Source organism: Chryseobacterium sp. KBW03 (genome assembly GCF_003852415.1).
In the GTDB taxonomy this organism is placed as follows: Bacteria; Bacteroidota; Bacteroidia; order Flavobacteriales; family Weeksellaceae; genus Chryseobacterium; species Chryseobacterium viscerum.
Window position 1 is genome coordinate 57,672 of sequence record NZ_QAJO01000010.1, and the last position, 56,975, is coordinate 114,646.

At 37.9% G+C, this 56,975-nt stretch carries 50 protein-coding genes and 2 pseudogenes (1 of these 52 only partly in view); 25 read left to right on the plus strand and 27 right to left on the minus strand.

Annotated elements, in window-relative coordinates:
* The 4 genes from DBR39_RS18510 to DBR39_RS18525 all read left to right on the plus strand — a co-directional run.
* Window positions 1–414, plus strand: partial view of a DUF3872 domain-containing protein gene (locus tag DBR39_RS18510; RefSeq protein ID WP_027374827.1) — the 3' portion only. 63 nt of this gene lie to the left of the window's left edge; only the last 414 of its 477 coding nucleotides appear in the window; its start codon lies beyond the left edge, outside the window; the stop codon is at window positions 412–414.
* Between the two features lie 279 nt (window positions 415–693).
* Entirely contained in the window at window positions 694–1,452 is a 759-nt protein-coding gene (locus DBR39_RS18515) for a helix-turn-helix domain-containing protein (RefSeq protein ID WP_124535561.1), read from the plus strand.
* 136 nt (window positions 1,453–1,588) lie between these two features.
* Window positions 1,589–3,103: a DoxX family protein gene (locus tag DBR39_RS18520; RefSeq protein ID WP_034722888.1), complete on the plus strand. Its 1,515-nt coding sequence runs from the start codon at window positions 1,589–1,591 to the stop codon at window positions 3,101–3,103.
* 31 nt (window positions 3,104–3,134) lie between these two features.
* Window positions 3,135–3,389: a hypothetical protein gene (locus DBR39_RS18525; RefSeq protein ID WP_100075202.1), complete on the plus strand. Its 255-nt coding sequence runs from the start codon at window positions 3,135–3,137 to the stop codon at window positions 3,387–3,389.
* 27 nt (window positions 3,390–3,416) lie between these two features.
* Here the strand turns inward: DBR39_RS18525 and DBR39_RS18530 are convergent, their stop codons facing one another.
* The 5 genes from DBR39_RS18530 to DBR39_RS18550 form a co-directional block, all read right to left on the minus strand.
* A complete protein-coding gene (locus tag DBR39_RS18530) occupies window positions 3,417–5,897 on the minus strand; it encodes an alpha/beta hydrolase family protein (RefSeq protein WP_124535563.1) in 2,481 nt (826 codons plus the stop codon).
* Window positions 5,898–5,899: 2 nt separating this feature from the next.
* On the minus strand, window positions 5,900–7,273 hold the full coding sequence (locus DBR39_RS18535; protein ID WP_124535565.1) for a RagB/SusD family nutrient uptake outer membrane protein: 1,374 nt from the start codon (window positions 7,271–7,273) through the stop codon (window positions 5,900–5,902).
* An 11-nt stretch (window positions 7,274–7,284) separates the two neighbouring features.
* Window positions 7,285–10,359, minus strand: a complete 3,075-nt coding sequence (locus tag DBR39_RS18540; protein WP_124535567.1) for a SusC/RagA family TonB-linked outer membrane protein — start codon at window positions 10,357–10,359, stop codon at window positions 7,285–7,287.
* 159 nt (window positions 10,360–10,518) lie between these two features.
* Window positions 10,519–11,415 (minus strand): FecR family protein, encoded by an 897-nt coding sequence (locus DBR39_RS18545; protein ID WP_124535569.1) that lies wholly within the window; start codon window positions 11,413–11,415, stop codon window positions 10,519–10,521.
* Window positions 11,416–11,507: 92 nt separating this feature from the next.
* A complete protein-coding gene (locus tag DBR39_RS18550) occupies window positions 11,508–12,032 on the minus strand; it encodes a sigma-70 family RNA polymerase sigma factor (RefSeq protein WP_124535571.1) in 525 nt (174 codons plus the stop codon).
* Between the two features lie 618 nt (window positions 12,033–12,650).
* Here DBR39_RS18550 and DBR39_RS18555 point away from each other — a divergent pair.
* From DBR39_RS18555 to DBR39_RS18590, 8 genes are all read left to right on the plus strand, one after another.
* Entirely contained in the window at window positions 12,651–14,051 is a 1,401-nt protein-coding gene (locus DBR39_RS18555; protein WP_124535573.1) for a hypothetical protein, read from the plus strand.
* A gap of 29 nt (window positions 14,052–14,080) precedes the next feature.
* The gene (locus DBR39_RS18560; RefSeq protein ID WP_124535575.1) at window positions 14,081–15,319 is read left to right on the plus strand and encodes a hypothetical protein; all 1,239 of its coding nucleotides are present in this window, start codon (window positions 14,081–14,083) and stop codon (window positions 15,317–15,319) included.
* Between the two features lie 5 nt (window positions 15,320–15,324).
* The gene (locus DBR39_RS18565; protein WP_124535577.1) at window positions 15,325–15,834 is read left to right on the plus strand and encodes a hypothetical protein; all 510 of its coding nucleotides are present in this window, start codon (window positions 15,325–15,327) and stop codon (window positions 15,832–15,834) included.
* A 14-nt stretch (window positions 15,835–15,848) separates the two neighbouring features.
* Window positions 15,849–16,298, plus strand: a complete 450-nt coding sequence (locus DBR39_RS18570) for a ribonuclease E inhibitor RraB (protein ID WP_124535579.1) — start codon at window positions 15,849–15,851, stop codon at window positions 16,296–16,298.
* A gap of 6 nt (window positions 16,299–16,304) precedes the next feature.
* Window positions 16,305–16,622, plus strand: a complete 318-nt coding sequence (locus DBR39_RS18575; protein WP_124535581.1) for a hypothetical protein — start codon at window positions 16,305–16,307, stop codon at window positions 16,620–16,622.
* A gap of 5 nt (window positions 16,623–16,627) precedes the next feature.
* On the plus strand, window positions 16,628–17,686 hold the full coding sequence (locus tag DBR39_RS18580; RefSeq protein ID WP_124535583.1) for a hypothetical protein: 1,059 nt from the start codon (window positions 16,628–16,630) through the stop codon (window positions 17,684–17,686).
* Window positions 17,687–17,709: 23 nt separating this feature from the next.
* Window positions 17,710–18,219 carry a hypothetical protein gene (locus DBR39_RS18585; protein ID WP_124535585.1) on the plus strand — a complete coding sequence of 170 codons (510 nt, stop codon included), beginning with the start codon at window positions 17,710–17,712 and terminating at the stop codon, window positions 18,217–18,219.
* Window positions 18,220–18,284: 65 nt separating this feature from the next.
* Window positions 18,285–19,259: a hypothetical protein gene (locus tag DBR39_RS18590; protein WP_124535587.1), complete on the plus strand. Its 975-nt coding sequence runs from the start codon at window positions 18,285–18,287 to the stop codon at window positions 19,257–19,259.
* Window positions 19,260–19,306: 47 nt separating this feature from the next.
* Here the strand turns inward: DBR39_RS18590 and DBR39_RS18595 are convergent, their stop codons facing one another.
* On the minus strand, window positions 19,307–20,089 hold the full coding sequence (locus tag DBR39_RS18595) for an XRE family transcriptional regulator (RefSeq protein WP_124535589.1): 783 nt from the start codon (window positions 20,087–20,089) through the stop codon (window positions 19,307–19,309).
* Between the two features lie 80 nt (window positions 20,090–20,169).
* On the opposite strand from DBR39_RS18595, the gene dinB reads away from it, so the two are divergent.
* Window positions 20,170–21,318: a DNA polymerase IV gene (dinB, locus tag DBR39_RS18600; RefSeq protein ID WP_124535645.1), complete on the plus strand. Its 1,149-nt coding sequence runs from the start codon at window positions 20,170–20,172 to the stop codon at window positions 21,316–21,318.
* A gap of 11 nt (window positions 21,319–21,329) precedes the next feature.
* Window positions 21,330–24,377 (plus strand): DNA polymerase III subunit alpha, encoded by a 3,048-nt coding sequence (locus tag DBR39_RS18605; RefSeq protein ID WP_124535591.1) that lies wholly within the window; start codon window positions 21,330–21,332, stop codon window positions 24,375–24,377.
* A 307-nt stretch (window positions 24,378–24,684) separates the two neighbouring features.
* Here the strand turns inward: DBR39_RS18605 and DBR39_RS18610 are convergent, their stop codons facing one another.
* The 3 genes from DBR39_RS18610 to DBR39_RS18620 are packed head-to-tail and all read right to left on the minus strand — an operon-like array spanning window position 24,685 to window position 26,851.
* A complete protein-coding gene (locus DBR39_RS18610; protein WP_124535592.1) occupies window positions 24,685–25,065 on the minus strand; it encodes a hypothetical protein in 381 nt (126 codons plus the stop codon).
* A gap of 49 nt (window positions 25,066–25,114) precedes the next feature.
* Window positions 25,115–25,504, minus strand: a complete 390-nt coding sequence (locus DBR39_RS18615; protein WP_124535594.1) for a hypothetical protein — start codon at window positions 25,502–25,504, stop codon at window positions 25,115–25,117.
* A gap of 12 nt (window positions 25,505–25,516) precedes the next feature.
* Complete coding sequence (locus tag DBR39_RS18620) at window positions 25,517–26,851, minus strand: hypothetical protein (protein ID WP_124535596.1); 1,335 nt, start codon at window positions 26,849–26,851, stop codon at window positions 25,517–25,519.
* 239 nt (window positions 26,852–27,090) lie between these two features.
* Between DBR39_RS18620 and DBR39_RS18625 the strand changes: the two genes are divergently transcribed.
* On the plus strand, window positions 27,091–27,873 hold the full coding sequence (locus tag DBR39_RS18625; RefSeq protein ID WP_124535597.1) for a trypsin-like serine peptidase: 783 nt from the start codon (window positions 27,091–27,093) through the stop codon (window positions 27,871–27,873).
* A 60-nt stretch (window positions 27,874–27,933) separates the two neighbouring features.
* On the opposite strand, the gene DBR39_RS18630 is transcribed toward DBR39_RS18625, so the two are convergent.
* Window positions 27,934–28,995, minus strand: a complete 1,062-nt coding sequence (locus DBR39_RS18630; RefSeq protein ID WP_124535598.1) for a hypothetical protein — start codon at window positions 28,993–28,995, stop codon at window positions 27,934–27,936.
* Window positions 28,996–29,129: 134 nt separating this feature from the next.
* Here DBR39_RS18630 and DBR39_RS18635 point away from each other — a divergent pair, with 134 nt between their 5' ends.
* From DBR39_RS18635 to DBR39_RS18655, 5 genes are all read left to right on the plus strand, one after another.
* On the plus strand, window positions 29,130–29,711 hold the full coding sequence (locus DBR39_RS18635; protein WP_124535599.1) for an RNA polymerase sigma factor: 582 nt from the start codon (window positions 29,130–29,132) through the stop codon (window positions 29,709–29,711).
* A gap of 61 nt (window positions 29,712–29,772) precedes the next feature.
* Entirely contained in the window at window positions 29,773–30,930 is a 1,158-nt protein-coding gene (locus tag DBR39_RS18640; RefSeq protein ID WP_185147225.1) for a FecR family protein, read from the plus strand.
* 114 nt (window positions 30,931–31,044) lie between these two features.
* Window positions 31,045–34,578: a SusC/RagA family TonB-linked outer membrane protein gene (locus DBR39_RS18645; protein ID WP_124535601.1), complete on the plus strand. Its 3,534-nt coding sequence runs from the start codon at window positions 31,045–31,047 to the stop codon at window positions 34,576–34,578.
* Between the two features lie 10 nt (window positions 34,579–34,588).
* Window positions 34,589–35,950, plus strand: coding sequence for a RagB/SusD family nutrient uptake outer membrane protein (locus DBR39_RS18650; protein WP_124535602.1), 1,362 nt, complete (start codon window positions 34,589–34,591; stop codon window positions 35,948–35,950).
* Between the two features lie 24 nt (window positions 35,951–35,974).
* The gene (locus tag DBR39_RS18655) at window positions 35,975–37,417 is read left to right on the plus strand and encodes a TlpA family protein disulfide reductase (protein ID WP_124535604.1); all 1,443 of its coding nucleotides are present in this window, start codon (window positions 35,975–35,977) and stop codon (window positions 37,415–37,417) included.
* 48 nt (window positions 37,418–37,465) lie between these two features.
* Here the strand turns inward: DBR39_RS18655 and DBR39_RS18660 are convergent, their stop codons facing one another.
* The 3 genes from DBR39_RS18660 to DBR39_RS18670 form a co-directional block, all read right to left on the minus strand.
* The gene (locus DBR39_RS18660) at window positions 37,466–37,720 is read right to left on the minus strand and encodes a hypothetical protein (RefSeq protein WP_124535606.1); all 255 of its coding nucleotides are present in this window, start codon (window positions 37,718–37,720) and stop codon (window positions 37,466–37,468) included.
* A 94-nt stretch (window positions 37,721–37,814) separates the two neighbouring features.
* Window positions 37,815–38,264, minus strand: a complete 450-nt coding sequence (locus tag DBR39_RS18665) for a MauE/DoxX family redox-associated membrane protein (protein ID WP_124535608.1) — start codon at window positions 38,262–38,264, stop codon at window positions 37,815–37,817.
* Between the two features lie 173 nt (window positions 38,265–38,437).
* The gene (locus DBR39_RS18670) at window positions 38,438–38,686 is read right to left on the minus strand and encodes a hypothetical protein (protein WP_124535610.1); all 249 of its coding nucleotides are present in this window, start codon (window positions 38,684–38,686) and stop codon (window positions 38,438–38,440) included.
* Between the two features lie 442 nt (window positions 38,687–39,128).
* Between DBR39_RS18670 and DBR39_RS18675 the strand changes: the two genes are divergently transcribed.
* Together DBR39_RS18675 and DBR39_RS18680 are read left to right on the plus strand one after the other, a co-directional pair.
* The gene (locus DBR39_RS18675) at window positions 39,129–40,793 is read left to right on the plus strand and encodes a helix-turn-helix domain-containing protein (protein ID WP_185147226.1); all 1,665 of its coding nucleotides are present in this window, start codon (window positions 39,129–39,131) and stop codon (window positions 40,791–40,793) included.
* Window positions 40,794–40,904: 111 nt separating this feature from the next.
* Complete coding sequence (locus DBR39_RS18680) at window positions 40,905–43,223, plus strand: hypothetical protein (RefSeq protein WP_124535614.1); 2,319 nt, start codon at window positions 40,905–40,907, stop codon at window positions 43,221–43,223.
* A 154-nt stretch (window positions 43,224–43,377) separates the two neighbouring features.
* Here DBR39_RS18680 and DBR39_RS18685 read toward each other — a convergent pair whose 3' ends face one another.
* From DBR39_RS18685 to DBR39_RS18755, 14 genes and pseudogenes are all read right to left on the minus strand, one after another.
* Complete coding sequence (locus DBR39_RS18685; protein ID WP_124535616.1) at window positions 43,378–44,190, minus strand: PRTRC system ThiF family protein; 813 nt, start codon at window positions 44,188–44,190, stop codon at window positions 43,378–43,380.
* Window positions 44,187–44,894 carry a PRTRC system protein B gene (locus DBR39_RS18690; RefSeq protein WP_124535618.1) on the minus strand — a complete coding sequence of 236 codons (708 nt, stop codon included), beginning with the start codon at window positions 44,892–44,894 and terminating at the stop codon, window positions 44,187–44,189. The genes DBR39_RS18685 and DBR39_RS18690 overlap by 4 nt, the downstream gene beginning before the upstream one ends.
* A gap of 11 nt (window positions 44,895–44,905) precedes the next feature.
* Entirely contained in the window at window positions 44,906–46,066 is a 1,161-nt protein-coding gene (locus DBR39_RS18695; protein WP_124535620.1) for a hypothetical protein, read from the minus strand.
* 17 nt (window positions 46,067–46,083) lie between these two features.
* Entirely contained in the window at window positions 46,084–46,302 is a 219-nt protein-coding gene (locus DBR39_RS18700; protein WP_027374866.1) for a PRTRC system protein C, read from the minus strand.
* Window positions 46,303–46,313: 11 nt separating this feature from the next.
* Window positions 46,314–46,868 (minus strand): PRTRC system protein E, encoded by a 555-nt coding sequence (locus DBR39_RS18705; RefSeq protein ID WP_124535622.1) that lies wholly within the window; start codon window positions 46,866–46,868, stop codon window positions 46,314–46,316.
* Window positions 46,855–47,223: a hypothetical protein gene (locus DBR39_RS18710; protein WP_124535624.1), complete on the minus strand. Its 369-nt coding sequence runs from the start codon at window positions 47,221–47,223 to the stop codon at window positions 46,855–46,857. Before DBR39_RS18710 ends, DBR39_RS18705 begins: the two co-directional genes overlap by 14 nt.
* A gap of 233 nt (window positions 47,224–47,456) precedes the next feature.
* Window positions 47,457–47,774, minus strand: coding sequence for a penicillin-binding protein (locus tag DBR39_RS18715; protein ID WP_124535626.1), 318 nt, complete (start codon window positions 47,772–47,774; stop codon window positions 47,457–47,459).
* 5 nt (window positions 47,775–47,779) lie between these two features.
* On the minus strand, window positions 47,780–48,226 hold the full coding sequence (locus tag DBR39_RS18720) for a hypothetical protein (RefSeq protein ID WP_124535628.1): 447 nt from the start codon (window positions 48,224–48,226) through the stop codon (window positions 47,780–47,782).
* Window positions 48,223–48,633 carry a hypothetical protein gene (locus tag DBR39_RS18725; protein WP_124535630.1) on the minus strand — a complete coding sequence of 137 codons (411 nt, stop codon included), beginning with the start codon at window positions 48,631–48,633 and terminating at the stop codon, window positions 48,223–48,225. Before DBR39_RS18725 ends, DBR39_RS18720 begins: the two co-directional genes overlap by 4 nt.
* Window positions 48,634–48,644: 11 nt before the next feature.
* Window positions 48,645–49,058: a hypothetical protein gene (locus DBR39_RS18730; protein ID WP_124535632.1), complete on the minus strand. Its 414-nt coding sequence runs from the start codon at window positions 49,056–49,058 to the stop codon at window positions 48,645–48,647.
* Window positions 49,059–49,116: 58 nt separating this feature from the next.
* A pseudogene (locus DBR39_RS24490) lies at window positions 49,117–49,266 on the minus strand (alpha/beta hydrolase); the annotation flags it as partial.
* Window positions 49,267–49,381: 115 nt separating this feature from the next.
* The gene (locus DBR39_RS18740) at window positions 49,382–51,190 is read right to left on the minus strand and encodes a reverse transcriptase/maturase family protein (protein ID WP_124535635.1); all 1,809 of its coding nucleotides are present in this window, start codon (window positions 51,188–51,190) and stop codon (window positions 49,382–49,384) included.
* A 565-nt stretch (window positions 51,191–51,755) separates the two neighbouring features.
* Window positions 51,756–52,679 (minus strand): annotated as a pseudogene (locus tag DBR39_RS18750) (DUF932 domain-containing protein); the annotation flags it as partial.
* A 50-nt stretch (window positions 52,680–52,729) separates the two neighbouring features.
* Complete coding sequence (locus tag DBR39_RS18755) at window positions 52,730–53,125, minus strand: single-stranded DNA-binding protein (RefSeq protein WP_124535639.1); 396 nt, start codon at window positions 53,123–53,125, stop codon at window positions 52,730–52,732.
* Window positions 53,126–54,260: 1,135 nt separating this feature from the next.
* Between DBR39_RS18755 and DBR39_RS18760 the strand changes: the two genes are divergently transcribed.
* The 3 genes from DBR39_RS18760 to DBR39_RS18770 all read left to right on the plus strand — a co-directional run bounded on the left by DBR39_RS18760 (window position 54,261) and on the right by DBR39_RS18770 (window position 56,753).
* A complete protein-coding gene (locus tag DBR39_RS18760) occupies window positions 54,261–55,049 on the plus strand; it encodes a phospholipase D-like domain-containing protein (RefSeq protein ID WP_124535641.1) in 789 nt (262 codons plus the stop codon).
* A 103-nt stretch (window positions 55,050–55,152) separates the two neighbouring features.
* The gene (locus tag DBR39_RS18765) at window positions 55,153–55,752 is read left to right on the plus strand and encodes a hypothetical protein (protein WP_124535643.1); all 600 of its coding nucleotides are present in this window, start codon (window positions 55,153–55,155) and stop codon (window positions 55,750–55,752) included.
* Window positions 55,753–55,826: 74 nt separating this feature from the next.
* The gene (locus DBR39_RS18770; protein WP_228447870.1) at window positions 55,827–56,753 is read left to right on the plus strand and encodes a toll/interleukin-1 receptor domain-containing protein; all 927 of its coding nucleotides are present in this window, start codon (window positions 55,827–55,829) and stop codon (window positions 56,751–56,753) included.
* The last annotated feature ends 222 nt before the right edge of the window (window positions 56,754–56,975 follow it).

The following is a 56,975-nucleotide window of genomic DNA, read 5'->3' on the forward strand; positions in this document are numbered from 1 at the left end:
ATTCTTGGTATTACATTACTTTCCGGTTGTGAGAAAGAGGTTTTGGATGTGCAGGAGGTTTTTCCTTTTGAAGTGAAGGTGATGCCTGTTCCAAAGGAGATCGGGATTGGTGAAAGTGTGGAAATACGCTTTTCCATAATTTCCTCTGGAAACTATACAAATAATACATATCGGCTAAGGTATTTTCAAAATGATGGGCAGGGCAGTTTAAATTATGCGGGATATAAACCTTATTTGCCAAACGATCTTTATCCGTTGGGAGAAAAAGAATTTCGCCTGTATTATACATCAGAATCTTTAGTTTCACAACAATTTGACGTGTGGATAGTTGATAGTTTTGGTAATGAAAAGCAAATTTCTTTTCAATTCAATAACAAAAAGCTAGGTCCGATCATTATTGGGCCGGTTAGATAATTTGTTTCATAAATTTTGTGATATTTGTAAAGCAGAAACCATACACTACCAGAGTGGAAGCATGCTTGTTAGGACAGCCATTAGGCTGTCCTTTCTTGTTACAATTAATAGTTTGGCGATTAAGTTCGGGCACATTAAATGTGATTTGTACATTATTATTTCATTATTAGGGTAAAAAGATTAAATTGACCATACGATAGACCATATATTACACTATACGGAAACTTATTTTATTGCTGAAGCTGACATCGGTCTTTTAAGATAACAAAATAAGATACAATGAATTTCTACATCGTCGCATTATTGGATGCTTTAGCTGAGCAAAATCTATCTATATTTTGCAAACTAAATTTTGTGAAGTCCGCAGTCCTTTTTTCTGATCTGCATGTAATATCTAAGCATTTTAAAGTCGTTACTGATTTTTATTTTTCTTTTTTAAAAAACCTTGAATTCATACCGGAAAATGCGTTTACCAAAGATCATTTCGGCTATTACAGCTTTGCGGAAGATAATGGTTATGATCGGTCGATTAAAGAGGTGGTACGTAATCTTAACCAGACTAGGCCTGCATTTAATGATGTATTTCCGGTTCAAGTTCGTTATACGGATCAAAGTAATATGCATTTGGTAGTAGGTTTATGCCGGGCAGAGAGTGTAAAGAGGGGCTTTTTGCATCTAGTTGATCTCAATTTACCTAAAGAGGAAATTAAAAACACCCCTCAAAATGTTATTTATGTTAAGGAGATAGTGAAATCCTATAATCCCAATAATAGCCAGACGTTAAAGGAATTTATTGAAAGCCAAGGATATAATTATAGTCATTTTCAACGTGACTGTAAAATTTGCTTTGGCGATTCTTTCTACAGTTTTTGGTTAAAGGGAAAAATGCTGGATGCTGTAGGCGATATTATATTTACACCGATGAGCTTAAAGGAAGTGGCATTTAAAAACAGATTTCTGGATTATCAGAATATGTATAAAGCTTTTACGCGTCATAGCGTCGGTCTGACAACAATTCCTCGATTAGCTAATTTATAATTCCTTTAGTTACTATTGTACATACTTTTGTTGCATATTGGTATAAGTTTATTGCATATTGGTATATAATTGTTAATATTGTCAATATTTATTTTTAGCACAAGACCGAAATTTGTCATAATCAATGCCAGCGATTATGATAAGCTTCATAAAAAAGTATTTTGTACAGACGGTAAGCATTCTTCTTGCATTGCTTTTTATATATGCTGCTGCCAGTAAGTTGTTGGACTTTGCAAACTTCCAGGTACAACTTGCTCAGTCTCCTTTATTAAGTGCGTACGCAGGAATTATATCATACCTGATCCTGATAATCGAATTTGTGGTAGCAATTGCGTTATGTTTGCCCGCTAGCAGGCTTCTAGGGTTATACGCATCACTGGCATTAATGATCGCTTTCACTATTTACATCTACCTCATATTGAATTATAGTGATTTCATACCCTGTAGTTGTGGAGGTATACTGGAAAAATTGGATTGGAAAGAACATCTTATATTCAATATTTGCTTTGTTTTATTATCTTTTGGTGCAATCGTGGCGCTCAGTAGGAACAGCGGTTTTAAAATGCGTACAACTTTAGCTTTTACGACTATTACAACTGTGCTGAGCTGCGGAATTGTAATTTTATTATTTCTAGGGTCAGAGCACATTGTGAAAAAGGAAAATAATTTCACAAGACGCTTCCTGGTTCATCCAGTTATTGAAGAAAAAAAGATTCTTGACCTGGGCAGACCTGACTATTATTTTGCTGGTTATGATGATGAACATATCTATCTTGGAAATAGGATCTTTCCGCAGATTTTGACGACCGCAGATACAGCACTCAATAGCATGCAGTTAATGAAGATCGAGCCAGACAATATGAACCATAAATTTTCTAATTTGAGGTTGCAGGTCAATAATGGATTTTACTATTTTTATGACGGTACTATACCAATAATTTACCGTGGTAGATTAGGAAATCCACATGCTAAAACTTTAAGTTTTCAAGATGCCTATTTTAATCAGCTTATTGTTTTGGATTCAGCACGGTTTGCGCTGAGAACACAGAGCAGCGCGACGAAACAATTTACACTGGCACTCCTTGATCTAAATTCAGACCCTAAGATAAAGTTATTTCCAGAGCATTTAAAAAAGCAGATCGATGGTGTGTTCGATGTAGATGGTAACATAACTTATGACAAGTCTCAGAACAACTTGATTTACACCTACCTCTATAGAAATGAATACCTAATTATGGATAATCGGCTTAGGTTAAAGAATACGTTCAATACTATTGATACAACACGTATTGCCCAGATCAAAATAACAAAACTTGCTGACGGTAGACACAAAATGAACGCACCCCCATTGAAGGTAAACCGTCAGAGTGTTGCATTCGGTGGAGTACTCTTTAACCAATCTGATCTCATGGGTAAGCTTGAATCGAGGGAAGCTTGGAAAGCCGCGAAGGTGATAGATATGTATAGAACCGACCGACAGGAATACATTGGAAGCTTTTACATATATAATAAAAAGGAGATGAAAATGCATGATTTTTTGATAACTGAGAAATATATGTATGTTCTACGTGGAGACGAAGTGGTAAGGTACCGCATTCGCGATATTATCAAAAAAAATTACGTAAGAGGGGAAGCCGAAAACCTCCACTAAGAGTAGGCAGAGAAATTATAAACAAATTAAGATGAAAAAATTATTATTGCCTGCACTCATTGTAGCAATGGGTGCCGGAGCAGCAGTTGCCGGAAACATGGCAAAATTTAACGAAACAGCTTATCGCTTTGATGAAAGCCAAGGTCTGTGTATTGAGACCGAACAAATGTGTGGTGAAGAGGAAACCAATCCTGTTTGTACCTGGTCTGCTGATAATTCTGTGGAATTGCAAAGATTTATCAGTCCAACAGAATGTGGAAAGGTTCTGCACGAAATCTTACCTTAGACGTTGGCTTTAAATGTGAAAGGGATGCTATGTAGCATCCCTTTTAATTTCTTTTTCGATCCAAGGAATATTGGTTTTATTTTTTAGAAAATAATCCCACCATTCAAGTGATCTTCTGTTCATATCCATACTTTCTTTGGTATTCCATCCCAGGTCATGTTCTCGCTGTTGATAGAATAGTGCGATTGTAGGAAGATTGTTCCGCTTTAGTCCCATAAAGAATTCCATAGCCTGTTCAGCAGGTACAATATCGTCTTTAACACCGTTCCAAATCAGAACAGGCGCTTTAACCATTTCCACGTAATTTATTGGACTGTTTTTTAGATAAAGTTGTTTATCCTCCGAAAAAGGTTTGTTCATTTCATACTGTCCGGTCTCAAATCTGGTGTGATTAGGCTTTTGTTCATGATAATCATAGGAAAAATAGCGGGAAGTTATATCACTATATCCTGCACCTGCAATAAAAGCGGCGAATCGGTCGGAGTGCGTGGCAATAAAATTGGTTTCATATCCGCCCAGGGAATGGCCCGTCAGTCCAATTTTATTTTTATTAATGGCAGTGTATGTGGATAAGGCATCGAGTGCGCTATTTATACAGTCCAATGCCGCAAGACCAGGTCCTCCACCATCAAAGACGATATCCGGTTCATACACAAAATAACCATGTTCCAAAAGGGTACGTCTATTTACGCCTGTAGGTTCATTTGCTGGAAGGGAATAAAAATTGGATAGCGTGCTTTTAATTTGATAAATGTAAACCACCATTGGGTATTTTTTACTTTGATCATATCCTGTGGGATAGTAAAGGACACCCTTCAAAGGTATTCCAAGAGAATTTTTATATTGTATAATTTCCTGTTTTAGAGTTTGTCCAGTCTTATCCTTAGTAGTAAAAATTTCGATTTTCTTTTTGCTTCCAGCTTTCAAAGAGAATATCTTGGGTGCCATATTGTAGTTTTCTTCGATTGTTACTAAATTCTTCAAATCTTGGTCGTACTTAATGTCCTTAATCCGATTTTTTGTTGTAGGAATGACAGTTTTTATTTTGGCTTTGTAAAAAGAACTGTAAGTACTGCTATTTGAAATTTTATTTACTGTTCTAATCAAAAGTGGACGTTTACTGCTAAACATATTCATTTTAAACCCAAACACAGGATTCGTGGTTCTTCGCTCAGCATTTAAAATTCTAGCCTCTTGTTCTTTTGAAATTCCAGCTGGGAATAGTGTTTGGCTTTTTATGTCAAAAATATAGACGTCATTGGAACTTTCAAATAGGATGTTTTTAAAATCCTCGGAAAACGTAGGATTCTGTAAACTTTGATTATCAATAATTATGTGTCTGTCAATTTCTACTTCATAGAGGTTCCATTTTTGATCTTTTGGGTTTAGTGCGATAATAAAACGGCCGTTAGAGGAATGTACGATGTCCTTTGTAACCTGATGAAAAATTTCGGTAAAAGTTCCCCTTAATGTATCATATAGTTTCAGATTAAAGAATGGATGCAATGTTAGATTCTTAAATTCCTCCAATGGATTAAAAGCCAAAACATACCTCTCACTGTCAATGTTACTGTACATTGGATAAGTGTTGGGTAACTGATATGTCCTGTTTGTATCCTTGCTCCATAGATAATAAAGGTAGTCTGTTGATCCTGCCTGTTTAGCGCTTAGATTATTATCCCTCCCGTACCATATATCTAAAAAATTCTCCTTAGATGGTTTTCGTCGACTTGCGAAGGTAATAAAATATGCCTTACCATCTTTAACCGGAGATACTTCAACGAAGTCAGCTTTTTGTGGCTCAATACCTGATAATATTGTTTGTTTTCCATATTGCGTATCAATAAATACCAGCTGCAATTTACGGGTCTTCGGATCTGTTATGCAGAGAATGAGATCCTTGCCAGAAGGAGGGAACAACATTTGCGTAATTTCCTTTTGGGTTTCAAACAAAATTACTTTTTTATCACTATCTATGCGTGCTACTTTATTTATTGTTCCTTCTTTAAAATTCAGAAATAATAAATTTTTTTTGTCTGTTGTAAACATGTGGCTATTTGCCACTGATTGCAATAATTCATTCGCTGAACCATACAGTTTAAATGTTCCACTTTTATCCATAATGAGGTACTGATTTAGTTCAAAAAGGATATCTGCAAATCTCACATTTTCATATTTAACCGTTGATTTCTTATGTAAATTGCTATGCTGTGCTATTCCATTTCCGTAGGAGAATAAACTGCTGTTTTTTAAGAACATATTATTTGGCATTTTAAGTATGGTTGCCAGCTGGTTATTTGTTCTGTTGGCGTCCAATACTACAGCGGTATCGCTGTTGGTCGAATATATTTTTCGCATAGCCACAAAGTTTGTATCGGGCGAATAGGTAAGGTTATTTATGGTGTGATATCTTGATATCCATTGCTGTAAAGTATCATAAGTAACCTTAGATTGGCCGTTTCCTATAATATTTAGAAGGATTAATAGAAAAATTAATATCTTTTTCATAATCAGTATCCGGTATTTTGTGGGTTCAGATTAGGATTTAGCAATAACTCTTTTTGCGGCAAAGGCCAAAAGCTATGGTAACTTTTCCAATTTGTTTTAATGGGTAGAAGGTCATTTAATCTATTCATCCTTTTAAGGTCGAGGAATCGATGCCCCATTTCAGTAAAGAATTCTTTTCTATTTTCTAATAGGATTTCATCAAGTAAGCTCTGTTTTGAAATCGGCATCACAAGTGCTGCCAATGTTGCGCGTTGTCGTGTTACATTCAGGTAAGGAAGTGCGTCAGCTATTTTATCCTGTTGGGCAAGCGTTTCAGCTAAAAGGAGATACACCTCCTCTAATCTAAATACAACTGAAAATTCCGAAGTATTATTTGTAAGTGCCTTATATTTTGCGGCCCTGTACCATGTATTTTGTCCTACAGTAATAGTTGCCATCCACTGATTTTTACGCTGGTCGCCAGCAGTGAAGATGTTTACCAAGTTCTGGGATAACGCATAATTGGAAGGGGCTGCCCCTGTAAAATAATAGGCAGTTACTTCCTGGGTTGCATCGCCATTGTTTTTTGGTTTTAATTGCCACAGAATATGTGATCCACTTTTTGTAAAAACCTTGCTGAGATCATTTTCAGGTTGATAAAGGGAGCTTTGAGTTATAGTTCGCAATAAAGTTTCAGCATTATTCCATTTGGATTGTAGCATATAGATTTTTGCAAGCTGCAGCTGCGCAACCTTACGGTTAGGAATGATCCTTTCTGTACTTCTGTAAGCATCAGTAAGTAATGATATGCTGGTGTTGAGATCATTTTCCAATTGGGTCAGCACTTCTGATGATTGGATTTTTGATAAGGATTGATTTATCTGATAATCTGTTGAAGTAGGATAGGGAATATCGCCAAAAATTTGTTGTAGGTAGAAGAACAGTATTGATCTTACCAATAGTGCTTCACCTTTGATTCGCTGCTTTTCAGTGGCAGGAATTGTTGTAGATTTTTCTGTCCCTTCCAATATGGCGTTTGATACATACACCAATCTATATGCTGAGGCCCAGTATGTACTTATTGCAGCATTGCTATCAATCTGCTGATTTTGAAAAATATCGTAAAGTCCCGTCGTAGAATTTGTTCCATAATAGGTAAGGTCGTCCGTATAACTTCCCAGTAATCTACCTGTTTGGTTCCCAGCGAGCGGTGAACTGTTCCATAATCCAGCGTATAATTCAGCAAGTGCAGCATTAGCTGTCTGCACGGTCTCAAAAACGGATTCAGTAGGAATCTGGTTTTCGGGCACGTCTACTTCCAGGATTTTTTCACATGATAAACTAACCTGTAGTAGTAAAATCGCCAGTATTGTATATATAAATATGTGTGTTTTCATTTTGAGATATTTTAAAGATTTAATTTTAAACCAAATGAGAATGTGCGTAAAGGCGGGAGGTAGCCAATAGTTGTGAATTCCGGATCAATGCCAAAATACTTTGTCCACGTGATGAGATTTTGGCCTTGAAAGTATATCCTTATACTTCTGAATGATGTGTTTTTTAAAGGGATATTGTAAGCTAATTCTACATTTTTTAGCCTGATAAAGGACCCGTCTGCTACAGATGCCGTACTATTCTGGAATATTGAATGGTTAGGCGATGCATTGGCCTTATATGGCTGATAAAAGCCAGCCGGATTTTCTGGCGACCAGACATCCAACGCTTCGACTGGAAGATTGTTCATTATCCCCGGAGAAGGGATGATGTAGTTGTAATTTCTACTTTTTTGTTTTACAAACTGAAATAAGAAAGAGAAATCCCAATTCTCATAATGTAAGCTGCTGCTTAAACCGCCAAAGAAATTTACTCCGATGTTTTCAACTATTTTGGCGTCGTCCGCAGAAGAGATTTTGCCGTCTACATTGTAGTCTGTGAAAATATAAGTCCCGGTTTTAGGGTCGATTCCTTCAAGATTAAATAACTTAACAATTGAGGTTGGTTGGCCAATAACATAGGTATTACTATATGTTGAGCCCTCTAGTCCCGGAAAAGAAATTAGTTTATTTTTGGGAAAAGTTATGTTAAATGAAGTTTCCCATTGGAATTTTCCCTTGGAAAATGGTCTGGCATTCAATTCAAATTCCCATCCGGTATTCTGCACCGTGGCATCCAAGTTCGCAAGTACAGAGGAAAAGCCAGTCATTGTAGGTAGCTGGTAGCCGACTAATTGATTGGATGAACGGTTGCGGTACCAGGCGGTATTAATATTTACTTTATTCCTGAATAATCCCACTTCGATTGCAGCTTCAAGTTTCTTGGTTTTTTCCCAACTGAAATCGGGATTGAACAGGCGGGAAGGGAGCAGACCTGTTATACCATCGTAAATGGATGAAGAGACGGTATAGGTATCCAGATACCCATAATCACCAATATTGTCGCTACCTGTTGTTCCAAAACTTCCACGTAATTTTCCAAAACTGAGCCAACTCGAATTTTTCAGAAAATTCTCCTCGGAAAATAGCCATGCTGCACCTACCGCGCCAAAACTTGCAAATTTCTTATTTGGTCCAAAACGGCTTGATCCGTCACGCCTACCGGTGATATTCAGGATATATTTTTTATCAAGTTGGTAGTTTACTCTTCCAAAAAATGCGACATATCTGTATTGCGTGTTGTATTGATCTTCGATCGTTTTTGTTTTTGCTGCGGATATATTGTGGATAAGTGCATTACTTTCGAAGCCTGTACCGCTCATTGAGCCATAGGAGTTGTTTTCATTTTGAAATGTACCTCCTACCAAAATATCAAGGGCATGTTTTTCATGGCTAAATTTCCAGTTAATCTGTGGTTCCAGGATATAAGATAGTCTATTCTGATTGTTTTTGGAAGCCTTTGAATAGGCACTTGACTGTCCGGTTACATACGCAGGATTATAGATGGTATTTGGACTGATATTCCATTCCTCAAAAGCTTGATAATTGACCCCTCCACCTAGTTTTAGTGTGATATTTTTAAACAGATCATATGCGATGTTAAGATTTGTCAGATGCTGGATGTTTTGGTTAGAGTATGTAGCATTGTAAGCTGCAACGGGATTGCTCCAGGTATTATTCTCCCAATTCAGTGTGCCATCATCATTGTAAAGGGCAGGTGCATTTGGAGACAGAGAAAATGCACTTCGGGTGATGTCCGAATTTATAACATTGTTTTTTTGAATGCTGAACATATTTGAAACCGCAAGATTAAGCTTTTTGTCTTTTGACCGGTGTGCAATATTAGTGGTGATACTATTTGTGGTATATTTAAAATCATTGCCAAAAACAGTGGACTGTTCATTATGCCCCAAGCTTAGAAGAAATGATGTTGTTTCACTACCACCTGTTAATTGTAGTTGGGTATTGGATGCGGTTGCTGTATTTCCTATTAAACTTTTAGACCAGTCAGTGTACCTGTCCGTTTTCCATGTACCATTAACGTCATAAGCATTTGCTGGATATGTGCTGATTCCACTATTGAAAAATGCCTGCCTCCGCATACTGAGATATTGTTCAGTATTCATCATTTTCAATCTCGACATTACGTTACTGAGTGCGTATGATGAGTTTAATGACACGCTTAGCCTGCCCGATTTACCCTTTTTCGTTGTGACGAGAATGACCCCATTTGCACCGCGGGAACCGTAGATTGCGGTCGCATCCGCATCTTTTAGCACCTCAATACTTTCGATATCATTCGGATTGATACTATTTAAAGGGCTGATACTTGACATAGGCAATATGGCAGATGTAAATCCAAACGTTTTCACTTCATTACCTATTGGAACGCCGTCGACAATATACAGCGGATTGTTGCCATCACTTCTTAACGAGTTTTTACCTCTAATCTGGACTTGAAAGCCACTGCCAGGAACACCACTGCTCTGCACAATGCTGACCCCGGCCATACGTCCCTGTGCAGCTGCCAGCACATTTGATATAGGCTGGTTTTCGATTTCTTTAGCGCTAACTTTAGCAATACTTCCGGTTTGTTCTTTTTTGCTGACCTTATAGTATCCGGCGTTCAGGATAACTTCATCAATAACTTTTGTATTATAGACTGTGGTTGTGGTATCGGCTTTAACAAGTATAGGGGATGAGTTTTCGATAATTGCCGAGGTTGATTTATTTTTTTTCGGCCTGATGATAACGCTATTATTGTCGATAAAAGTTTCGACGGGAACATCCCTCAAAATTTTATTAAGACAGTCCATTACCAGTTCATTTTTACATTTAGTTGGCTGAACTAAATAATCTTTAAGATCATCGTTTGAGTAAATCTTATCTTTTACATTTTCTGATAGAAATTTCCCTACAGCTTCTGATGCAGTCGTTTTTCCAGTTTCAAAATTTACCCTCTTTGTGGAGAGTTTTTCTTGGGCATACAGCCCTTGGCAGCCTATTGATAAGACGAGAATCAATAGTACTGCTCTGCAAAGTTTTTTCATTATTTTTGCATTAGTATTTATAATTAATAATCTATCGAACAATTATTGGTTGAATACTTCTTGGCCGACGGTTGCACCCGTCGGTCTCTTTATTGTATTCTTCCACACCAGTTTCATTAGGAGTACGGAATTAGGGCAGGAGTATGGATCGACCATAGTCTATTCCTCCAATTGAAATGTTTTATCATTTATTTTGGTAGTTTTTAGGTTCAGTTTGAGTGAGATGAGTCTTATCAAATCTGCTGCTGTGGCTTTTTCTTTTGTAGCACTAATTTTTGAATTTGCAACCGCTGACGGGAACAGAATTTTTATGCCGTAGGTATTTTCTAAAATTTTTATGGCATTAGAAAGTTCTAAATCAGTTAATGAAACAGTCGCCGAATTGTTGGTTTGAGATTGACCTTTACTTTTAGTATCAACAATGGTCGCAACATCTTTAGAGCCTTGATTGGAGAATGTCTCTTTCGGATGTATAATAAATGTTTCTGCTGGTTTTTCAGTTTTTATAACCTGCACTTTGCCCTCATACAGATCAACATTGAAGGCTGTTTTCTGCTGGGTGATTTTAAAAACTGTACCCAGAACTTTTGTTTCATAAAGTCCGGCATGTACGATGAAGGGATGATTTTTGGATTTGGTTACATTAAAAACTGCCTCCCCTGTGAGAAAGACATCTCTTGTTGCTGCTGGAAATGATTTCTCGACCGTTAATATAGCTCCCTTTGCCAAGATTGCTGTTGATCCATCCTTTAAAGTAACTTTCAAATCATCATGATATGCCCGATATACATCAGGTAGAAAGAGCGTTCTGTAGGCTATTATACTGAAAATAATGACCAGGGAAGCGGCGATCAGCATGGAAGAATAACGGAACGTCTTTCTCCTTCTCTTTTGTGCTTCATGTGCTTCTATTCTCGCATAAAGTTTTTGATGAAACTCTTTTGCTTCCTGCACTGTAGGAGGCTCTATATCTGCGTCTGAATCATTTGTGAGGCTATCCCATAACTCTTTTGCTTCATCTATCGCAGTTGGTTGGGAGTCTTTTCTCCTGTTCATAATAAAGGGCTTTATTATTTATACCCGAAAACGGCAATAATAGCCCCCCTGTAAACAGAACTTTAACTGAAATTAACTGATTTTAACAAAATTTAAGAATGGTTTTGATGTTCTCGAAGAAATATAAGTGCCTTTCCGATCTGTTTTTTTACAGCTTTAGTGGATAAATTGAGTTGTGTTGCGATTTTTTCCTGAGTAATGCCCTCATACTTGTTCATGGTGAAAATTTTCCTTCTTATGGGAGGAAGCTGGTCAATATTCAACTGTAAAAGTTCGAGTTCTCTGTCTTTTTCTAACTGAGCCTGGAGCAATTCGGCAGAGTCATCAGGTAATTGGAGATTATTTATTTCCGTGGTATAAGGGTGCTTATTCAGATTCGAGAAGTATCTGGAAATCTCCTGAACGCAAGTTTTTACGATTACACTTTCAGTGTTCTGCTGGGTGAGCGAATTCCTGTAAGTCCATAGATGAAAAAAGATATTCTGCATAACGTCGAATACATCATCGCGGTCTTTGACTTTTCGGGCCACCATAACAAAAATGCGATTCCAATATGTATCATAAATTTGCTGAAACATAAGATCGTGATTGTTTGTATGACGTGAAAATAACGGCATTCTAGGTTATTTAGGAATTTCGCAGTTCTACAAATTTAAGTATAATTTATTAAAATTGTTTATTTTAGTAATATATTTGCATTGTTGTGGTGTAAACACTGAACTGAATTGTACTTTATCGACGATTTTAGCCATTTATCAGAATTTTTGAAATCTATATCATATTTTAGTGATAATAATTATCGTTAATAAAAATATTTATATCTTAGTACCCTAAATTTTATCGAAAATAAAGCGTAAGCTGTCAAAAAGGTTTGAGAAAACTGCGAAACTTCCAAATAACCTCCTATTGACAGACTTACGCCTGTGCATCGTCATACGGGCATGGGCTAGGTCGTCATTAGGTTATGGGTTCTTCGCAGTACCTCTCAAAGATGACGTATCTGGTTTCATGCCTTTTGTATTTTCCCAGGGATGCATCAGTTTAATACCTTATAATTTTATCTATTATACGACATGTTTTGTCGTTCTGACAGTATAATTTCGCTTTTAGATCTTTGATAAACAACATTCGATCAGAGAATCTGATAATATTTCCGTGAAAATACGGATACCGTAGTGTTATAAATTAAAATATATTGCGAAGCCAAAATTAACCTTAAAAAACACACCTATGAGATGAGACAAATATTATTATTTAGCTTATTTTTATGCTATCCCTATATCTATGGACAGATTCCAAATCTGCCGCAAAGACCTGGTGTCTCCAATCTTTACAGTATACCTGCGGGTCTGAATAATCAACCCACCCCTAGACCTGCCTCCCCAAATATTAATGCTAATTCAAATCTTTATAAAAAAAAGACTACTCACCAAGACGATCAGGAAGAGATTAACAGAGAGGTTGAACGCCAGATGGCTTTAATCAGGGAAGAAGCTGATGCAAAACGCTATAATCTCAGTTCTTTATCCGAAAAGAAAGGAACTGATTCTTACTACAGGGCCTATGATAATTTACTAAAGCTCGATCCGGAGGGGTATACACTTGCAGATGCTGTATTTATCGTTGAAAATGCATACAACAATAATGACAGGAATTTTCAGTCGGATTATCAGCAGCAGATACAGAAAGCTACTTCGATAATCAGGCAAGATATTAAGAAAAATGGTATTGATGAATCTGACAATGTTGCTAAAAACCTTTCAATTTTCAAATACTTTGCCCAAGATACCAAGCAGAATGGAAAAGTTGTCCACAAAGCGGTCAAATATGATTTTGATGACTATATGGGGGCAAAAGACTACAGTAAAATGTTTGTTTCCAAACTGATGAGATCCAACAGTGGCCAATGTCATTCTATGCCGTTGTTGTATTTGATCTTGGCAGAACAGATCGGTGCAGAAGCCTTTTTGGTTTTGTCACCTAACCATTCTTATATACGTTTTAAGGATAATGATGGCGAAGTGTTGAGCGTAGAGTTGACCAACGGGATGTTTTCAGCAAATTCGTTTGTTCTGAATTCAGGATATATTAAAGCTGAAGCCCTCAAGAATAAGCTTTATATGCAAAATTTAACAAAGAAAGATGTTCTTTCGCAGACTTATGTGGATCTCGCCAGCGGGTATATCCACAAATTTGGCTATGACGAGTTTGTTGCCAAAGTTCTAGGTAAGGCGCTGGAGCTGAATCCTAACAATATTAATGCAACCCTATGGAAAAGCAATACTGACCAAATGAGGTTTATGCAAGCCTGTAACCGTCTAGGTATCGATCCTGAAAATAAAGAACAGCTGCAAAAGATCAGGAGCTATCCGCTCCTGGAAGATCAGTTTCTGGGTATCAAGGCTGGCTTTGATTACATCGATCAATCAGGTTTTGCCCAAATGCCTCCAGAGCAGTATGAACAATGGTTAGGCTCATTAAAAAGCACTGAAAATAAGCAAAAAAGTGATGAGATTGCGGAACGGATAAGACTACTCAACGCTCAAAAACAGCGTGAACAAGCTAAAAAAGCAAAGGCAATTACACCTAAGAAGGAAAGTCCTAAAGTGTATGCTATTCCAAAGGAATTTTTATAACCAGATAATTCGAAATACAAACTTAAAATATGAGAAGGATTTTATTATTTATTCTGCTGTTTTTTATTGGATTTAACCAAGCGCAGGTAAAACAGAATAAGAAATTGACCAGCAAAAAGGTGTGGGTCAATCCGGTAAAACTTACCAAAGAGGAAAAAGCAAGACCTTACATGAGTGAGGTTCTAAAAACCAGAGATTCCTTAACGCCAGTTGAAGCGGAAAGAAGAAGAAAAAATATCGAGGCGGGTAACCCATTTAAAAAATATGGCTATTATCCGAAGGTAGCTACACTGAGTAAGGGTAAATACCTGGAATTTCATGACCAGGACAGCATTGTTATTATAGGCTCTGTCAAATACAATGTAAAAAAGGATAGCATTTCTGGGTTAATGGAGATTAATTTAGATGATCCCGATGCGCAACCAATTGGTGATACCCACGGACGTTGGATCAGCCCTGATCCATTGAGTGAAGAATTTTCAAGCTGGTCTCCGTATAACTATGCGTTAAATAATCCGCTTAGAAACGCCGATCCAACGGGAATGGCCCCTGAAGACTGGGTTAAAGACGGGAATCGGATTTTCTTCGATCCCAGTGTTACAGGAAATTCTCAGGTGCAGGCTAAATACGGAAGCAATGCCCAATCGATTGAAGGATATCACGTTACAAAAAATGGTATTAAGACAAGCTATGCACTAGGACAGGATGGTTCAATCAGTACAAATTTTGCTAATATTGTGTCAACTACGACAAGCGTTTATCAAACCGGAAATATTGAAACTGGTGCGGCAACGATTGAAGGGCAGTTAGGCACTAGCCAAGCCACAATTGGTCCGATCCCCGATTCCCGGGGAAAGACAGATATTCAAATGCTCGTAGCTGAAAATCCATTAGTTCAGGACGCAGTCCTTGGAGCTGCAACAGGCGGTGTTTTCAGCGCGCTCAGAAAAGCGGCGGTTGTGTCCGAAGCCGCCGAAGGAGCTCATTCAATATATCAGGGTGTTAATGCTGCAGGAGAAGTTAGCTATGTAGGTAGATCAGTTAGACCTACTGTTAGATTTGGCGAGCACTTAGCAAAAGGTGGAGAGAAAAGTTTATTAAGATACGAGGTTGTCCAGGAAGGATTAACTTTGCAACAGGCAAGGGTGGCAGAACAAAATCTGATAAATCAGTACGGTTTACAGAAAAATGGTGGACAGCTTTTAAATAAAATAAATTCAATTGCCCCGTCAAAGTGGACTAAATACGGTGTTACACCACCAAAATAATAATTATGGCTAAACGAGTAAATACCAAAATAGGAGACATTTTTTCCGTTGCAATAAACGAAACAGAAAAAAGATATATGCAGTTAATCGCTTTCGATGAAACCCAATTGAACAGTGATGTAATTAGAGCATTTAAAAAAATATACCCTATTAATGAAAAACCAAATCTTGATGAAATAGTTAATGGAGAAATATTTTTTTATGCACATTGTGTCACAAAATTCGGCGTAAAATTTAATCTGTGGGAATCCGTTGGAAATAGCCAGAATGTCGGCAATATTCAAGATATTTTATTTAGAGGATCAAGTGATTCTGGGCATAGACGGGGAGATGAACCGATTAAGATATCTCAAAATTGGTACGTATGGCGCATTAATGATGCGAAGTTTACACATGTAGGTAAGCTAGAAGGAGACTATAAAAAAGCCGAATTAGGAGTAATAGTAAATCCTTATGATATTGTTGATAGAATGAAAACGGGCAATTATAATTTTTTTTATCCTGATTTTGAATAATAGAACGTGAGCTTATGGGAAAGAAAATATTTCTATTTTTTGCTACGATTATTCTATTTTCTTGTAGCCAAAAGAAAGATGAACAGCTAAAGGATGCCTCGTCAGTTGTAAATTATAAAATCGTTGAAACTGCAACACCCGATAACGGTTTATCTACCGAAGATTTGGATGCTCAAGCGATAAAAAATTTAGAGAAAGCTGGTATTGACAAAAATTCTAAGCGTAATATTGAATTTTATTTTTACTGTAAAGAAGAAGAGCAGGCAAAGCAACTTACAGATCATTTAAGATATATGAAGTACACTGCGGAATATCAAATTTCTGCGGATAAAAAAGAGTTTGTTGTTATGGGGTATACTACTCCTCTTGAAGTTGGTGCACTGGTAGGGTGGAGTAAGGGAATGTCACAAGTTGCAACAAAGTACAATTGCGTATTTGACGGATGGCAGATCGCCGTTAAATAAGAAGAAATGAAATTAGCTGAAATAATAGAGGCACTTAAAACAGGTTCCATTAACAATCTATTAGACCAAACCTCGGGTTTAATGGGTCATAATCTAATTTTTATATATGCTGAACTTTCGGTCAATGTAGACGCTGAGTATCATCTTATAATTGACGAGACTGCGAGTGGAAAAGATTACAGGGAAAATGATACATATTACGAAGTACTCTGCCAGTTATCTGTTCTGGATGAGCTAGTAAGAGAATATTCTGAAATTTACCCAAAAAAAACAAGTGATATTTTGGCAATTGATATTGTTGATCATATCGAAAACAATTTTTAGTACTTATGAAAAACCTTTTTTGTGGGCTATTGTTGCTTGCATTTTGCGTAGTTAAGAGTCAAAATAACATGTTTTATTCAGATGCTTATCAGGCTATCGACAATATGTTAAATGGCAAACAGCCTTATAGCTTTAAAACAGCGGTTTTCAGTGTAGAAAACGCATATTACCAAGGGAAATTAGATACAGCTATGCTGAATCAAAAAATCAGTTTTCTAACTAGATTTTGTAATCAGCTAACGAAGAATAGAAAGCTTTTATATTCGGAAAATGACCAGGTAACGGTTACTAAATATGCAGCTATATATACGGTGTTAACACAACAAACGCAGGTAATAGTTGGGACAGATACTTTAAATTACAAACCGTTCAGCTATGATTTCGAAGATGTATTCGGACACAAAGATTTACCAAATTTGTTTGTTTCAAAACTATTGGGATCTCAGAAAGGAAATTGTAATTCGATGCCTTACTTATATAAAATTTTGGCTGAAGAGCTCGGCGTAACCGCTAATTTGGCGCTTGCACCAAATCATGTTTATATCAAACATAATATCAAATCTATTGGATGGTTTAATACAGAACTTACCAGTGGTATATTTCCGCAAGACGCATGGCTCATGGCATCAGGCTTTATCCATTTAGACGCTATTCAAAACGGTGTTTATATGAAGGCTCTTAATGACAAAGAAAGTCTTGCTCTATGTCTGGTTGATCTAGCAAATGCCTATAATAGAAATTTTCCAGATAACGATGGATTGTTTCCTTTAAAATGTGCTGAAAGGGCAATTGAGATATATCCATTTTTAGCGACCGCTTTGATCTTGCAGGCGGAGACTCACAAAAGCCAATTTGAAAAAATAATGAAGCACGAGAATGCAGCTGATATCGAAGTTGCCCTCATAAACCCCGATGCAAAGAAGCTGTTTACGTTGATGAATAAAGAGTACAAGCATATTCATAAGATTGGATATAGAAATATGCCCGAAAATATGTATTTGGATTGGCTTGTATCGTTGAAAACGGAAAGAAGTAAATATGAGGATACACGACTTTCCCATTGAGTACAAATCAATAAAAGCAGGGTATGGAGAAAAGAATAAGAACTAAGATTGGAGATGTATTTTCTGTAAAATTAGATAATGGGAATAAGAAGTATTTTCAATACATAGCAAATGATTTAGCCCAATTAAATAGTGATGTTATTTGTTCTTTTAAAAAAGAATTTCCAAACGACGTAATCTTGGATTTTTCAGAAGTATTATCAGGTGAAATTGACTTTCATGCCCATACCATCATAAATCTCGGGGTAAAGCAAAATTACTTTACAAAAGAAGGAACGAGTCCCGTTAAGCACACTTTGCGGAATGTCATTTTTAGAGATACAAATGATTATGGTAAAAGAGCTGGTGAGGTTATGATAGAAGTATCTGATAATTGGTATATATGGAAGATTAGCGATAAAAATTTCACAAAGGTTGGTAAGCTGGTCGGTGAAAACCGGAAAGCAGAAATCGGAATTGTGATACCACCATTCGCTATAGTAGAAAGAGTGAAAACTGAGAGTTATAATTTTGTTTATCCGCAGTTTGAATGATAAAAACTATCTTGTAAAGTTTTATTTATGATATTAGCTTGTGAGAAAGAACTAAATATGTGATAATGAATGATCAGTATACAATTTTCAAAAATGATGAATTGGTTAAATCGAGGGTTTTAGCGCAAGGATTGAATATTTCTAGCGATGATTTTGAAAAGATTCAATGTTGGTTTGACTTACTACTTTGGCATCATGAACAATTAACTAGCAACACTGAGGAGCAGTTTAATACAGAAAAGAAATTAGAAATCCTGTTCAATGAAATGGTTTCATCTGAAATTCAGAGGGAGAGCCATAAGTATGTACTTCCAAAGCTTCTTCATTACAACAATGCATTCAATGGAGCTTTTTTAAGGTCGCTGTATATTGCAAGATTAGGTTCTTTACTGCAAAACAATTTGATTCCCAAATTTGTGGATGATAAAAACATAGTATTTTCAGCAGAAGATTTTTTACATACATCCGAGTATCTTAAATATAATTATTTTGTTTCCCCAAACAGTAATTTTCTTGAAGATATATTGAAAATTCAACATGTCCGTGGCATTTTTAAACGGGCCTCTCCAAGGTTGAAGTTTGAAACTGTGAAAAACATATCGCTTATTATATCTCAGATCGAATACCATCATAATATTATCTGTTTCAAGAAAATTTTAAAGCTAGTAACAAAAAAAGATAATGAATTGATCGATTATCTAAAAGAGTTTCAAGTAGAAAATAGGCAGGGGTGTTATAAAATTATTAGCGATATCCTGTCTTTGTACTTGTCAGACAACATTTGGAATGATTTTGAGATTAAAGTTGCTCTCATCCATTATTTGGATACAGGTAGAGGTACAAATCCTTCAGCGAGTTGGAATAAAAAATTGCAAGAATTGTGCGTAAGCATTGGAGCTAGCAAACTATTACAAATCTCGAGTTACATTCTGGATAATGATAACTGTAAAAATTACAATTTTCCTGATGGGCTACAATGGAGTGATGACACAGCAAAACGATTTTTGAAGTCTGCGAAGTGGATAAAAACTTATATCTAAATAGTATAGTTGCGTTATCAAAGGGTTCATTAAGGTGAATGCTAAAATTATTTTTCAAAAGATTTTCGAAGATCGTTAACTTCACCCAGGAGCTTTATCAGCATTGATTTTATGTCTTCGCTAGCGAAGTCAATTATTTCCTGTTCTCTAGATGAAAAGCTGCCTGCATATTGCCAAATCTCCCAAAGGTCGGCAAATGAAATATCATAACTATCATAAAATGTATTGTCAGATTTTACGGTAATGGATCTGTCGTTGATAGTTTCAATGCGTTTGAAAGTAAATCCTGTGCGGGTTACCAGTACATGCGTTTTACCTACACTGATATCTTGAATACTCTCTACGTATTTTCCAACAATGTAAGTGCCATCCTGATAGGGAGGCATTGAGTCGCCTACTGCTGGAAAAGCTCTATACTTTCCATTATGAAGGAATGGTAGTGACATTGTCTGCAGACCTTCAATATATTCTGGATCAGCATATCCTGACAGGTAGCCCATTGAGGCTTTGTAGGGGACAATTTCAATTTTATTTTCGCCAAGTAAATCTGTTTTTATCGGCAGTAAAATTCTATTGTCGGGAAGATTGAGCATTTCTTCCAGCTTGTATTTTCTAAGATCTACGGTCAGCAGCAGATCTGTACTGATGTGATAATATCTTGAAATCGCTAGCAAAACTTCCAGCGGAGGCGAAGCTTTTGCGGTCTCATATTTTGCATAAGAAACTCTTGTCACAAGCAGCCTGTCGGCAATCTGCTGTTGCGAGAGTTCCGGTATCTGCTGCATCCTTAAATACCTTATGTTATCAGCTAAAATAGAGCGTGTTGACATTTTGTGAATATTTTTCACAACAAATGTAATATAAATTGTGAAAAATCTTATCAATTTTGCTAAATAAATTAGTAAACGATATGGGGCGATCGATAGTGCATTTGGATCTGGATACGTTTTTCGTATCCTGCGAAAGACTGATAAATTCCAGTTTAGACGGGATTCCACTGATCATTGGTGGAGGTGATAGGGGTGTTGTTTCTTCATGTAGCTATGAAGCAAGAACGTTTGGAGTACGGTCAGCTATGCCCATGAAAATGGCGCTTCGTCTCTGCCCGCAAGCAAAAGTTGTTAAGGGTGATATGGAACTGTATTCCAAGATGTCACATATGGTTACTGAGGTGATCGAGGAAAGTGCCCCAGTAATGGAAAAAGCTTCAATCGATGAGTTTTATCTAGATCTAACTGGGATGGACAGGTTTTTCGGAGCTTATAAATGGACCAATGAACTCGGAGCCAAGATCGAGAAGGAAACAGGTTTACCAATCAGTTATGCACTATCGACGAATAAAACTGTAAGTAAGATCGGGACTGGCGAGTCAAAGCCTCATGGACATCGAGAGATTCCTTCATTTGGTGTTCAGTCATTTTTAAATCCTTTGTCTATAAAAAAAATGCCGATGGTCGGCAGTGCAACTTTCCAGCTTTTTTCGAGAGTCGGTATCCGGACTATTGGCACACTTTCAGAAATGCCTGTCGATGTCCTACTGCAGATGATCGGAAAAAATGGAGTCGATCTCTGGAAAAAGGCGAATGGTATTGACGAAACCCCTGTTATACCTTATTCCGAAAGAAAGTCAATTTCAAAAGAGAGGACCTTTAGCAGTGATACAATGGATGTCTTTGAGGTTAAAAGCCTGATATCCGGTATGGCAGAACAACTCGCCCACCAGCTCCGTCAGGAAAAGTGGCTGACTTCTACAGTTGTGATCAAGATCAGATACTCCAACTTTGATACGGAGTCCAAGCAATGCCGGGTGAGCTATACCTCCTCAGACCATACATTGGCGCGGGTTGCGCTGGAACTTTTTGATAAGATTTATACGAGACGTATGCGGCTCCGTTTAGTGGGTTTACGATTTACGGATCTCGTTCACGGTAGCTACCAGATGAATCTTTTTGAAGACAATGCAGAGCTCATTAGTTTATATCAGGCGATGGACAACATCAAAAACCGTTTTGGTAAAGATGCGGTTGGTCGTGCAGTTGGCTTCAATTTTTTACGTTAGTATGCGCAAGTATGTTTTTAAACTGCCATTCCTTTCACAGCCTTCGTTATGGAACGCTTTCCATAGATGATCTTATTTCTCAGGCAGTAGCTCTGGGAATCAAGGAACTAGTTCTAACCGATATAAATACAGTGACCGGCATCTACGAATTTAAAAAGAAATGTGAAAAAAATGATATTCGTCCGGTTGTAGGAGTAGAAGTGCGTAAGGGCAGTGAACTGTACTATATAACGATTGCAAAGGACTTTAGAGGACTTTCAGAAGTAAACAGAATGCTTACTTCGTATAATTGTGATGGGGTCGATTTACCGTTACATCCGGATTTAAACGACAATTTTATTATTTATCCTTTGGATAATTTCCCTAAAAATCTTCGTGAAAATGAATATATCGGAATCCGTGAGGATGAACTCAATCTGTTGATAAGACCTGAATTAAAAAGGCTAATATCAAAAATGGTTGTTCTCTGCCCGGTTACATTTAGCACAAAGAAGGAATATAATCTTCATAGGATCTTACGTGCCATTGATAACAATTTACTTCTTTCCAAACTTCCGGAAAAAGAAGTGTGCAGGAAATCGGAATATTTTCGTTCTGTGGATTCAATACATAGAATTTATCGTCACTATCCTGAAATTATTGAGAATACGCAAAAATTACTTTCAAAATGCAGCTTTGATTTTGCGTTTTCGACGCCCAGAAATAGAAAACATTATACAGGTACAAAGGCCGATGACCTTAAACTTCTGGCACGTTTAGCTTATGCAGGATTGGAAAGACGGTACGGTAGAAATCATGAGCAGGCAAAACAGCGGATTGAGAAAGAACTAAAGGTCATCGACGAATTGAACTTTAGCGGTTATTTTCTGATTACATGGGATATCATCCGATACAGTAATAGCATGGGCTTTATGCATGTGGGACGTGGGAGCGGAGCGAACTCGATAGTCGCTTATTGTCTCGGTATTACGGATATATGTCCGATTGAGCTTGATCTATATTTTGAAAGGTTCTTGAATCTTAACCGAAAAAGTCCGCCTGACTTTGATATTGATTGGTCATGGCAGGAAAGAGATATTATTCTGGATTATATTTTCAATAGATACGGTAAAGAGTATGTCGCCTTCTGCGGTACTAATGTAGAGTTTAAATACCGTTCTATCATTCGGGAAGTAGGCAAAGCATTTGGACTTCCCAAGGAGGAGCTTGACGAGCTCAGCAAATATCCAGAGCGTGTATTTCGGGACGATATAGTAAAGCAGGTGCAGAAGTATGGGAAGCTGCTTGAAAAATTTCCTAACCAGCGGAGTATGCATTCCTGCGGGATTATTATTTCCGAGGAACCGCTGACAAATTTTACAGCCCTAGAGTTGCCACCAAAGGGATTTCCCATTGTACAATGGGATATGCATGTTGCTGAAGAGGTTGGTTTTGAAAAATTTGATATTTTATCACAAAGAGGGCTTGGTACGATTAACGATACCGTAAGACTACTGGAAGAAAAAAAGGGAATTAGAATCAATATAAAAGACACTACGATTTCTAAAGATGAACAAAAATGCAATGAATATTTAAGTCAGGGTAGAACCATAGGCTGTTTTTATATTGAATCGCCCGCTATGCGCGGTTTACTCAGAAGGTTAAAGTGTAATAACTATAAAGTATTGGTTGCTGCTTCATCCATTATCAGACCAGGTGTTGCCCAATCGGGAATGATGCGGGAATACATCTTTAGGCATAACAACCCGGACAAGTTTGAATATTTCCATCCTGTTTTTGAGAAGCAGTTAGGGGAAACCTATGGCATTATGGTATATCAAGAAGACGTGATCAAGATCGCATTGCATTATGGAGGGGTTTCTGCTGCTGACGGGGATATCCTGCGAAGAGCAATGAGCGGAAAAGGTAGGTCATTAAGTGCACTTCAAAAAGTGAAGGATGATTTTTTTGCATCTTGCAGAGAACAAGGGCATCCTGAGGAGCTGAGTAAAGAAATTTACCGGCAGATCGAATCTTTTGCAGGGTATTCATTTTGTAAGGCCCATTCCGCTTCCTATGCAGTGGAAAGTTATCAATCGCTTTACCTGAAAGTTTATTATCCATTGGAGTTTATGGTTTCGGCGATAAATAATATGGGCGGTTTCTATAGGACAGAGGTCTATGTACATGAGGCAAGGATGTCAGGGGGTATTATATTGAATCCATGTGTCAATAGAAGCGAGTACGAAACAACGATTTATGGAGAGGAAATATATCTGGGACTGATGCTTCTTGAAAAAGTTGAATCGAAACTTGCTCAGCTGATACCAAAGGAAAGAAAGGCAAATGGGGAGTATAGGTCAATGGAAGATTTCATCAAGAGGGTTCCAATTGGTATTGAGACTTTGCAGACGTTGATCTTTATCGGAGCATTTCGTTTTTCAGGTGTTCCAAAGAATGAACTATTGCTCAAAGCGCGCATTCTACTGGGGGATTTTAAACCGGAGAAAAGATTTCAGACTCTTTTTGAAGAACCGATTAAGGAATACAAATTTCCGGAATTAAAAAGAAATGTGTTTGAGGATGCCTTCGACGAAATCGAGATTTTAAGTTTTCCGGTATCCTGTACACCTTTCGATCTACTTCAGACAAAATATAGGGGAACTGTCATGGCCAAAGATCTGACTGCCTATCATAAAAAGGAGGTCAAGATGCTAGCGTACCTTATTTCAAGGAAACATGTTCCGACCAAGCGGGGGACAATGTTCTTTGGAACGTGGATAGATGTCGAGGGGAATTATTTTGACACAGCGCATTTTCCTGACTGCCTTGAAAAGTATCCTTTTCAGGGTGGGGGTTGCTATCTTTTATTGGGTATTGTGGAGGTAGATTTTCATTTTCCGACGATCACCATCACTAAGATGGCAAAGATGCCATTTATTGCTGATCCAAGGTATTCGCACGACGAGGAAAAGAAATATGAGGCACAGCAACGGATCAAAGAAGATGTCAGTATGACTTTCCGTGCTCCTTATCCACAGGAAAGTGAAATTGGTCTTCCTAGAAAAAAGATGTTTTAAGTGCTATCAATAAGGAAAATGAATTAATGAGATTATGGGAATCCGTAGCCAGATCTGATATTAATGCTTAAATTTGCAACTGAAAATTGAGAATCTTATTTCGATTAAAGGTCAATGTAATTTGCCAATATAAAGAATATAATATATTTCAAACATACGTATTAGGCTGCTTACGGTTTTAATACGTTTCATGGTTATTAGTTTTTAAACGCATCTTTTAAAGATGCGTTTTTTTATGGATGTATTAAAAAAAAACTCCCATGTAATGAGAGTTTTTCCAAGCGTAAAGATTCCTAATTATATAAAATTAAAACTTCTGCCATCTATTAGATGGTTCGAAGGGAACCCTGTTTTTATTTATTTTTTCCCAATCGCGATACGCAAAATGTCTGCTAACAGTAAAATAATAGCGCCAACGCCAAAAACACAATGGGTTCATTCTATACAGCCTAAAAATTTCCATATTGACCATTTCCGGTCGCGTATCATGGATAAATCCATAAGTTGTCCATTTGCTCATCCAAGGGGAATAAACTTCCATGTATTCAATGCTGGTAAAAGCGGCGTTTGCATTAGCATATCGAAAATGATCACTATCTATGGCCTTCAATATTTCCGTACCTATAATTGGTGTATTGGGTATAACCAACACAAATAGTATAATTCCTTTAATGAATTTTCTTTTCATATTCTTTTCTGACAATTCGTGCTAGCTGGCGGAACTACACGACTTAATGTTACATTACTTTAGAGGCATCGACCTTTTTCTTCTCCATATTCTTTTCGATGATATCGGGGTCCATATAGTCAAAATGCACACCATTAACTAAATAGTTTTTCCACCGCCAAAAACATAATGGATTGATTTTGTACAATCTGTATAGCTTCCGGTTTTCCAGTGAGGGAGATGTCATTTTTACCCAGTATTCAAAATGAAGGTCTGAGAAACCTGGGCTTTTAAAATTAAAATCCTGGGTTATTGTATATGACCCATCTAAATTTGCATATCGATAATATCCCTCATCTAACCGGTGGGAGATATCCTTACCGATAAAAGGTAGATTTGGAATCAGGAGAATAGTGCCAAGGACTATTATAATTGCTTTCTTCATATTTTTCTTCTTCATAAGATTGTTTTATTAGTTGCATGGAGTAGTGCTGGTCGGTGCGAAGCCTTGTGAAAGCGAAACACCAGCGGTTCCCGCTGTCTTCATGTCACTCAGCTTTAAATATAAACTTGAAGGTGTCTTGTAGCCAATTGGGCTATTGGGAACTTGCAATCCCGTTCCGCCCATTGCCGCATTAAAAACCTGTAACGCATAATTTGTGCAGTTATAATCATTAAGATCGTATTGCTTTGCGCTTCCCGCTAAGGCTGCGTTTCGTGCATTATTAAATGCGGCTTCAGTAACTGTTATCGTATAACTGCCGTCGTTTCTGCGTTTTGCAGGGTCTTCCTGTCCAATTGCAGAGTTTTCGGCGTCTTTAATCGCGGTCATCCAACTACCCGCACTTGGATAAAAGCCAAAAGTCAGCGAACGGGTTGCAGATCCGTTGGTTTTTTGCATTGTTATATAAGCATGCCCAGGATCGTCTGCAGAAACATTGTAAACCTGATAAGGGTTGCTAGGATTGGCAAGATGGCTATGAATCGTAACCTTGTAGGTGGTTTGTGCATTAGAAGGGATATTACTGAAACAATTTAAAACCTCCTGAATATTAATTGGTTCAGTCGGAGCTTCGTAATAAGTTGAGGCAGGTGCACCACTTCCACCTCCATGACTACCGCCACCGCCGCCGCCGCCGCCACCTCCGGTTGCGGTACCGCTGCACGTTGTATATAGATAAGTCCAATATTCGGTGCCATCATCAAAATACTGTACCAGATACCACTCGCTGCATACAACTGGTATATTTTTACTGGAGTCAGGTTTGCTGCTACTTTTGTTTACTTTGGTATCGGCATCCTTAGTCCTCAATTGAAGGTTTACCTTTTTCAGCCCACTTGAGTCAAGTGATTGGCTGTATAAAAAGGTATCGTTGAGATCATATACCAAATAATATACTTTTCCCAGTTCCTCACTTCGATGCACTTGTTTTTTGACGAAATTGGAAATAGTCTGGTCTGAAAATTCCGCTACAGTACGTGTATCCGCGAAAATGTTCACTTTATTTGCATTGGCTACTTTATTTCCCTCAATAGTAAATACAAGATTTTGTTGCATCGAATTATCCGGTCCTAGGTTTGTGCCTTTCTCTAAGGGGACAACAAGCGTTGTATTATCATTGTCAATCTTTATAAGCTGTGATTTTGACCAATCTAAGGGAAAAGGCTTCCCGTTGTCTTCATACCATTTTTTGGCTACCGACGTTTCGTCGGTTTGTGGATATGTTTCAATATCCCTTTCACATGACTGTAGCAGCATGATTGTGAATACTGCATAAACTAAGTTTCTGAAAATTTTTGTTAACATTTTATGTGGTTTAAAGGTTAGTGTCGCTGTGTTTCTTTGTCTTATGAACTATTGAAACTAAATTAAGCCTATAAAAATTTAAATCTTTTGACAAAAGGCAAAAAATTGAATAGTTTTTAGCCATGACTATGGGCTTTGTCATTCAAAAAGATGATTGCAGTATTTTTTGAGCTTGATCTATGTTTTTTATTATTGAAATATTGTAACTTTATTCATAGCCCATTAAAAACTAATTAATTATGAAAAAGTCAATAGCAATCCTGTTATTATTGCTTACCAGCTTTTATGGTTTTGGACAATTACCTTCAAAACTGGAAAAAATCAGCAATACAAGAATAGATCCTTTCAACAATATTTGTTACCTTAATATTTACCGAGACAGGGCCTGGCCGAAAAAAGATGGTTCCAATGCATCAACCGCTTTCTTTATTACACCGAATATAATACTGACGGCTGCTCACAATATTCATTCTGTTAAAGGCAGTAAAGTAACATCAATAGAGATTATACCAGGTAAAAATTATAAAGAATTTCCTTTCGGAACATTGGAAATAAAAGGAGAAAAGGAATGTGATGCCGCTATTAAAACACATCCCGAATATTCGTTCTTCCAACTCAGTGGTAATAGGATAAAACATGATTTTGGCATAATCATTCTACCATCTACAAATTTTAAAGATCTAAAGAAAAATAGCTTTGTACTTGATGATCACTATTCTTTAAAAGTTGGAGACACGCTCAATGTCGCAGGCTATCCCGCTGATCCGGATTATGGTTATGACGGTGATTTTATTACTTTTCAGACAGACACATGCTCTTTTGTTGGCAATAAGATCTTCAATCATAATTTAGACACCTATAGAGGAAATAGTGGCTCACCGATATGGGTAAAAAATGGTGGTAAAAATATTTTGGTAGGTATTCACACTTTCGGCAATGCTGGAACCTTGCTGGACAAAGAAAATATGGCTTTGATCAAGGAATGGTTAAAATCTTACAGTATGACTGCCGATAATCAGTAATCTACAACAAAAACTTTAACACACCAGATTTAGCAAGTGTAAATCTGGTGTATAGAAATGTTATTGACTGAGCAGGGCTTTTCGTACCTTACTAACTTCTATCCTGTCGACAAGGTTTGAGGTTAGGTAATTTTTAACATAAGTATTATTGATTTCCGCACTGAACATATTTTCCACTTTACTAACGAATCCTATTCCAATTGAGGCCGAGATATTTCCTATCATATCAGAACCCAAGGAGTTAAATTTTGTTTTGAGATCTGCTTTTAAAGTTTCTTCTGTCAATTTTGTCTTATTTATTTTTCCATCCAATTTGAATACCACTAAGCCTGTCGTTGCCGCACGCTGGCTTCCTGGAGCAGCATAATCTAGAAGTGCTCGTGCAAATCGGTCTGTTCCCAGTTTACTTTCAGATATACCATTTAAGGACTGGGAGAGTCTATCGAGGTAATCATCACGAAATTCTATAATCATCATAACTCCGTTGTAAGAGGTTTGGGAATTTATAAGGGAACTGAGATAATTTACGAGCGTTGCATCAGCATCAATATTGTTTGCTTTTAAATTCGCTTTTATGTTGGCTTCAATGGTTGAACTGAATTTTTTTGTAACCTTTTTTTCTAGTTGAAACGGTGCCGAAGTTATCGAGAACCGATCATTTTGAATCAGATTTTCAATTTCAATAAATTCATTTTTGAATAGAAGGCTCTTTTTGTCTTCGTACTTTGTTAGTTTTTCCCATTCAGTACAGAATTTAATGAAGTCAGGTCTTCCAACGATATCTTTATTGCGTTTCATTCTTGGAAGAGCAGCATTTTCATAGTATTCCATATTTATTTCATCTAACAGAGGATAAGAAGATTTGTCAACATAATTAAAAAGCATATTCGGCTCAATACTTGAAAAATGATCTCTGTAACTTCCAATCGTTTCATATGGAAAGTCGTTATTTCTGACAAGAACTTTCTTCAGTTCTAAATTCCATTTTTGATGTTCAACTTTCGTAGCACCGATAATGTCCTTAACATCTAAGTCTGTATTGAAAATTCGTACTTTTCCTTGACCAGATGTGATTTGGGTTGTAGCTATTAATAGAAAAATGGGCATAATAATGGTTTTCATATTTAAAATAGTTTAAAGGTTATAGCTACTTAAAGTTAAGAATTCACAATCACAAGAGCTTGAATTTTTTTTTAAATTTTCGATATTACACAACATTACTTAACTTTACTTAATCATTTACCAATTGCCCTATTATGACATCCCGAAATGTGATCGACGAAAGGGCACTGCTTTCCCAGTTTCAAAGCGGTGATAAACTTGCTTTTGACCGTATCTTCACGATGTTTCATTCTTCATTGGTATTTTTTGCAGACCGGTTACTTCTGAATATCGGGATGGAAATTTCAAAGGAAATTGTGCTGGACATCTTTCTGAAATTATATGACCGGAGGGAAGGATTTGAAACGCTTTCCAATATCAAAGCTTTTCTATACATATCCGTAAGAAATAGCTGTATCAAAGCTATTGAAAAGGAGAAGGTAAATCAGAAACGGTTTGACCTGTACTCCAAGAACTTTGATGAGTTTGAAAAAAATGTACTGGATAGTATTGTTCAGACCGAAGTATATGAAGAGCTCTACCGAGCAATTGATCTGTTGCCGGAACAATACCAGCTCATCATGGGCAGGCTTGTCAGCGGTGATACGCCAAAAGAAATATCCGAGGAGCTCGGTATTCCTGTCAGTACGATAAATACCCAAAAATCAAGAGCGCTTTCGCTATTAAAAAAATCCCTCTCAGGTGCCGGAATCGCACTTTTAATGATTTATTCATAATTTTTTAACTTTTTTGGGACAACGCAATATCTTTTCGGGTTTCTATCTTAAAATGAAACCGATGGATGAGCAACATATTCTTGATGAGTTAAAGATTGTCCCGCTCTTGACAAAGATTGTCAGAGGAGAGGTTCTTACCGTTCTCGAAGAGAAGACGGTTGAGGTCTGGCTCAGTCAGAGCAGTGCGAACCGTGCTTTCTTTGAACACCTGAAAGACGACGAGCATGTTGCCCGTGAGCTTTTAAAGCTGGAGCTTGCTGGTTCTAGCACTACTTCGGAACTTGAAAAATTACATGGGGTATTGAAGAAACGCCAGTCCCATTATAAGCGTGTTGTTTATTGGACCTCTGCTGCTGCCGTATTCCTGTTTTTTTCGCTTACCCTGCTTCTATACAGGTTTTATCAGTCCAGACAGTCCATCCTTGAGACTGTCAATATGGCCACGGCCGACATTGAGCCGGGTAAGGATCAGGCGACATTGACTTTCGACGATGGTCAGGTCATTGATCTGGAAGGAAAGACCGTGAAGAGCGATGCCACTGGTGTAACCTATCTGGATGGTAAAGCTATTACAGCGTCAAAGACGCAGTTTGCAACACTTACAACACCACGTAAAGGACAATATAAAGCGGTGCTGCCGGATGGAACGACCGTTTGGCTTAATGCCGAATCCAAACTTAAGTATCCTACAAAATTTGCGGGTGTGGAACGACTGGTTGAACTTGAGGGGGAAGGCTATTTTGAAGTTACGCATAATGCTTCAAGGCCATTTATAGTTGAATCAAAAGGCCAGCGGGTCAAGGTTCTTGGAACAAAGTTCAATATTAATTCGTATGCTAACGAGGAATATTCAAGGACGACACTTATTAGCGGAAGTGTTGAATTGAGAAATCTACAAAATGAGTTGTTAGTAAGACTGAAACCTGGGGAGCAGGGTAGATTTGTGCTCGGTGGTATTGACGTCAAAAAAGTTGATGCGGAGTCTTTTATAGGATGGACTGAGAATGAATTCCAGTTTAAAGGAGCTCAACTTGTGGAGGTTCTGAGGCAACTGGAGCGATGGTACGATATCGATGTGGATTATAAAAATGTTCCGAGTACAAAAGTCTATGCTACAATCAGCCGGGATAAAAAATTGACGAGCGTACTCTATGCGCTTGGAGAAATTACAGATTTAAAATTTAAAATGAGCGGAAGGAGGATTGAGATCAAGAAATAAAGATTTACTGTTTCATATGTTGGCCTGAAATAATGCCGGAGTGTTAGCGCACTCCGGCGATCGGGTCTATATACTAGAGTTTCGAGCAACTAATAATTAACCCTACACAAATCTATGAAAAAACATGATTTTTCCAACATGGAAAACGTACCGCAGGTGGCGGATATGTTTTCGGGCAGGAAAAAATTGCTGCGTGCAGGCTTAAAGAGTACCCTATTCTTTATGCTTCTTGCTAGCGGTACTGCTATTAAGGCGCAGCAGATCAGCCTTTCACTGCAGAAAGCGCCACTTTCAAAGGCGATTTCCGAAATACGGAAGAGCACAAAGTATGACTTTGCCTATAGTGAAGAACTATTAAAAAAAGCAGGTCCAATTTCCATCAACCTTAAAAATGCCAACATTACCGAGGTACTGAATAAGATGTTTGCTGGCCAACCGATCTCTTATAAGATCGCCGACGGCATTATCATTTTAAAAGAAAAACCAGCAAACGGAAATACATCCTCTTTAAAAAATAAGGAAACAATTAAAGGGAGGGTTGTAGATGAAAATGGCAATCCACTTGCGGGGGCAACCATTCAGGTAAAAGGAACAAATTTTACAGTAACTTCCGACAGTGCGGGATCTTTTGAAGTGCCCGGTGAATTTTCTGATTCCGATCTGATGATATCCTATCTGGGCTACGCACGGATGCAAGTCTCTGCAAAGAATGCCGAACGAATAGTACTTGTTACGAATTCCAATAGGATAGAAGAGGTGAGTGTTGTAGCGAGTGGCTATCAGTCCATCCCCAAAGAAAGGGCTACCGGATCTTTTTCAAAAGTTGATAATGCGACTTTTAACCGTCAGGTTTCGACCGATGTGATCAGCAGGCTAAAAGGAATTGCACCATCTATTTTATTTGACGAGCGTTCAGGATCTCCTAAACTAACAATTCGGGGACAGGCTACGATCTTTGGTAACGATCAGCCGCTAATTGTTGTTGATAATTTTCCTTATGAGGGTGATATCAACAATATCAACCCGAATGATATTGAGGATATTGATATTTTGAAGGATGCGGCAGCAGCATCAATCTGGGGAGTTCGTGCTGGCAATGGTGTGATCGTCATAAAAACTAAAAAAGGACTAGCAGACCAGCCGATGAATATAGGTTTTACCTCAAATCTCACAATCGGTCAGAAGCCTGATCTTTATTATTTGCCTAAGATCGCATCTACTGATTTTATCGATATCGAAAAAATGCTCTTCGAAAAAGGTTATTACAATACGATTATCAGTAATACCACTGCTAATAGACCTTATTCACCAGTGGTTCAAATTTTGAATAATCAAAAGAATGGATTTATTACATCGGATGAAGCAAATATTCAAATTGATGGTTTAAGAAAGTATGAACTGCGTGATGATATGTCGAAATATCTATACCAAAATGCGGTTAAACAACAGTATTCCCTAAACCTTAGCGGAGGAACCAAAAAGTACAGTTACTATTTTTCTTCGGGTTTTGATAAAAATAGAGATTCTGAAAAAGGTGAAGGTTTCAATAGGATAAGTATCAACAGTAACCAAATTTTTAGGCCGATTGATCGTTTGGAGATATCTGCTGGTATTTCCTATAACCAGAATAAACAATCTAAGTCGAATGTTATATCGATGCTGAATAATATGGGAACGGAATTGATGTATCCATATGCAAGATTGGTAAATGACAATGGTGACCTTGCAATTGTTATTAAGGATGTTAGTACTGTCTTGAAAGATAAAGCATTAGCTGCAGGGTTACTTAACTGGGATTTTATTCCACTTCAGGAACTCAAGTATCAAAATAATAAATTCAAACAGTCTGAAATGCGGCTCAATACTGCTATTCGGTACATCTTTATTCCCGTTTTATCAGCCGAGGTACGGTTTCAGTATGAAAACCAGCAGGGGAGGAGAAGGAACTATTATGATCCTGAAAGCTATTTAATGCGCGATCAGATCAATAGATTCACCACGATTAACAATGGTGTACTTACCCGCAATATTCCCATTGGAGGAAGATTGGACAATACCAGTTCTGAATTAACTGCACTGAATGGCCGTTTCCAGTTAAATTACGATCAGAAATGGAATAAACATCAGGTCAATGCTATTGCCGGATTTGAAGTTAGAGAAACAAAAGCGAATAGTATTAGCTCAAGGCAATATGGCTTTGATCCTAATGTAGGTTCAAGCATTTTTGTAGATTATATAACTCGCTTTTCCCAATATGGTAAAGGCGGAACTTCTACAATTTCAAATTTTGATAATTATACAGGAACTGTTGATCGAATTCGATCCTATTATATAAATGGCGCATACAACTATGATCTTAAATATGTTCTTTCAGCAAGTGCGCGTGTCGATCAATCCAATCTTTTTGGCGTACGAACGAATCAAAAATCCGTTCCACTTTGGTCAATGGGAGCAAAATGGAATATTAATAAAGAGGATTTTTACCAGCTTGATTGGCTACCGCACTTAAGTCTTAGATCAACTTTCGGATATAGTGGAAATATTGACAGAACAACGACCGCTTATACTACAGCGCGCATTTCGAAAAATTATTATAATAACTTACCAAATGCTGATCTTGTGACGCCACCAAATAATGAACTACGTTGGGAACGTAATCGGATGTTTAATATCGGCGCAGATTTCGCTTTAAAGAACAACAGACTTTCAGGGAGCATTGAATATTTTAACCGAAATGGAAAAGATCTTATAGGTAATGGAGACATAGATCCTACTATAGGATTTGCTTCCTTTCGCGGAAATGTTGCAAATATGACTGGAAAGGGTATTGATATCGAGTTGAATTCTATAAACATTCAGTCCCCATCTTTTAATTGGAAAACAACTGCAATTTTTTCTTATGCTACAGATATTATTACCGCCTATAAGCGACCCACAAGTCTAAGCAATTTTGTTACAGATAATAGTATCATAAGAAATGCGTCACTTTACAATCCTGTGGTCGGAAGATCATTATTTGGTATTTACAGTTATCCTTGGGCAGGGTTAGATCCTGAAACGGGACAGGCTAGAGGTTATTTGGATGGGCAACCATCTGTACAATATGCACAGATAACTCAGCAACTAGCGGATGATCCTGAAAATAGATTGATTTATCATGGAAATGCCCTTGCACCTTACTTTGGTGCATTACGAAATACAGTAAGCTATAAAGGGTTTGATTTTTCCTTCAATATTACCTACCGTTTCGGTTACTATTTTAAACGAAATTCGATTATGTATACTGCTCTTTATAATAATTATGGCTCGCATGGGGATTATTATAGAAGGTGGCAAAAACCAGGTGATGAATTAACAACGAATGTTCCTGCAATGGTTTATCCGGGAGTAAATGTAGCGGACCAGTATTATATTAATTCAGAAGTATTGGTAAGCAAAGGTGATCATATCAGACTTCAAGATATAAACCTATCCTACAATCTTGATCCGAAACTGACCCAAAAACTTCACCTAAAGAATTTACGTCTTTTCGGTTATGTAAATAATGTTGCTATGATCTGGAAGGCTAACAAAGAAAATTTAGATCCTGATTTTCCTACATCTAAGCCTTTAAGGACTTTTACTTTGGGAATTAACTGTAACCTTTAATCGCACTGCTATGAAAAAGATAATAAAATCACTTCTACCAATAGCTTTCTTGTTTCTTATGCCATCTTGTTCAAAAGATTGGCTTGAGGAAAAACAGGATATTAAACTTGTTGTTCCTACAACTCTGAATGATCTAAGCCTTTTGATGAATTCAAGTCAATTTCTTTATGATGGGCGAGGGGCAATGGAAGTTTCTTGTGATGATCTCGAAGTGTCGCTTGAACAATACAATGGTTTAAGTACTGATTTTGAACGAAAATTATTGACTTGGAACGTGGATATATTTCCAAAGTTGGGGAATGGTATTACACTAGAAGAGTGGGAGCTACCGTACGCTCAGATTCAAGTTTGCAATGTAGCCTTGAAAGCTCTTGAAAAAATAATAAGAACCGCTAGTAATGGCGAACTGTATGATCGGATAAAAGGCACAGCATTGTATCACAGGTCGCGTGCATTTTTAAACCTAGCCATGACCTTCTGTAAGTATTATGATGCTTCAACAGCTGACACAGATCTTGGAATCCCAATTAAATTAGATGAAGACATCAACGAACCAATTTTTCGCAGTACTTTAAAACAAACCTATCAAAGAATAACAGACGATCTTAGCTTAGCCGCTATGTTATTACCTCAGAATGCAATCTCGGTTACCCATATCACTAACGCTGGAGCATATGCGTTGTTGGCTAGAACATATCTATATATGAATGATTACGGAAAAGCTTATGATGCAGCTCAAAATTCGTTAAAATTTTACTCAGTTCTTGATGATTACAATACTTTTAATGCTGGGGATTCGCGTCCTTTTTTATCTAAGAGTAAAGAAGTGCATATTATGATAGAGATGGCCACCCCATATAATACAGCGGTTGGGTTATCCTCTTATATACCTGATGACCTCTACAGTCTTTACACAAATAATGACTTAAGGAAAATACTGTATTTTAGAATTCAGGACGGGAAAAATGTTTGGAGAGGTTCTCCAATAGGGAATAATCTTGGTGGTACTGCAACTAATGAGGTTATTCTCATAGGAGCAGAGTGTGCTGCCAGAATGGGGAATAAGATAAAAGCTGTAGAATTACTTAATATACTACTGATAAAAAGATTTAAAACAGGAACATTTATTCCTATCGCAGTAACTACTGATACTGAAGCTCTCGATAAAATATTGTTGGAAAGAAGAAAAGAATTATTAAAAAGAGGACTTCGCTTTCAGGATTTAAAACGTCTCAATAAAGATCCACGTTATGCAAAAACACTGACGCGGATTGTTGGGGATCAAACCTACACTCTTTTACCCAATGATAAACGCTACCTACTGCCAATTCCTCAATACATTATCAACTATAATGGAATAGAACAGAATTGATATATTCAACCAGAATCAATAACAATGAAAAAGAAATTATTTTTTACTATGCTATATATTGTTATGGCACAGCTTTCCATCGCCCAAAAAAAAACCATCATTAATATAAAATTTGAGAATTTTAAAGATTCTGTTATCCGACTATCAATTCCGGTTGTCGACGGTAAATTTGAGCGAAAGTCAGTTCATGAATATATCTCAGAGAAGAATGATGGAAATTTCCATTTTGATTTTCCACTGAAAAATAGTGCAACAATATCTATCTACTCAAATATAATTGGCAGTCTAATTTTCATACCAGGAACTTTTACTATTCTAATCAATCCAGGAGATAGTTTAAATTTTATTCTTCGAGATAATAAATTGGGTTTGACTAATATGGAAATTAGTGGTAGAGGCTCAGAAAAGTTAAATATGATAAAAGCAGTTGCTAATAAGGTGAATTCAAGTCATTTATTTACAAAATCTTACAGAAAGCAGAGTATTACTGAAAGATTCTTGGAGGTCGATAGATCGCTTGACATAATTGATTCAATGTTCAATATGAATCCCCAAAAACTGACCAGAGATTTCAGGCTTGCCAAAGCCCAATTGGTCAATCAAACTTTGGATGCACTCATATCGCAATCAGTTGATCAATATGATGATTCTGTGGCTACATTATTTAAAAAGTTTATAGTGAACAAAAATCGAATTAATCCACTTTTGGACAGTTTAACAATCGAACATTTTGGTGGGATGCATGTTCTTCCTTACTATATTTATTTATCAAATATGGATGAATTAGGAGATAGATATGATCTTTTTCGATACAGATATCCTTTAGAATATAGTTCTTTAGTTCAGAAAGAATTTGGGCGATTTTCCTTTGTTAGGGATTATCTGTTGTCGGATAACACTATGAGTATATTTCGTAACAACTGGTATAGTAAGATATCTAAAGACACTTATAAACTTTATGTTTCCAAGGTTAATAGAAATAGTCGATATTTTCAAATAGTGGTCAATGAATTTAAACGACTTAAAGATGTACTGAAACCAGGAAGTCCATTTTATAATTTTAATTTACCTGATACGAATGGTGTGAACCATCGATTAGATGATTTAAGAGGTAAGATTGTTATCTTAGATTTTTGGTTCACGGGTTGTGGAGCCTGTAAGACGCTGGCAACTCAATTGTCGAAGATTGAACCTCAATTTAAAAGTCACCAAATCCAATTTGTCTCTATCAGCGTTGATAAAACATTACCGGTTTGGAAACGCGGAATAGGTATATATTCTGTTGGAAGCGCACTACAGCTTTATACCGAAGGCAAAAGATATGACCATCCTATCATAAAGTTTGGAAATATTAACGCATTTCCTACACTAATAGTGTTAGATAGAGAAGGAAGGATTGTTGGAATTCCCCCACATCCAGTTACAGATCCAAAAGGATTCAAAGAGTACATAATGAAATGTTTATAAGAAAATAGAGCATGATTACGTGCTCTATTTTCATTTGTACAATAATTGCTATTGTTTAACTCCTGGGATCACGCCCTGTCCAGTTGGCAATTCAGTTTCAAGATCATATTCTTGTGCACAAATATTATTATTACCTTCACAAGGATGCAATGAGGGGTTATAGGCGTCTCCCATTGATCCATTAGGATTACGGTAAAAAATACCGGTGTCTTGGTCATTACTTTGTGCCGGCGCAAAAGAGAAAGCTGCGAAACTTCCGATTGCAATTGCTGCAACTCCTAATGTAATTCTTAAATTTTTCATGATGTTGGTGCTTTTTAAATCAAAAAGCTAAACTTTGGTTAGTTTTTCGCCTACTCTTGGTTCAGGTTTTCGGCTACCCCTGTTTGGTTATTAGTTAGTTATAAGTGGTCTGAACACTATCGTGTGGGGCTCGCTTTAGCGATGAAAAAGTGATCAGACCAATGCTATTAATTGCCAGTGCAATGAAATTAAAATAAAGCTGGTCGTTCCAGTTCATACCGTGGAATACTGCTATACATGAACATGGAATGCTCGGGGCAAATTTCAAAATGTAAATAAGATATGCAGTATAGATGATTATGACGGAAAGGGAAACTAATAGTCCTAATCCTCTCCAGTTCTTCTTGATCAATAGTATAACAATCCCGAGGTGTATAGCCTGCAAAACATACGGTAAGACAGATCCTCCTCCAGATAACAGATAAGCACCCTTAATCTGACGGTTGAATGTGTCGAAATCAAAGATTTTACTAGCGAATGTATATGCCCATAATAAGATGAGGATAAAAATGATCAGTTCGGAAATGATGTTCTTAATTCTCATGATGTGATAGTTTGGTGGTTGTTATAAATTTTTCGAAGGCAGGTTTTATTTGAGTATTCAAAAATCTGTTTTCAAAATTTTTATTTCATCAAATTTAGAGTGCCTTTTTGGTCAATTGCAAGAACTTGTTGTATCAGAAGGGACACGGACGGCGTATTAAAACGCACGGACAGTTAGTGTCTCCACTGATCCTTATCTTTTGGTGGCGGATCTGCAATCTCGACACCGCTTTCGTCGAGCTGCAAATTAGATGCTGTTTTCACCGTATCATTCTCTGTTTTTTGATACGTCGTTTTCTGTTTTCCTTTTTGCACCAGGCTGGTATTTTCCGGTGCCATATCCATTTCGTCCTGTCTGCACGATTCCATCGAGCAAAGGGAGAAAAGGATTATCGATATTGAGATAATCGTCTTTTTTTTCATGTTAAAATTTTTAGGATTATCTCGGCCGAGACGTGTTGAATTCTGATGACCAAATTATCAGTCTTGGCGCTAGTTTGAAACAGTTTGTGGTCTTAGGACATACACGGACGGTCTATTAATAGTGGTTTCCCGAAGTGTAACGAACTGAAAGAAAATATACTATTACAACCCTAAAAAAATTCTGCTTTGCCATATTTTTTGTAGTGTATTAGCAAGGACGGACGTGTATTAGAATCCTCGGACGGTGATATAATTTGCCATTTAGAGAATTGTAATTATTTGATAATCAGTGCTAAGTAAATGAAGTAAATGGTGGACAAACAATCTCTGTGGTGATTTATGTGGTATATTGTATTTTTTCTTAATTTTATAGTAATACTTAGCCATGCACCACCTGCCTTTTCGTTTTTTGTCAATCATATTCCTTTTTCTGTGTGAATCGTTGTTTGCACAGAAGGAAAAACTGAGCGAATTTTATCTGATCCAAAGACAATATGAAAGCAGGGCAGAAAATGATTCAACGGCTTTACCGCTGGTTCAAAAGCTGATCAGAATGGCAAAAGCCAAAGAAAACCAGATGCAATTGTATCTGGGTTACACTGACGCAAGGTACTATTCATCTGATCCCGCAATCAAATTAAAGTATGCAGATAGTGCAATATCGGTTGCTGTAAAAAAGAAGAATGACAGCCTTCTCAGTAGTGCCTATCTGAGTAAGGGAGTTGTTTACTACTTCTATCTAAAAAAGTATAAGCTTGCACTGAGTGAATATTTAAAAGCTTTTGAAAAAAACAAGAGCAGAAAAGATCCATATTACCGAAATAAGATCAATTACCATATCGGTGTTGTAAAAAGTTATATCGGATATTATGCCGATGCGCTGAGTGATTTCGAGGAAGCACGGCAATTTTTCGAGAATGAAACCAAGAAAGACCTGCACCCGAACCTCATGTATGGAAACCAGCGCGGATATAACAACACCTTGCACCAGATGGCGGTGTGCTATCGGAACCTGCATGATTTTAAAAAGTCCGATTCGTTAGTTGCTATAGGGCTGGGAAATACATGGAAGAACAGTGACTATAAACAGGAACATAGCTATTTTTTAAAGGAAGAGGGCATAAATAGATATCGCAAAGGGGATTTTGACGGCGCAATCCGATCGCTCCAAAATTCATTGCAGAACCTGATAGCAATCAATGACTTTTCATGGTTGACGGTATCTTATGCTTATCTGGGAAAGGCTCAGTGGAAGCTGGGGCACGCCGACGAGGGTATTAAGAATTTTGATAAAATTGATTCGATCTTTAACCGTCATTCTTTCGTGCTGCCTGAAGTGAGAGATGTTTATGAGGATCTTATCGTTTATTATAGAGATAAAAATGACGCCAGTAAAGCTTTGTATTATACTACCCAGCTTATTAAAGTTGATAAGGTACTAGAAAAGGATTTTATTTACCTCTCCTCTAAAATCCATAAAGAATATGATAGCAAAAGGCTTCTGCAGGAGAAAGCGCTGCTTGAAAGGCAGATATCAATGAGAGGTTGGCTGATTTTAACGACAATTTTTATTACAGCTTTCATTGCCTTCTATGTCGTCTTGCGTATCAGGTCAAGAAAGAAGGGTGCAGGAAACAACAGCCTGTTTGGTATTAACTTTGGCAGTAGTTCTCCAATACCGATTCAGGATGGTACATTTAGAATACGCCATTATAGCAGAACCGAAATAGGGCAGGACGTTGTTGATGAAATTCTGAACAAGCTAACGGAGTTTGAGATGAATAAAGAATTTCTTGAACAAAATATAGATCTAAAATCCGTCGCAAAAAAGTTTGAGGTCAATTCCAATTACCTCTCCAATGTCATCAATGAGCATAAGGGAGCAAGCTTCAATCGTTACCTTAGCGAATTGCGCATAAATTATATTACCGAAAAACTGATTACCGATCCACTTTACCGGAAATATAACAGTGCGACGCTGGCGAAAGAATGTGGAATTGCTTCCCGAACAAATTTTTCTGCGCTATTTACAGAAATAAACGGAATATCATTTTCGGATTTTATCCGCAAAATTAAATATGAGGACGGTATCATCATCGATCCCTAATAATTTATTATTTCAATCCTTGCGGAAAACCGTAAAAGTCTTCTGAATATTTAAATTAATTTTAATATTTTCATTTTTAACAAGAAGCCAAATAAAGACCAAATAGATTTTATGATAAATATTGATAATATTGTTGAAATTTGTGTAGCCATAGATATTGCGATCCTGGGCATTGCATATCCCATAATTGTGGATAAAACCTCCAATATCGGCGACAAATATCAATCCGAGTATCTTTTAACATTATTCAACTATGAAGATCCTCAAAAACCGTTTAATTTTACGGTTAGAGGAAAGGAGTTCAAAATCTCAACATTTAAACTCATTCTTTTCGCAACTCTTTTTTCGTTTTTATTTATAATTTTTAAAGTGGAACCGCCTTTCGGCTGGGATAACTTGTTTATTAATAATTCAGCAAATTTCCTTGTTTTTGCTTTCACGATAGTGTTAACTGTCAAGTTTTTTAAATGGTTAGAGAAAGTAAGTCTTTTTAATGGAAAATCTACAGCGTTATTAAGTCACATTATCAGAAAAAATGATGAGCTTCCGGAAAATGACGAAAAGCGGCAATATTATCTAAAAGCTATCAATGAACTCACATATTATGCAGTAGAAAAGCAGGACGAGCACTTGCAGGAAACGCTGCTGCAGTTTTACTACAAAACATTTGCAAATATCAGAAGAAACCACCCAAAGAATGAAGCGTTGGTATATCCAGTTGACCTGTATTTTATGGTTAACAAGATCAATGAAGAGGCTACCGTAGTTCACAACAGAAAACTCCGCGGCATTGAGCATAGAGCGGTCAGCGGGATATGGCTACTAGGGGAAGATTTTGAGGAGATCATCATATCCGATGACACGTATAGGACATTATGGTGGAATATTTATACGATCTGTGATTTTCCACGGTTGGTCAAAATGTTCTGGGCTCATTCACATCAATATTATGATCACCGACTGAAATTACTAATTCCAGATTTTGGCCCTGAGGGAGTGATCAGCAATTCGGTGGAAGTTGAAAGAAGAGATCTTGAACGCCAGCGGTTTCTTGAATTTCATTATGCACTGGGAGGTCTAATGTTTTATCGGGGCAAATATGATGTTTTGAAGTATTTTTTAGAATACACGCAAGCACAGCCACCCAGATATGTTTTACTGCCAAGAACAATGACTGAAATATTTCAATGGTTCGAGTATTTTGGGAATGAATTCAAAAATATAGGTGCACCCATTGACTTCAAATACTATTTCCCCGAGCTTGACAATCTCGGCAATAGAAGACAGGTCAGCTACTGGATATGCTGCTATATCACAGTCCTGTTCATCAGGCAATTTTTCTTAGGTCAATCTCCGCGGTATCAGCAGACTATAGTCGCACCAAATCTACCCGATGAAATAATAGAGCTAGGTAACTGGCTTGATCGGATGACTTTCTTTGAGAAATGCTTAAACGACGTTTTGCAGAATTCTGAGCTGCTTAAAACTTTGAATTATGAGGTAGACGAGGCTAAAGAGCAAGAATTGAGAGAATTTCTAGTAAAATTAAGACAAGATATAATCGATAAAATTGGTCAGCAAAAACTTCAGGCGGAGCTTTCACCGGAGATGATCCGACATTTTTATGAAGCTTCCAGCGCTGTTCTACAAGCTGCTTTTGATGAATACGATCCAATCTTTATTTCCGCGGATGAAGAGCATAAAAAGGCTAAAATAAAATTGACGGTTTCCGGTAGTACGATGTTGATTTCCAAATCCGCTTTTACCGAGGGCGATATCCCTCACTTGAACTCCGATACAATTTTAGCCTCAGCATTAGTAAGAGAAAGTATAAGAAAGTATATTCCGAACTCTTTTGCGATTGCAAGAACAAAAAGATATTTGCTTAAACCGGAAGATCTGATTGCCGGATTAACAAAATTGATTGATGGACAGTCGGGCATGGTGATCGTTGGAGTTAATCTGCAATACCAGGTTCAGCAGATTATTGAGGGTAGCCAATTTAAAGATCAGGTAAGAGCTATCCCCGCGACTGAATTTGGCGCTCAAGATCTGTTTTTTATTATGCGGGAAAAAGATTTGCCCGCTATAGAACATAGAGTATTGCAGCAGAATGAAATTGATGAATTACAGCTTGTAACAATTAATGAAGATCTAAAGATATACGCTTCGGTCATAGATATCAACAAAGCGGAAAACCGTTCCACAAGAGACCGATGGAGTTTAGATAATGAAGCTGGTGATCAAGACCTTAAAGTTCAGATGGCATTAGCTTTTTTAAGTGTCATACTTTGGAAAGATTCACGAGAAGTAATTCAGATCAGTGTCTACTCCGAATACAGGGAGCAGGGAATTCCTAACGTTTTAAATGATGTTAAACCGCTCGAAAACAGAAGGAACAATAACGATACAGATGAGTCTCAAGATTAAAATTATTAGAAGACTTATCTGCGAAGCCAATGGGATACTGTGTATCCCACAAATAACCCGCAACGGCTGTCGAAGCGGGGATAAGTAGATGGAAAAAGCCGTTGCAGCCGATTTTCGCGCCAAAAGCCAACGGCTTTTGGCCGCCGGCAGTTTTTCAACTGCCGACTGTGATAGGTTGTGATTTGAAATTTTGGAGATTCAGGAAAAAGCCACGATTTTCTGTCATTCCGGTTTTCAGCAGATTCCAAAGAAGGGAAGCTCCCAGTTGAGCAATGGTACTGTTAATGAAAAGATCCTGTCTGGCTAGTGATTCAGCAAGTGAACAGCTTGGCGCATCATCATTTTGCTCGGAGTTATGCATAACTTCGCCATACTCTTCGATGATTGAGGGCATTTTTTCAAAAGTCTTAAATTTTTTTGAGGTCGGTTGTTCTATCTTTCCGATTGTAGACAATAATCCCTGTCCTGAAAATTTGGTGTTGCCCAGATCAAGCCAATATCGACCTTTGTCCCTGTGGAATCCATATCCATGAGCAAGCTGATTAATTATTTCGGAAATTTCTATTCTTGATGCGACTGTGTCTGTACAGGATACATAAATAGATGCCCCAGCACCACTCGGTATTTTTCCATCCGAATCCCGATGAAATTTTCTTGTTTCTGCTTTCCAATTTGTTCCTGCCCATCGGTTAAGACGATTTATAATTGCCTGTGATTTAAAAAGATTTTTTTCGGATTCTGCAAAACGCTGTCTTCCTATATTGGAACCTGTTACTATATCATCATCCCAAAGATGCACGTCCAGTCCTGGGTGTTCAAGTTCCAACAGGCTGTGATTGATTTCCATCAGCGCTGTCATAAACTTGGAGCCTGTACCACCCGCACCGATTACATGTATACGAATCGGATTTGTGGGACTTAACAGATAGTTGTCCAAAAAATGGATATTTGTTTTCGCTGTTCTCATAACAGAATGTTTTTAAGTTTTTTAGCTGTTTTTACGAGCTTGTCATTCGGAAAAGTTTTTCCAGTACCTACAAGATTTTCCCATAGTATCACGCAGTTCCCGTTAACAGGATTATGGTCAGCCATCAGATGGGAAAAGTAGCTGTTGAAAAAGTAATTCTCCCACAGGGTCATCAGCTCATTGACTGTTCCTGTTTCAGTGGTGGCAATATCTACCGTACCCATACACACCGATCCATTTTCATAGACATTAAAAAATGGCGCATAATAGAGGGGAGTGTTGAGGGTGGGTTTTCTGTTTGTTGAAAGGGCATACAGATGTAGTGTCTGTCGGTCTGCGATCCATACTAAGGGAGGAATATGCGCTTTACCTGATTTTATGCCGAGATTCTTATCAAAGAAAAGTTCCCGAAATCCTGCTTTTGTGAACCAGACTATTGTCGATGATGTTGCATCAAAGCAAAGCAGGTTGCTTTGCAGAATGCCGTCCGATTTAAGGAGGTTCAGATTTTCCTCATTGACCTGCAATGCCGTGGAAAGCCTTTGACCTTCCATCACTGAAAGGGGATGCGGATTTACAGGCACGCCATTTTCCATGTCAAAATATTCGACATAAGATTCATTATATCCGCTATTACCCTGATAAATTACCAGTGCGCATATTGGGTCAAAGTAGGTTCCAAAACTGTTTGTAATATCTTCCATGATTTCAAGTGTTAAAAATTATGTTCCTGCCAAAGTCTGATAAGGTTGTCGATGGAATCAAAAACCTTGGTTTCAAAATCGAAATTGTTGTTTTCAATTTTTCTGTTGTCAATGGGTAAAAAGCGTGTTGGTTCATCTACTTCGGAACATTCCTGCAAGTCATTGTTTACGAAGTCGCAGAGTGTTTCAAATAGATTTCCTGTTATAGATGCGCAGAATGAAACATAGTTGTCCAATGTGATGGGACGATCATATTCATCGGTTATTTCCCTGTATCGCAATGGGAAGTATTTGCGGTCTATACGCACATTTGGATAGGTCTGATAAAGTTCGTAGAATGAACTGGCAATCCGATGGACATCACTTTCAAAATTATTTTTTGGTTCAAAGGTGGTAAGGAGTTTCTGAAAGGACAGCAGATGCTTTTTATCAGCAATTATTTCTTTGATATAGTCACCGATCAGCTCGGCATCACTGAACTCCAATGAACTTTCATCGTTAAAATCGTCGTCCTCTTCCTCTTCGGCATAGGAGTTTTCAAGCATGTCATACATGGAGTGCAGATAGCTGTCTTCATTTCTATAATAGGGTACAGTAAGTACCTGATAGATGTATGCATAAACCGAAATCAACAATTTACTGGATTTTGCTGTCTTTCTTTTATTTAAGATCGTATATAGCGGAATTACAGGGATATAGTATAATGTTGAGCCTGTATTATACCTGTCTTCCCGAGCAAAAAATGTACTTGTTCCATCGTTGACCAACCTAATTTCTTTCCAGTCGTTGGCATGGATTTTAAGTTGCTCTTTAAAATGTTTGAGCGATTCAGAAACGTTGTACGGAAATGGAAGGCTTTTACAATCCTGTACCGAAATATTCAGTTTTTTGGAGATCATGGAGAGGGACTGATAAAATTCCCTCTCCAATTTGGTACTGTGGTGTTTTTCTCCAATTTCAGGCTCCTGCAACCTAGAATAGAATTGCACTTTCAAAAAAGCATTGGTAACATCGCAGGTGGTACGGACTGCCGTCTGTCCCTGCGGAGTTCGCCTGCATCTTTTGGACGTTTCATCCATTTCGTGAACTCGCCCAACTGGCGGTGCAGTTGTGACTGGCTTTCGAGAGTAGGAAGTTTTACCGTTTGCGGATATGTTTTTTGCATGGTTCATGGGTTTTGAATTTTGGATTAACCTTTTGTTCCGATTACCGTCTCGAAGCGATATTCTACGATATCGTCAACGATTGTCGGACGTGAAATTTTCGCTGTTGTCAGGGCAGGGTAGTTGCTCGAATAAAAATTGAGTACCGCCTGTAGATTCCATTTCGGTTCAGGATCATCAAGCCTGATCTCTTGTTCTTTTTCTTTGAGGATAAATACCCGCTGAAGTGTTGTTGCTACTAACATAATATTGTATTTTAAGGGTTAAACTCCTGTTGTTCGGGCTGTTCTGCTTTTGGCTCCGAAGATGACCAGAGATCGGGGACAAACTGTTTTTCGTAGCTGTCCTGTTTTTTTCTGATTTCTTCTTTATGCTCAGGATAGTCCGCGACTTTTGGCAGAGCAGACCAAGCTTCCTTGTATTTACCTGCATTAGCGAGGGCATCGGCTTTTTGGACTGCTTCGCCGTATTTTTTGCCCTTAGCCTTTTCTTTGTCTGATTTCTGTTTTTCCATTTCGGAACTCGCCTGAGCCGTCTCCAGACCTTTAAGAAAGTTCTGCATATTTGAAATCAGTCCGTCTGCCATCTGAACTGGCTTTTTGATGTGTTCAAAAAATCCGCTGTCCAGTTCTTCGGGGCTTCCTTTCAGGTTAAAAGGGGGAATGATATTCTTCGCTTTGTCCCCGCAACTGTCGTTTTCAATCAAGATAGATGCGAGTATCGTGCTTTCTGTTGCCTTTGTAATGGATAGCGTCAATTTGCTGTTAATGTCCATCCTCGCAATCTGTCTGAAAAAATTAGCTGTTTCCATAATAGTTCATTGCTTTATCGCTTACGCATTCTGTGATATAGGATTCTGAAAAGCCCTGTTCCCGCAGGTAATTTTCATAAGCTTTCATTTCCCTTTTAAATTCCGCTGCACCTTCCTCGCCTGTGAGAAATAGTTTATGTGCCGTTCCATTTTTCAGTGCCTTTTGAATATCCCGATACAGTTCTTTGATATGCCTGCGCTGATCGGAAAGTTTACGCACTTCCATTGCGAACATCTGATACCGTGAAAGAATATCCAAGAAGGTAAATGCTTCGGCAATGTTCTGATTTTTGTAATTTTCGACAAACCTGTTATAGAGCCAGTCTGCGAACTTATATTTTGCCAGTGTTTCCATTTTTAATTTTTATGAGATTGTTTTTTTAAATTCCTGTCGTAGTTCATGCGGAAGCCGTTGTCATGGATTATTTTTTCAAGGCATTCCCTGACCATGTGCAATTGTTTCCGGTCTTCTCGGCAAATGTTCAGAACGTGGAGAAGTCCGAACTGCATCAGCATTTCAGCAACTGTGTGTAATGCTTGCGGTTCAGTATCAGTTTGACTACTCATGCTCTTTGGTATTTAGATTTTCTACGTAGTTTGTATAGGCTCCGTTACTTCTTTCCCTTTTCTGAACTTCTCCGTCGTGTAATTAAAATGTTCCTCGAACATGGCTACCTCTTTATCTACCAAACTGATGTAATAGCGGTAATCTGCATTGGCTCTTCTCTCGTCCATGGTACAGTGTTTTTTAAGCAGTTCAATTTCGCTATGACTGTTGTTAAAGCTGAGCAGAGCAATGAATAATTGCTCTACGATGTAGCCCTGTTCGGGTGCGCTCGAACTATCGGCAACACAGATAATTTGCTGTCCGCCTGATAAGGTGATATGTAAGTTTGATCGTGTCATGATGTTTAATTTTTGGAGGTTAGTATTTCCTGTATCAGTCTGAGGTCGAAATCAACCGTTCTGAATTTCATGTCCTCGAATGCTTCATAATTTGCCATCCCGCTCAGATGCACCCGAAGGCGATCACTTTTGATGCAGTCAAAATGTCTGCATAGCTGTTCTATTTCGCATTCCTGAGCTTCCAAGAAAGCAATTTCATTTCCATCGAGCCACTGCTCGTAGAATGGTATTTTAGCTGTCCTGCACAGCAGGAAAGAAATTCCGTGATCTTTTCGGTCGATGTAGCCCGAAAAGGATTCCACGTTCAGCAGTTCGTGCAGGTCTGTTGTCTCCACTGACTTTTTTAGCCAGTCCCCCCAAAGGGGGATAATGGCTACCTCGTGATTATTTCGTCCTTTCTCACTGAATGCTTTTAAAAGCATGACATCTGTCATTTTAGCTGATTTTTTCATGGCGAAGTATTAAAGTCGATGTCAATAAGTTTCCTTGTTCCAAACAGCATGTATATGGCATACTTTAATTCACTGCTACATGCTTTCTGCTCGGTATAATGCAGGATAGCGTGTAAAGTAAACAGGGAATCGTAGCCGTCAAATAATTGGTCCCTGAACGTTTTTTTATTTCTGTACAGTCTTGTACCGTTCCTGCTGTAGCTATTCTTAAAATTTGCTATAAACCTGAACCAGAGGTCAGCATCTATATTTTTTTCTGTCCACTGCGCATAGACCTGCTCCCGATTTTCCGCAAATAGGTCGGCTTCCTTTTTCATGAACTCGGTCAGCGCTTTCAGTTCATCGGGAAATAGGTTTGCAAGTAAATATGCCCTTTCCAAATTGTTCATCTGCTGTAAGTTTTTCATTTTTTTAAATTTTAAGGTTTCTTTTTAAAGTCGATGGTGACGACCTTGTCGTCCCCGAAATAGAGTTCTATTGCCAGTCTCAGCATGGGTGGTAAGTCCTGCGAACCTGCCAGTCTGATCAGACAGTGGATACCAAAAACGCTGTTGTCCTGATAGAAAAATTGGTCAGCAAAAATCCTCGGGTTTCTGTAAAGAAGAATACCAAATTTTTCGATTGTCTGCTCGGCATTTTCTACAAGCATGTACCAATAATCAGCACTTGCAACGCAATTGGGTGGCCACGCTTTTCTGATATCCTGCTCCTTTTCCCGCAGGTGTGCTATTTCAGTTTTTATAAAGTCGCTCAACGTTCCAAGGTGATCGGGGAAAAGCCTTGCCACTGCAAACGCCCTTTCCGTGTTGTTCATTTCTGTTAATGCTTTCATGATCGTGTGTTTTAAGTAGGTGGCAGTTTTTACAATCCTGCCACCTTTTAAGATTTGCTTAATTCAATTGAAAGATGTCCGTTCCTATCTTCTCAAATGAAGTGCAGAGGTCAAACGCCTTCTGTGATTTGAGCTGTGCAGTACCACCAAGAACAATGCTCTGTAACTTCGCTTCGCCGTCCTTGTAATTGCGGACATTCTGAAAGTAACGTGGGATAAGCACCTGACGCCTTATCATATTTCTATGACAGGTTTTCCTGAACTCTCCCCCGAACCGTACGTACATGTCTCCATGTATACGGCTCTCCACTAATATCCGCAGTCTATCCACCATCATGAATTTTTCTGTGGCAACCATGGCAAACCGCCATAGTTTTTCTTCTCCTTGCTATCATTACCAATTTCCACGGTTCCTTACCCGTGACATCTTTTAGCTTTCTGACGTGATGCATTTCAAGTTGCTCTGTGCTTCCGCACAATTCACATTTTTCTGCTTTTAATCTGTCAATAAGGCTTGTTACCGACCTTGTGTAATAAGTATCAGGAAGCATATCCATTGAAATATTCGCAATGGCTTCTCTGTTTTTCCTGAAACCATTATTATAGAAGACTACCTTTTTCATCTGCCCTTTTTTATTCTTGTAGAATACGGTGAAGTCCTTATTGTGCATGTACTTATCAAGTATCTTAGGGATAGTTGACTTGTATTTTGCTGCAAAGGTTTTGTACATACTGTATTCCATGATGTAGGCAAATGAATCAATCCTTTTACAGTTATCAGCTATTGAGTAGTAATTGTAAAACCCTCTGATTTCAGCGTTATGCCTGTTCAGTATTTCAAGGTCATCATTGTTGATGAGCTGTGGTCTTCGGACTGGTCTCCAATGCTCTTTGCCTTTATGAGTTACTATTTTCAGTGTTCTGTAGTGCAATAGTTTATTTCGCACTGTTTCTTCGGACACTTTTAACACAACTCTTTTGTTATAGGCTCTTTTAAGGAAACCATTTTTATCTCTCCTGCGTAGATTTGAACGCTGTACATAGATTTGAAAACCGAGAAAAGATGCGGGCTTTCCAGTATGGGTAATCAGTGTTTTTTCTTCGGAAAGAGTGAGCTTAAGTTTTTCATCAAGGAACAATTTGATATCCTCTTTGATATTTTTGCACTCTTCCTTGCTTCCAATTATCCCAATCAGGAAGTCGTCTGCATATCTTACGTATTTCAGTCTTCTGTATCCTGCGTCCATCTCGTCACATCGAGGGATTTGTAACCTGTCCATTTCTACCTTTCTGATTTGCTCCTTTAGGATTTTCTTTTGATATTCTTCTTTTTCCTGTTTCAGTTTTCCAAGCAAGTAAGATTTACGATGTTCATTACTTTTGGCTTCTTTTGTTATCCTACGTTTGACCCCTTTGTCGAATTTGGAGATATATTCCTTGACGTATTTATCAAGTTTATCCAAATAGATGTTCGCCAATATGGGACTGATTATACCTCCCTGTGGAGTTCCGCTGTAGGTTTTATGGTACATTCTGTCCTCCATATAGCCTGCATTCAGAAACTTCCGTATCAGTCGGATGAACCTGTCGTCTTTGATTCGTTCTTTGAGTATGTCAATAAGTACATTATGGCTGATATTATCGAAAAAGCCTTTAATATCTCCTTCAATAAACCATGCAGTACCACTGAATGTCTTTTTAATTTCAATTAATGCAGTATGGCAACTACGTTTGGGTCTGAAACCGTGAGAGCTGTTCTCAAACTGCTTCTCGAATATGGCTTCAAGTATCATACGTAGTGTTTCCTGTACCAATTTGTCATCAAAAGATGGAATGCCCAAAGGACGTTTCTGTCCATTTTTCTTGGCGATATACACCCTCTTTGAAGGGTTTGGCTGATAACTCTCATCTTTGAGTTTGTCTATTAACCCCTCAATTCTCGATAGGCTCATACTGTCAATGGTCTTGCCATCTGAACCTTCGGTCATGTTGCCTTCCTTCGCATAAATGCGTTGGTAAGCCTCGTAGAACAACTCCTTATTGAATAGGAGCCTGTAAAGCCTTTCGTACTTATAACCAGTATTCTTACTGTGCACTGATAGACTGTTTAATACTAATTCCGGATTTCTCATAATGTCTCTCACATTTTCCATTGTTTGTACTAAAAGATATTAGCTGTCTCCCTTCGCCATGTACAAGGCTTTCCCTTGCTCGGACTACTACGGAGACTCCGTTGCCATATCGGATATTCAAGGGTCTGCACCCCATAGCCACGCCAGTGGCATTCCGAATTAGGCAATCCCCGTTTAGATGTGTGATAACATAGCTTAAACAGATTGTCGGATATGACTTGTCCTTTTCTACTTACTGTAGTTGTGCCGTACCTTGTTCTTGCTCTCCTTCCTGACAGGACAGAAAAAGAGTGGTACAGTATGACGATTTCAGTTGTCTTACGCCATAGCTACGCCGATTGCCACTCAGACTATCATTCAATCAGATTCGATTTTATCCTCATATCTGTTTCTTTCATCTCCCCATTCAGTCGCAACCTGACAACTGGTTGACTTATGGTTTTACCGACATGCTATACTCCCCGTTTGGTTTCCCATTCGGATAAGTCGGTTGATCATAGGTTTCAAAGAACACTAACCTAATACCTTGCTAATGGTATATTTATCACACACCCAGTACGGGCGCACCAGTAACGGCATTATATGCTCCGAACAGGGTTCCTTTGGTCGTTTCCAGTTGCTGTGTGTCGTTCATCATCGCATAGGCAAAGGCATCATCCACGGTATTTTTGAACATTGTTGAGAGTTCGTCTTCCGCACCTTTTTTGAGCAGGTTATATGATTCCTTGTTCGGGCATAAGGCGAGCTGTATTAGTTTTCTGACCTCGCTGTCCTTTACTTTGATCGTTGACCAATGGTTGAAAATACCGTCCATCTGCGTGGTCATATTATTCGCCAGTCCCATTACTTTGTGTGCATCGTTGAGCCGTTGTTTAGCACCTGCGGTATGTTTGATGCGTACAACGTTGCTCATATTTCTCAGCGAAGCATTCAGCGTATTCTGACAGACGATACGGATCGGAGTGAAGGCAGCCGTTATGCTTCCGCTTCCGTCATGGCTTGTGGTCAGGAAGATGTATTTTTCAATGACATCGTCTGAATTTCCGATGCGGATATAGTTGGGAAGCTTTGCGGTGATGAATATGCGTTCGCCCTGTCCGAGTGCCCCGGCGGTTTCGTAAAGTATTCCACTGCCACCGCCTACGATAGAATCAAAAAATGAAAAGGCATCTTTATTCTGTACGATATGGTAGTCTTTACCCACTACACCGAGTACGGTATTGTTATCCGTGCGGATATTGGCAAAATAGTTAGGCACTTCAATTTCAGTGTCCTGTATAACGATGCCGTCAGAAATTTCCACTATGCCCGAACCTTTGGTATAGAGAGGGCTTTTTTGCACCTCGTAGTCCAGTCCTGCGTGTCTGATTGCTTCGGCACTGGTCGGGTAGTCCTGCACGATCTGCCCCAAGCCGTGCCAAGCCTTTTCCTTAACACTGAAAAATGAATATCTGCCCGTTCTATTGTTGAAATTTAAATTATGTCCCATGATTTCTATTTGTTAAAGGGTTAAAATGATTTGATTTAGCGCTGTCCTGCTTAGAATGGGAGGTCGTCTTTTTCGTCCTCCTTTGCAGGACTGACGTTCTGCTGTTTGTTACTGACCTGTACGGAATCTTTTTCCGATGCTGTTCCCCATGCGGGTTTGATATTGGAGGTTGTGAAGTTCAGCCCTGCTTTTAGGTTGCCGTCCTTTCCAGTCCACGCCCTTGCGCTGATCTGCCCCGTTAGTTCGACATATAACCCCTGTTTGAGCCAAGAAACTGGCTTTGCGCTTCGCCAGTAGGCACATTCAATAAAAGCGGTGTTGTCCACCCATTCCCCTTGTCTGTTTTTGTAGCCGTCATTTACCGCTACACTGAAGTTTACCACTTCCTTGCCTGTTGTTGTTTTACTGACCGTTGCATCTTGTGTCAGTCTTCCTGAAATGTTCATAACTTTTTGTTTTAGTTGTTCTACAATCCTGTTAAGTTTTTCATTCTTCCTGTCCTGCTGAGCCTCGGCCCCGAATCATTTTTTTCAAAAGAAAAAACAGGAAAAAAAAGAAAGTCAATCAGTAAATCGGGCAATTGCAGTAAGGCAAAAGGAAACGGAATAAAGGATGGGATAGGGGGCGGCATGTGTTTATGCCGTAGTCTTTTGCGGGATGTGGGTTGGCTGCACGATGTAACTTTGAATGTCTTTTTCGACTGTTCTTTTGATAAAAAGTGATTTCCAAATTCTTATCCACCAAAAATCTTCACGAGGTATAACGCTACTGTTATTCCATAGGTAATTGAAAGGTGACTGCCCCCGGACAGGACCTGGACAACTTTCGATTTGCTATGATGGGCGGCATAAAAAAGCTCTTTTTCGCTCAGGTTTTGCGGTGGAAGAAATGTGCTTTTCGGGAGGGGAAGGCTCTCAAGCTTAATGAAAACAGTAAAATAATATTTGGATACTTTTTCGACCGTTCTTCGCTAAAAGTGAATGTTAAGAACTGATTTCTCAAAAGAATAAAGGCATTTATAAAAAAATGTTATTCCATAGGTAATTGAAAGGTGAATGCTTCTCGGGCTGTAATTGGACAGCTTTCAATTTGCAATGAAGGGGGGTAAAAAAGCTCTTTTCCGCTTAGATTTTCGATGAAAGAAATGTGCTTTGCCGTGAATCGGAAGAAGCTTAGGGCTTATCTGAAAACAGTGATTTAAAAAAAATATGACTTCGCGTGAGGGATTGACGTGGAAAGCCCGCAGGAACGAGGATTTGTAGCACAAAGCCCGCTGCTTTAAGGCACACGCTAGCGAAAGAGAAAAGCAGGTTCCCTTATTCTCCAGATCACATAATAGTTATTTATAGAGGATACGCTCCGTATAATTTTTCTAGTGCAAGGATTCTTTAGGATAACATTGGTAAAACTTCTCTGGATCAGTACCTGACTTCTGAATGGAAGCCCTTATGTTCTTTCATATTTTAAAAATCTAGGGAATACAGTTTTTGAAAAAGTAAATTGTTATCTTGCATTACGAGTTAACTGGTGCTGCAACCGCACAATAAAATATAGACCATCTTAAAATTATTTTGATTAAAAATGAAAATTACGCCATTTGCAATAGGTAAGCTTACACCGTTTATAATTGACGGCAGAACAGGTCGGGAAATTATCAGTCTCTTCAATAAATTTGGATTTAGGGATGTTTCTGATGAAAAGGGGCTGCCTGATATCGGTAAGGCCAATGCCCAACGTCCTTCAAGGACAGAGTTTGCGCAGAATAGGTTAGGAGAGCTAAACGATAATCATTCATTGCGTGAGCTGCTTAATGACTGTATAAAGCATAACACAGCTTTAGTTCCAGAATTCCAAAAGATACTGGAGCCTGAAAAATATGGAATTATATATGTTAATGGCGAATATAATGTGCAGGGCGGTGTCGTTGTCAAAGCGCCGCCAGTTGTAAACCAAGCTCATTTCCAGGATATTCAAAATAGAATCCTGGATGCACTGGATAGTGCTGAAGTTTCTATCACACTTGTAATAGCCTGGTTTACAAATAAAGTGTTATTTCAGAAAATTTTGGAAAAGCAGATGCAGGGCGTGGAAGTAAAAATTGCAATCTATGATGATGGAATCAACAAAAAGCATGGTGTTGACATTGATCTTGTCCCAAATGTAAGGTTAAAGAGAGGGATTAGAGGAGGATTGATGCACAATAAATTTTGTGTTATCGATAATCAAGTCGTCATAACAGGATCTTATAACTGGTCTGATAATGCAGAATTTAAGAACGACGAAAATGTGACTGTTGAATATGATCCTAAGCAGGCTACAAGGTACTCAGTTGAATATAGAAGACTAACAACTTGGCAAGCATCAAAGTAGCGCGAAGGATAGTTGGAATTTATGAGAATGTTCATTACTCCAAATATCTATTATGATTATTTAAAGTTCGAATACGTATATTTAAATCATAAAATCTAATTATATGACTGAAGGAATTTTTGGTTTATTGGGAGTATTAATCGGTTCTTTTATAACCTGGTACCAGAATTCGAGATCTCAAAAAAAAGAGGCGGAAAAAAATGCAAGGTATCTCGCAATAAGAATTGTCTGTGTTTTGGATAGATATCTGCAGGAGTGTGTTGATGTTGTTAAAGATGACGGGCTAGACTGTGGTCAAAGAATGCCGGATGGCTGTCTCAAACCCCAGGTAAAAATCCCGTCGCCTCTAATTTATCCGGATGATGTGGACTGGAAAAGTATAGATCCCGAACTAATGTTCAAATTACTCTCTTTCCCTTCGGAAATTGAAGAAGGAAACAGAATGATAAATTTTGCCGGAGAAATTGCCGGTCCTCCGGATTACGAAGAATGGTTCGTAGAGAGAAAGGTTTCTTACAGTCAGTTCGGTTTAATGGCTTTCAAAATGTCTGAAGAGCTGGCAGACAGATATCATATCAAAAAGAAAACCTATAATAACTGGAATCCGGTCACTGATCTCACCGGCGAATTAAAGTCAGCCTTAAAAGACCAGAAAAAATTAGAAGAAGAGCAAAGAGAAATTATAAAAAGAATTTTAGGATAACTGAAAATTTTTCATTTTAAACTCCTCTACTAATTTGATTTTTTTAACTTTAGAATCAACATTAAATTCATATTATGTCAGAAATTCCCCCAAAAGTATTTATTTCATATTCTCATGATAATGATCAGCATAAAGAATGGGTCCTTCAGTTAGCAACAAGGCTAAGATCCAATGGCGTAGATGTTATTTTGGATCGATGGAACTTAACATTAGGTTCCAGCCTTTCGCTGTTTATGGAAAAGGGGCTTTCAAGTGCAAACAGGGTTATCGCTATATGCTCTGATATCTATACTAAAAAGGCTAATGAAGGAAAAGGTGGTGCAGGATATGAAAAACAGATTTTTACAAATGACCTAATTTCTGATCAGAATACCGACTATATAATCCCGCTTATCAAGAATAATACAGAACGGATCCTTCCAACAAGTCTTAAAGGACGCATGTACATAAATTTTGACGATGTTGCACTGTATGAAGCAAGATATGAAGAATTACTTCGAAATTTATTAGGCGAGGTTGCTTTGCCTATTCCCGTTATTGGTAAAAATCCCTTCGAGAATATAAAAGCTTTCCAAGCCCAGAAAACGTTTGTTCCTAAATCTGAAAAGTATCTTTCACCTGCTACAAGTGGCACAGTTTCATTTGACTATTCAAACAACGACGGTATTTATGCTATTGGACAGCATGAACTACAGTTTCATATCAAGTTTTCGAAGGCAAGTAAAGAGAGAATACACATTTATAATGACACTGTTTTAACCGTAGCTGCAGTAAAGGACGTAGATGAAATTAACCAGATCGAAGATGCCCGCAATTACGATACGTCTTCTAGAGCTAGAACGATTTCCAGAGGACAGATTGCAGTATTTCAGAACAGAAGTGGTTTTTTTGCCGCTATCAAAATTAAGGATATCGACGATGATAGTAGAGGTGATAAAAATGACCAGGTAATTTTTGATTATGTAATCCAAACCAATGGAACACCAATATTTAAAGAATAGATTTAGCCATAATATCACTATAAGAATTTCACATTAACCACTGGATTTAATCTGATGCTTATAAACTTAATCCTTATTCAGAGAATTCTGATTCCACTAGACGAAATATTATAAATCACAAAACTAAATAGCTTAAATCATAAAAAAGCCCATATTGATTAACGATCAGTCTTCTTTAACATGTGCATTAAGTTATATAAAATCTGATTATCCGTTTATGCA

Excerpts from the sequence above, each read along its gene's own strand:
- DBR39_RS18725 (WP_124535630.1), bottom strand. The coding sequence starts at position 48,633 with ATGAAAAACTTACAGCAGATGAACAATTTGGAAAGGGCATATTTACTT.
- DBR39_RS18730 (WP_124535632.1), bottom strand. The coding sequence starts at position 49,058 with ATGAAAGCATTAACAGAAATGAACAACACGGAAAGGGCGTTTGCAGTG.
- DBR39_RS18665 (WP_124535608.1), bottom strand. The coding sequence starts at position 38,264 with ATGAGAATTAAGAACATCATTTCCGAACTGATCATTTTTATCCTCATC.
- DBR39_RS18530 (WP_124535563.1), bottom strand. The coding sequence starts at position 5,897 with ATGAAAAAGATATTAATTTTTCTATTAATCCTTCTAAATATTATAGGA.
- DBR39_RS18515 (WP_124535561.1), top strand. The coding sequence starts at position 694 with ATGAATTTCTACATCGTCGCATTATTGGATGCTTTAGCTGAGCAAAAT.
- DBR39_RS18760 (WP_124535641.1), top strand. The coding sequence starts at position 54,261 with ATGAAAATTACGCCATTTGCAATAGGTAAGCTTACACCGTTTATAATT.
- DBR39_RS18555 (WP_124535573.1), top strand. The coding sequence starts at position 12,651 with ATGAGACAAATATTATTATTTAGCTTATTTTTATGCTATCCCTATATC.
- DBR39_RS18575 (WP_124535581.1), top strand. The coding sequence starts at position 16,305 with ATGAAATTAGCTGAAATAATAGAGGCACTTAAAACAGGTTCCATTAAC.
- DBR39_RS18770 (WP_228447870.1), top strand. The coding sequence starts at position 55,827 with ATGTCAGAAATTCCCCCAAAAGTATTTATTTCATATTCTCATGATAAT.
- DBR39_RS18545 (WP_124535569.1), bottom strand. The coding sequence starts at position 11,415 with ATGAACAGGAGAAAAGACTCCCAACCAACTGCGATAGATGAAGCAAAA.
- DBR39_RS18645 (WP_124535601.1), top strand. The coding sequence starts at position 31,045 with ATGAAAAAACATGATTTTTCCAACATGGAAAACGTACCGCAGGTGGCG.
- DBR39_RS18570 (WP_124535579.1), top strand. The coding sequence starts at position 15,849 with ATGGGAAAGAAAATATTTCTATTTTTTGCTACGATTATTCTATTTTCT.
- DBR39_RS18525 (WP_100075202.1), top strand. The coding sequence starts at position 3,135 with ATGAAAAAATTATTATTGCCTGCACTCATTGTAGCAATGGGTGCCGGA.
- DBR39_RS18700 (WP_027374866.1), bottom strand. The coding sequence starts at position 46,302 with ATGTTAGTAGCAACAACACTTCAGCGGGTATTTATCCTCAAAGAAAAA.
- DBR39_RS18535 (WP_124535565.1), bottom strand. The coding sequence starts at position 7,273 with ATGAAAACACACATATTTATATATACAATACTGGCGATTTTACTACTA.
- DBR39_RS18650 (WP_124535602.1), top strand. The coding sequence starts at position 34,589 with ATGAAAAAGATAATAAAATCACTTCTACCAATAGCTTTCTTGTTTCTT.
- DBR39_RS18585 (WP_124535585.1), top strand. The coding sequence starts at position 17,710 with ATGGAGAAAAGAATAAGAACTAAGATTGGAGATGTATTTTCTGTAAAA.
- DBR39_RS18565 (WP_124535577.1), top strand. The coding sequence starts at position 15,325 with ATGGCTAAACGAGTAAATACCAAAATAGGAGACATTTTTTCCGTTGCA.
- DBR39_RS18715 (WP_124535626.1), bottom strand. The coding sequence starts at position 47,774 with ATGACACGATCAAACTTACATATCACCTTATCAGGCGGACAGCAAATT.
- DBR39_RS18655 (WP_124535604.1), top strand. The coding sequence starts at position 35,975 with ATGAAAAAGAAATTATTTTTTACTATGCTATATATTGTTATGGCACAG.
- DBR39_RS18610 (WP_124535592.1), bottom strand. The coding sequence starts at position 25,065 with ATGAAAAGAAAATTCATTAAAGGAATTATACTATTTGTGTTGGTTATA.
- dinB (WP_124535645.1), top strand. The coding sequence starts at position 20,170 with ATGGGGCGATCGATAGTGCATTTGGATCTGGATACGTTTTTCGTATCC.
- DBR39_RS18710 (WP_124535624.1), bottom strand. The coding sequence starts at position 47,223 with ATGGAAACACTGGCAAAATATAAGTTCGCAGACTGGCTCTATAACAGG.
- DBR39_RS18755 (WP_124535639.1), bottom strand. The coding sequence starts at position 53,125 with ATGAACATTTCAGGAAGACTGACACAAGATGCAACGGTCAGTAAAACA.
- DBR39_RS18740 (WP_124535635.1), bottom strand. The coding sequence starts at position 51,190 with ATGAGAAATCCGGAATTAGTATTAAACAGTCTATCAGTGCACAGTAAG.
- DBR39_RS18660 (WP_124535606.1), bottom strand. The coding sequence starts at position 37,720 with ATGAAAAATTTAAGAATTACATTAGGAGTTGCAGCAATTGCAATCGGA.
- DBR39_RS18540 (WP_124535567.1), bottom strand. The coding sequence starts at position 10,359 with ATGAAAAAACTTTGCAGAGCAGTACTATTGATTCTCGTCTTATCAATA.
- DBR39_RS18720 (WP_124535628.1), bottom strand. The coding sequence starts at position 48,226 with ATGAAAAAATCAGCTAAAATGACAGATGTCATGCTTTTAAAAGCATTC.
- DBR39_RS18620 (WP_124535596.1), bottom strand. The coding sequence starts at position 26,851 with ATGTTAACAAAAATTTTCAGAAACTTAGTTTATGCAGTATTCACAATC.
- DBR39_RS18630 (WP_124535598.1), bottom strand. The coding sequence starts at position 28,995 with ATGAAAACCATTATTATGCCCATTTTTCTATTAATAGCTACAACCCAA.
- DBR39_RS18690 (WP_124535618.1), bottom strand. The coding sequence starts at position 44,894 with ATGGAAGATATTACAAACAGTTTTGGAACCTACTTTGACCCAATATGC.
- DBR39_RS18695 (WP_124535620.1), bottom strand. The coding sequence starts at position 46,066 with ATGAACCATGCAAAAAACATATCCGCAAACGGTAAAACTTCCTACTCT.
- DBR39_RS18685 (WP_124535616.1), bottom strand. The coding sequence starts at position 44,190 with ATGAGAACAGCGAAAACAAATATCCATTTTTTGGACAACTATCTGTTA.
- DBR39_RS18705 (WP_124535622.1), bottom strand. The coding sequence starts at position 46,868 with ATGGAAACAGCTAATTTTTTCAGACAGATTGCGAGGATGGACATTAAC.
- DBR39_RS18625 (WP_124535597.1), top strand. The coding sequence starts at position 27,091 with ATGAAAAAGTCAATAGCAATCCTGTTATTATTGCTTACCAGCTTTTAT.
- DBR39_RS18640 (WP_185147225.1), top strand. The coding sequence starts at position 29,773 with ATGGATGAGCAACATATTCTTGATGAGTTAAAGATTGTCCCGCTCTTG.
- DBR39_RS18580 (WP_124535583.1), top strand. The coding sequence starts at position 16,628 with ATGAAAAACCTTTTTTGTGGGCTATTGTTGCTTGCATTTTGCGTAGTT.
- DBR39_RS18560 (WP_124535575.1), top strand. The coding sequence starts at position 14,081 with ATGAGAAGGATTTTATTATTTATTCTGCTGTTTTTTATTGGATTTAAC.
- DBR39_RS18680 (WP_124535614.1), top strand. The coding sequence starts at position 40,905 with ATGATAAATATTGATAATATTGTTGAAATTTGTGTAGCCATAGATATT.
- DBR39_RS18765 (WP_124535643.1), top strand. The coding sequence starts at position 55,153 with ATGACTGAAGGAATTTTTGGTTTATTGGGAGTATTAATCGGTTCTTTT.
- DBR39_RS18615 (WP_124535594.1), bottom strand. The coding sequence starts at position 25,504 with ATGAAGAAGAAAAATATGAAGAAAGCAATTATAATAGTCCTTGGCACT.
- DBR39_RS18520 (WP_034722888.1), top strand. The coding sequence starts at position 1,589 with ATGATAAGCTTCATAAAAAAGTATTTTGTACAGACGGTAAGCATTCTT.
- DBR39_RS18590 (WP_124535587.1), top strand. The coding sequence starts at position 18,285 with ATGAATGATCAGTATACAATTTTCAAAAATGATGAATTGGTTAAATCG.
- DBR39_RS18595 (WP_124535589.1), bottom strand. The coding sequence starts at position 20,089 with ATGTCAACACGCTCTATTTTAGCTGATAACATAAGGTATTTAAGGATG.
- DBR39_RS18605 (WP_124535591.1), top strand. The coding sequence starts at position 21,330 with ATGTTTTTAAACTGCCATTCCTTTCACAGCCTTCGTTATGGAACGCTT.
- DBR39_RS18670 (WP_124535610.1), bottom strand. The coding sequence starts at position 38,686 with ATGAAAAAAAAGACGATTATCTCAATATCGATAATCCTTTTCTCCCTT.
- DBR39_RS18550 (WP_124535571.1), bottom strand. The coding sequence starts at position 12,032 with ATGCCGTTATTTTCACGTCATACAAACAATCACGATCTTATGTTTCAG.
- DBR39_RS18635 (WP_124535599.1), top strand. The coding sequence starts at position 29,130 with ATGACATCCCGAAATGTGATCGACGAAAGGGCACTGCTTTCCCAGTTT.